Here is a 57,141-nt window from a genome sequence, read left to right as displayed (position 1 = left end):
ATTCTTTTCATATAGAAAGGAGAACGATAATGAATTGACTGTGCTCGATACCGAAGTATCAAATTGGTCACTCAGTTCATTGATAAATCTTTTCGATTATCATCAACGAGTGCCCACACAGATTGATAGGTTTAAATTGTTAAAGAGCTTTGCTTTCAAGGGTTACCCCTTTGAGCGAGTGGTGTATTCTAATGAGATAATTATCAGTGTCAACCACTTTTTATTAATCATTTCATCTTTTTAGCACCACTTGTTGTCAGCGAAGTTTATCGTGACAACGGAGGCGCATTATAAGAATAAAACGCCCCCTGACAACCCCTAAAATGCAGTTTTTTAAATAAAACTGTTTGGTTGCCTGTTTTTCAATCAAAGCAACCGTTTTCGTCGGTTTTATAAGCGAATAATAAGCGTCATTAGCTTTGTTTCGCTACGATGTCCTCGCCTTCAACCATTAACTCAATCACTTGTCCTGGTACAAATTTCCCAGAAAGTAGTGATTTAGCTAATGGATTTTCAACATATTGTTGGATTGCACGTTTTAGTGGTCTTGCCCCATAAACAGGATCAAAGCCAATTTGCGCAATTTTATCCAATGCTTCATCACTAATAGACATTGGGTAATCTTTCGCTTCCAAACGTTCTACCAATGCTTGCAACTGAATAGACGCAATATTGCGAATGTGTTTCTGTGCTAATGGATGGAATACCACACTTTCATCCACTCTATTTAGGAACTCGGGGCGGAAATGGTTTTTCACCACATCCATCACTTGTTCTTTCATCTGAGCGTATGAGCTTTCACCAAATCCTGCATGGATTTCTGTTGAGCCTAGGTTAGACGTCATGATCAATACGGTGTTTCTGAAATCAACAGTACGACCTTGCCCATCAGTTAAGCGTCCATCATCTAATACTTGTAATAAAATATTGAATACATCTGGATGCGCCTTCTCTACTTCATCAAGCAAAATAACAGAATAAGGACGACGTCTTACTGCTTCAGTAAGGTAACCGCCTTCTTCATAACCAACATAGCCCGGAGGCGCGCCCACTAGTCGAGCCACAGAATGTTTTTCCATGAACTCTGACATATCAATGCGCACCATTGCCTCTTCACTATCAAATAGGAAGTGAGCCAATGTTTTACACAGTTCGGTTTTACCTACCCCAGTTGGACCTAAGAATAAGAAAGAACCAATCGGTTTGTTTGGATCGGACAATCCCGCTCGGCTACGGCGAATGGCATCGGCCACCGCACTTACCGCTTCGTTTTGACCAATCACTTTTTGGTGTAGATCTTCTTCCATACGCAAAAGTTTGGATTTTTCTGCTTCCAACATTTTAGCGACCGGAATACCGGTTTGTTTGGATAGCACTTCGGCAATTTCTGCATCCCCTACTTTGTTTTTCAGTAAGGTCAGTTCTTTTTGCTCTGCATCAGAGGCTAACTGCAACTGTTTTTCCAAATCCGGAATACGACCGTATTGCAATTCAGACATACGATTCAGATCGCCTGCTCGACGGGCAAATTCAATGTCTAAACGAGCTTGCTCTAGTTCAGCTTTGATATCTTGCGTGCCAGATAGTGAGGCTTTTTCTGCTGTCCATACTTCATCTAGCTCAGCATATTGGCGTTCTTTGTCTGATAACTCTTCGTTGATCAAGGCAACCCGTTTACGGCTGGCATCATCATCTTCTTTATTGAGCGCTTGTTGCTCCATTTTCAATTGGATGATTTTACGATCGAGTTTATCCATCGCTTCCGGTTTTGAATCGATCTGCATACGAATAGAAGACGCCGCTTCATCAATCAAATCGATGGCTTTATCAGGAAGCTGACGATCAGACACATAGCGATGTGACAAGGTGGCCGCCGCTACGATCGCCGGATCGGTAATATCAACATGGTGGTGAAGTTCATACTTCTCTTTTAAACCACGTAAAATAGCGATGGTGTCTTCAACACTAGGCTCATCCACCAGCACTTTTTGGAAACGACGTTCCAGTGCCGGATCTTTTTCGATGTATTGTCTATGTTCATCCAGTGTTGTTGCGCCCACGCAGTGTAAATCACCACGCGCTAGAGCCGGTTTTAGCATATTACCGGCATCCATTGCGCCGTCGCCTTTACCTGCGCCCACGACGGTGTGCATTTCATCAATGAACAAAATGATATTGCCATTTTCTTGGGCTAGTTCGTTAAGCACCGCTTTTAAACGTTCTTCAAATTCACCGCGATATTTAGCACCTGCAATCAGTGCCCCCATATCTAAAGAAAGAACTCGACGTCCTTTTAGTCCTTCAGGGACTTCGTCATTGATAATTCGTTGTGCTAAGCCTTCAACGATAGCGGTTTTACCCACACCGGGTTCACCGATAAGCACAGGGTTATTTTTGGTTCTGCGTTGCAATACTTGAATGGTGCGACGAATCTCATCATCACGACCAATAACAGGGTCGAGTTTGCCTTGCTCGGCACGTTCAGTCAGATCAATAGTGTATTTGCTGAGTGCCTGTCTTTGATCTTCTGCATTAGGATCATCGACCTTTTGACCACCGGTGATCTTTTCGATGGCATCGATGATTTTCTTCTCGGTAACCCCTTGCGCTTTCAGCATTGGTCCAAGTTGGCTACTGTCGTTAATTGCGGCTTGTAAAAATAGCTCTGAAGAGATATAGCTATCATTGCGTTTTTGCGCAAATTTATCACACAGGTTCAGTAATTTAGTCAGCGCAGAAGACACCTGCACATCAGCAGACATACCGCTGACTTTAGGGAAGTGGTTTAACTTATCAGAAAGTTGTGCACGCAATTGAACGAGATCGACTTTCAACATTGTTAAAAGCGGCCTTACACTTCCCCCCTCTTGATCCAGTAGAGATAATAAGAGGTGTGTAGGTTCTATGTATTGATGATCTCGACCTACAGCCAAGGATTGGGCATCTGAAAGGGCGGCTTGAAATTTGCCAGTTAGTCGATCATAACGCATATTGGCCTCCTGAGAGCAATTGATGACTAGAGTACCAACCGTTGTAAATTCATGATTGGTATACTGATCATATGGGTGCTTTTGGCGCTAATTTCAAGTGTTATGAAAGAAAGAGAATGTGTTATTCAATCCAAATAAAGCTAGATTGACGACCTGTTGAGGCTTGTCTGCGATAGGAAAAGAAACGCTCTTGATCTTGGTAAGTACATAAGCCAGATAGCGAGATGTGATCGCAACCTGCTCTTTGTAATCGTAATTTAGCCAATAGAGGAAGATCGGCCATCCACTTACCCGGTTTGTGTTGATGAAACGCGATCGCATCATCGCTGTTGATTTGGATAAACTGCTCTCGGACTTCATCGCCCACTTCAAAAGCATCCAAACTAATGGCTGGGCCAATCCAAGCGACGACAGGGCCTGCAAAGTGACTCAAGGTATTTTCTAAAATCCCTCCCACTAAGCCGCGCCAACCAGCATGTGCACTGGCTACTTGTGTTCCATCAGCACTGGCAAATAATACTGGTAAACAATCCGCGGTCATAACGCTACACACTACACCCGGCACTGAAGTTACAAGCGCGTCAGCTTCGATAGTTTCGGTCGTTGGCTCGGTTAACTCAACCACTGTTGTGGAGTGAGTTTGATTCATCCATACAGGAGGTGACGGCATATTGCTTAATTGAGCGAGATGATCGCGGTTTTTCTGCACCGTAACCGGATCATCATTAACATGCATCCCTAAATTGAGACTGGCAAAATCGCCCACAGAAAAGCCACCTTTGCGAGTGGAGCTAATGGACTTTACGCAATTTGCTACGTTCCAATTGGGATGCAAGTAACTCATGATTAATATTCGTCTTCGTAGTTGTCGCGCATATCTTGGCGCAGCGCTTCAGCCATCTCAATCATGTCATCAGGAACAGGAGCATGAAATTGCATTTCTTCGCCTGTTGTTGGATGCACAAACTTCAGCATAACCGCGTGTAGAGCCTGACGATCAAAACTGCGGATCATCGTGGTCAGTTCTTCTGTTGCGCCTTTTGGAATACGTGCACGACCACCATAAGCGATATCACCTAGCAGTGGATGTTGTAAGTAAGACATGTGCACACGAATTTGGTGAGTACGGCCTGTTTCTAGACGTAGTCGAATACGTGTGTGCTCACGGAAACGCTCAGCAACACGATAGTGGGTGATTGCTGGCTTACCGAATTCACTGACAGCCATTAAGACGCGTTTGGTTGAGTGACGTCCGATGGCTTTATCAACCATGCCACCCGCGGTCATTTTACCAATCGCTATTGCTTCGTATTCACGAGTAATACGACGTTTTTGCAAGGTACGCACTAAACGAGTTTGAGTAGGGACATTTTTAGCCACTACCATCAAACCTGTGGTGTCTTTATCAAGACGATGCACGATACCTGCACGTGGTACTTCAGCGATTTGAGGGTAATGATGCAATAATGCATTCAATACCGTACCGTCTGGAGTACCCGCACCTGGGTGAACCACTAAACCTCTAGGCTTATTGATCACTAACAGATCTTCATCTTCATAAACAATGTCTAAAGGGATGTCTTGAGCTTCCCATCGTTCTTCATCTTCGATTTCTGCCAAAACAACAATGTCCTCACCACCCATTACCCTAACGCGAGCTTTTGTGACAACGGCACCATCAACGCTGACTTTTCCGGCGAGTAACCATTCTTTTAAACGCGAACGGGAAAACTCATCGAACAATTCTGCGATGGCCTGGTCTAGGCGTTGACCTAGTTGACTCTCTTTTACGGTACTTTTTAATTCTATCTGCTGGGCCATATCTAACTTTTTAAAAAACAGTGGGACTAATGCTTGTTTATATGAAAAAATAAGCGTTTCCGTTATTGTATCTGCTTACTCGCCGATTGTAACGGCAACCTAGGAAATAATTTAATTGAGCATGGCTTCACGTTTTAATATGAAACATCAAACTCTAGTCGGCCTTTTGTCTGCTATGTTGCTTTTCGGATGCAGCAGTAGCGATGACATTGTACCCGATGTACCACCTTCACAATTGTATGCAGATGCTCAGACTTCACTCCGAGCTGGCTCTTGGTCGTCTGCTGTAGAAAAGCTAGAGGCACTAGACTCTCGCTATCCGTTTGGCCCGTATTCAGAGCAAGTACAGCTGGATCTTATCTATGCGTACTACAAAAATGATGAGCTCCCGTTGGCATTGGCCACCATTGAACGTTTCACTCGCTTAAACCCCACTCATGAAAAATCAGACTGGGTGTTATATATGCGCGGTTTAACTCATATGGCGCAAGATAGAAACTTTTTGCATGACTTGTTCAATATTGATCGTTCCGATCGAGATCCTGAACCTGTAAAGCAAGCTTTTTCTGACTTCAAACGCTTATTACAACGTTACCCAGCCAGTGCCTATGCCGAAGATGCTGAACAACGCATGATTGCCTTGAAGAAGCGTCTTTCTGAGTATGACTACGCTACTGCGGATTTTTACATTCGCCGTAAAGCTTGGATTGCAGCAATTAATCGCTGTCAAGAAATCCAACGCAGTTACCCGGATACAGAAGCTGCACGCAAATCATTACGCCTACAACTTATCGCCTATCAAGAACTTAATTTGGACGATGCCGTTGCTCGAACAGAAAAACTGATTGAGCTAAATCCGCTTTAAGTGTTAAATTTAAGAAGCGAGATGTTAAATATTTAACATCTCGCTGTGGTGCTTCGACCACTTTTTCATAAACCAACACGGAATGTTGTATGAAAAATCTTATTATTGGGCTACTTGCCTCTGCTCTGCTGTCTTTACCGACACAAGCACTTGAACTGTCTCCAATACAAAAAAATACCTATATTGGTGACTATAAGGTTATCAAAGAGAAGGGCGTAGTCCGTGCTCTTGTAGCCGCTGATCTGGGCTTTTACTACGTTGAAGGAGGCCGGCCAAAGGGGATTATTGCCGAGCAACTTCATCACTTTGAGCTCAGTTTGAAAAAAAAGCATCCTTACATGCGGGTAAAAATCATACCTGTCACTCGCGATGCGCTATTTGATGCTTTAAATAATGGACAAGGCGATGTTGCCATTGCCAATCTAACCATCACCGACAAACGTAAAAAAGTTGTCGATTTTAGTACTCCTATCCTCACTGGAGTCAATGAGTTATTCCTAACCCACAAATCTCATAAACCGATCACTTCAGCTGAGCAAGTCAGTGGTACGGAAGTGTGGATCCGGGCAAGCTCTAGTTACTTTGAAAGCATTCAAGCCTTAAATAAACAACTCTCTAGCAATGGACACATTCCAGTGCGGGTGAACTTTGTTCAGGAAAGCTTACAAGATCTGGAGTTGGTTGAACTGGTCAATCAAGGTTTGATTGCCGCAACGATCATTGACAGTCACAAAGCGAGCTTATGGCTAAATGTAATGAAGAACATTCAAGTTCATGAGCAACTCCCTATCCGTCGTGATGCACAAATCGCTTGGGCTTTGCGCCATAATAACCCTGAGTTTAAGCAAGTCATCAATGGCTACTTAAAAACAGCCAAACAAGGCACGTTACTGGGGAATGTCATTTATAAGAAGTACCTGCAAGATACACGCTGGTTAACCCGTGCATTAAATCCGAAAAAAATGGCTAAATTAGAAAGTTTATCGAATCTATTTGAACGCTATGGACAAGAATATCAAATTGATTGGGTGATGCTTTCAGCACAAGCATTCCAAGAGTCAGGTTTAGACAATAGTAAAGTATCGCACAGAGGTGCGGTAGGCATAATGCAAGTCCTCCCCGCCACAGCAAAAGACCCCTATATCAACATTCCTAATATCAAACCAGTGGAAAACAACATTCATGCTGGAACTAAGTATCTGAGGTTTATTCACGATAGGTACTTTAGTGACCCTGATATCAATGAAAGCAATAAGGTTTACTTCAGCCTTGCCTCATACAATGCAGGGCCGGCCAAAATACGCAGAATGCGAGCTTTGGCACTAAAGCAAGGGTACGACCACAATATTTGGTTTAATAATGTCGAGATTGTAGCCCGTCGAAATATAGGTCGGGAGCCCGTGCAATACGTGGCGAATATCAATCGCTATTACACCATTTATAAACAACTTGGAGAGATCCAAAGTGAGCGAGAAGAATTGCACAGCGATTTAAATCAACAAATAAGTCCAGTGCAATTGATCTTCGATACATCAGACTAAATAAATTGACTTACTGATAATCGAACCAATACGCTCAAAATACAGTAGACACGCATAAAAAAGGCACTCAGAGTCAGTAACTCGAAGTGCCTTTATCCATTCAAATTTGACATTAAATACACGTATCGGCAAGGATTTTCTTGCAAACCTATGCAAAAAATCACAAACATTCGGTCCAACTTTTCAATGGCTGATTAACGTGATCCTAGTCGCAAATATTTTTTATCAAAGTCGTAATCTGAACCTAACGAAGATTGTTTTACACAGAGGAAACGCACTATATGAAAATGAATATTACTGGCAAAAACATTGAAATTACCTCTGCAATTCGCTCTCACATTGAAGAGAAATTTAAAAAACTAGAAAAATGGCAAGTCGATATTATTGGTTGTCATGCGAGCTTCCAAGAAGAGCCTAATAAAAATAAACGATTTGAAGCTGTCATCAGTGTACCGAAAGGGCAATTAGTTGCTTCCGCCGTTCATGCCGACTTATACGTCGCAGTGAACGAAGTTGAACAAAAATTGGAACGACAACTCAATAAGCTTCGTCATAAACCAGAAGCAAGACGTGCCAGCCACTCAGACGCTCCTGTTGAACCAGAAGAGCCTATCGTCGAAGAAGCTTAATTAAGCCAACCTAAAATCTAACTTATAAAAAACAGCGCCCTTTTGGCGCTGTTTTTGCTTGACCCTAATTCCCGCCATAGCTTATTGTGATCTATAACTCTCTTTGCAATCACCATTTAAAGGAATTAGGAATGGCTGAAACACCACTTTCTCTCGACGATATTCGCAATCGCCTCAATGTTCTTGATGATAAACTACTCAGTTTACTCTCTGAACGTCGTAATTTGAGTTTAGAAGTAGCGAAAAGCAAAGTGGAGACGTCAAAGCCAGTCAGAGATGCCGATAGAGAACAACAACTGTTGGTTAAGCTCATCAATAATGGCAAAGAAAAATACCAACTGGATGCGGAATACATCACGAAGGTGTTTTACACCATCATTGAAGATTCAGTATTACTGCAACAGGCTTACCTGCAAAACTTGGTTAACCCTGCCTTGCAACGCAAGCCCCATGCGCGTGTTGCCTTCCTTGGTGCCAAGGGGTCCTATTCCCACTTAGCCAGTCAAGACTACTTTAGCCGTCGCAATACAGATCTGATTGAACTTAATTGTGAGTCTTTTAAAGAGGTGACTAAAACGGTTGAATCCGGTCATGCTGACTATGGTGTATTGCCAATAGAAAACACCAGCTCAGGTTCTATCAATGAAGTGTATGACTTACTGCAGCAAACAACCTTGTATATTGTAGGTGAGCTGTCTCAACCGATTGAGCACTGCTTACTTTCTACTGAAGATGTACGCTTAGAAGAGATTAAGACCATCTATTCTCACCCTCAGCCACATCAGCAATGCAGTGACTTTTTAGGCCGCCTAAAAGGCACGACACTGGAAACTTGCGCCAGCACTGCTGATGCAATGTTAAAAGTTAAAGAACTCAACCGTCCTGATGCTGTGGCGATTGGTAATGCGCTGAGTGGCAAGTTGTATGGCTTACAAAACGTGCAAGGCAACATTGCCAACCAAACAGAAAACCATACCCGATTTATCGTCGTAGCACGTAAAGCGTTCAGCGTTTCTGATCAAATTCCAGCGAAAACCACATTGATTATGTCTACCTCACAAGAGGCGGGCTCACTAGTGGAAACCTTATTAGTACTGCAACGCCACAACATCAATATTACGAAACTGGAATCTCGTCCTATTATGGGGAACCCTTGGGAAGAGATGTTCTACATGGATTTAGAGACACACTTAAACTCTAGCGCCGCTCAGTCTGCGATCAACGAGCTGGTGAAAATTACTCGTTATCTAAAAGTACTCGGCTGTTACCCAAGTGAGAACATTAAACCTACTCATGTAAAAATGTCTTAAAGATGAAAAAAGTTATCGTAGCGTCTTTAAACCCGGCCAAGATCAAAGCGGTAGAAAGTGCTTTTTGTGAAGTATTTCCAGAGCAATCGTTTCATTTTGAAGGTGTGAGTGTTGCTAGTGGGGTACGCGATCAACCCATGTCTAATGAAGAGACTAAACTCGGTGCTCAGACTCGAGTAAACAACGCTAAGCAAGTGATCAATGATGCGCAATACTATGTGGGTCTAGAAGCCGGTATTGAAGGAAATGCAACGTTTGCATGGATGATTATTGAGTCCGAAACTGTACACGGTGAATCACGCTCATCAAGCCTTATGCTGCCCAATAAAGTGCTGGATTTAGTCAGGCAAGGAAAAGAGTTGGGTCATGCGATGGATGAAATGTATGGCACCACCAATATCAAACAAAAAGGCGGCGCGATTGGAATATTGACCAACAACCGTTTAAGCCGCAGTAGTGTTTACCATCAAGCACTGATTTTGGCGCTGATTCCTTTCAATAATCCAGACGCCTTTTAAATTCACGTCTGGATCTATTCCATTAATTTTATTCGATAAAAGGTTTCAGAAGACGAGAAACAAGTTGTTGCTCTTCTTCTGAACGCCCTTTTAACTCGTTTGAACCTCGAGTCACCGTTGCTATCCCTACCCCTAAGTCTTGACTGATCTGCCGTTGTGAACAAGATTCATTCAATAACTTATGCAGTATTTTCGCTCTAGTCACTAACGCTTCTTTTTCGTCGGGTGTCAGCATGATTGACAACAATGTTTGATGCTCATCTTGCTCAGCGGCTTTAGCGATAGTGACGAGTAGTTTTTGCCACTCTTGATCTATTGGGTTCATAACGTGTCTGCTTATTCTCTAAAACTCTCTTATTAATACTTCATTTCAGACTCTAAGTCAGATAAAAATGGCCCCTTTTTATTTAAGATATCGCGATAATACACCTCAAACATCAAGATATTTTTAATGTAGCCTCGAGTCTCTTTAAACGGAATTGACTCAATATAAGAATACACATCAACCTTACCCCCCGTTCTTTCACGCCACAGTTGCACTCGATTAGGACCGGCATTATACGCGCCAAAAGCCAGCACTCGATTTCCATTGTAATCGTCTAACAAGCCCGCTAAATACTGACTGCCTATCTCAATATTTTTACTCACATCAAACAAGTCATCAGCACCGCTGTATTCAATGTTATAGCTCTTAGCTGTAGAAGCGGCCGTCTTCGGCATAATCTGCATTAGACCTCGCGCACCAACCGGGGATTGAGCGTCAATATCCAAGCCACTTTCTTGTCGAGCCAACGCCATCAAAGTAATAGGATCAACGTCGTGTTTCTTGGCATAGAAGTTAAACCACCACTGATGCGCAATAGGGAAGCGCAAACTGATGTGATCCCACATTTTGCCTTCAATCGTAGCCATGACTAATAGATGGTTCCAATGATGCTTCGCTGCATATTGGGCTAAGAGCTTTTTTTGCTCCGAGCTAGAACGGGCTAACAGCCAACGCCACTCACGTTTTGCCGCAGTAATTTTGTCGACCGCGATAAGTTCCTTAATACGAGCCAACGAGGTAGAGAATCCCTCGATAGAGGCATCTTGTTGCGTTGGCATTAAGGTGTTGTATTGAATAGGCTGTTCTAAATAATCAGCAGCAGCAATGCTGTAAAAACTTCGATGACCAAGAAGAGCTCGCATACGGCTCTTACCCTCACTCACCTGCCCCAAAGCAATTTGAGCGCGTGCTTTCCAATATTGCCAACGCTTCGAGTTTTTCTCTTTGCTAGGTAATCTTTCAATCCAAGTATCGAGTCCTTGCCAATCTTGATGTTGAATAGCCAAACGCGCTCGGCGTTCTAACCATTTCGGGTTGTGGCTCTTTAATAGCGTGTCATCACGCCATTTGGCTAACTTAGTATCATCCGTATTGATTAAGCTATAGGCAATATAATCCGCGCTGTCTTGGTATTCTTTGTCGGTGAATTGCTGAGCTTTAGCGACCTCATCAAGTACGCTAATCGCCAATTGCGGGTTTGCATCTTGATAGGTAATGCGCTTTAAGGTTGCCATAGCCACTTTCTTATTCAGTGCCGAGCGGGCTTGAGAGGTGGCGAATGACGCTATTTGAGTATTATCCTGATAAAGCTGATAAATGGCTTGCGCATTGGCTTTTGCTTGCTCAGATTCTGGCAAATCTTGTAGGTAGTTAAGCAAACTTCGGTTACGACTAGAAAACGCCAGCCCCATTCGTTGCAATATTAAGGTGTCTTTACGTAGCCCAGCTTCGTCCCAAGCTTTGAAAAGTTCATTACACTCTTTCGCAATGCTCGAACCGCTTAGCCATAACTTGGATGCCCCTTTAAAGGCGTCGACCGTTTTCCCCATTTGATACTGTGCAAAATAATAACTGCACTGATAGCTTTGCATACGTGGTTTTTGCGGTTGAAAATGATAAAAACCTTGCCAATCTTTGGCCTTGACCAAAGCATCTAAATACGCGCCTCGAATAGATTGAGAGAACGGGTATTGATGATGAGTTTTTATGTATTGCTCCACCTCTGTGGGAGTTCGCTTATCGAGATCAAGCATATAAATACGATAATCGAGATAAGGGGTCAGAGGGTAATCATCAAGCTGTTTTCTTAGTACCTGATACTGCGGAATGTCCCGGTTGGTAATTAGAGTTTGAGCCTGATCATAGGTCTCTCTTTGTTGCTCGAGTGTCATCGCTGAGACAGAGAGTGACACCACCCCAATCCCAACTCCTAACCATTTAATCAATACTGACATGCGTCTCTCTTTGTGGCGATGCTTATAATGTATTTTCTTATATTCATAATACGCAACAAATGATGATATTTGTAAGAATCAGGTAAATTACTATTTAGGGTTTCAACAACTCAAGATTTTGCGCCACATACGGTAACAAAAATGGATTGCATAGTATAAAATAAGGCTTTGTCTCTAGGGTCTGTAGACCCCCACACAACACAGGATCTCTAGGTAATGGCTGAATACGTCTATACCATGTCTCGGGTGAGCAAAATCGTGCCACCAAAACGTCAAATCCTTAAAGATATTTCCCTTAGCTTTTTCCCAGGCGCAAAAATTGGCGTATTGGGTTTAAACGGTGCAGGTAAATCAACGCTTTTACGCATCATGGCCGGTATCGATACTGATATTGATGGCGAAGCTCGTCCACAAGCAGGACTAAATGTAGGCTACCTACCACAGGAGCCGAAATTAGATGAGTCGAAAACCGTACGTGAAATCGTAGAAGAAGCGGTTTCTGATGTAGCTGGCGCCATGAAACGTTTAGATGAAGTGTATGCAGCCTACGCAGAACCAGATGCTGATTTTGATGCTCTCGCTAAAGAGCAAGGCGAGCTGGAAGCATTAATTCAAGCGAAAGACGGCCACAACCTTGAAAACTCACTAGAGCGCGCGGCCAACGCACTGCGTCTTCCTGAGTGGAATCAAAAAATTGAACACCTTTCGGGTGGTGAGCGTCGTCGTGTGGCCATTTGTCGTCTGTTACTTGAAAAACCAGACATGCTACTACTAGACGAACCGACCAACCACTTGGATGCCGAGTCTGTAGCATGGCTAGAGCGCTTCCTCGTTGACTATACAGGAACCGTAGTGGCGATTACGCACGACCGTTACTTCCTAGACAACGCAGCAGGTTGGATTTTAGAACTTGACCGTGGTGAAGGTATCCCATGGGAAGGTAACTATACTTCTTGGCTTGAGCAAAAAGATGCTCGTCTACAGCAAGAAGCGTCTCAAGAAAGTGCTCGTCAAAAAACCATCGAGAAAGAGTTGGAATGGGTTCGTCAAAACCCTAAAGGTCGCCAATCTAAATCTAAAGCTCGTATGGCTCGCTTTGAAGAACTGCAAAGTGGCGATCGTCAAAAACGTAACGAAACCAACGAACTCTTTATCCCACCTGGTGAACGCCTAGGTGACAAAGTCTTGGAAGTTAAGAACCTGACCAAATCATTTGACGGCCGTGTGCTTATCGATGATCTTTCGTTCTCTATGCCAAAAGGCGCTATTGTCGGTATTGTCGGCGCGAACGGTGCCGGTAAATCCACACTATTCAAAATGCTCAGCGGCAGCGAGCAACCAGACTCTGGCAGCATTGAGCTTGGTGAAACAGTGAAACTGGCATCCGTTGAACAGTTCCGCGATAGCATGGATGACAGCAAAACTGTGTTCCAAGAGATCTCAGAAGGTGCTGACATCATCAAGATCAACAACTTTGAAATTCCAGCGCGTGCTTACTGCTCACGCTTTAACTTTAAAGGCTCAGATCAACAAAAAGTAATTGGTCAGTTATCTGGTGGTGAGCGTAACCGTGTTCACTTAGCAAAACTGCTAAAAGCTGGGGGCAACGTACTCCTTCTCGATGAACCAACCAATGACCTTGATGTTGAAACACTGCGTGCACTAGAAGAGGCTCTACTCGAGTTCCCTGGTTGTGCAATGGTGATCTCGCATGACCGTTGGTTCCTTGACCGTATCGCCACTCATATCATCGATTACCGTGATGAGGGACAGGTGAACTTCTACGAAGGGAACTACAACGAATATATGGAATGGCTGAAGAAGACTCTGGGCCCAGAAGCGGCTGAACCTCATCGCATTAAGTACAAGCGAGTAGTGAAGTAACCCGTTTCTTACCAATAGCAAAAAGGTCGCAATATGCGACCTTTTTTACTGTCTGAAACTGATTTAAGATTAACTGTCTCTTTGAATGGAGTCATTGGCTTGTTTAAGCAAAGTTTGACTCTCACTCATAAATTGTTGTGAGTAATCACCAAACCAATCTGACACTGAATTAAATTGTTCGATAAATGCAGATTTGTCGTGCTTATCCAGTAGAGTCAGTGCCTCACCGAATCGAGCGTGGAAACGCTTTATCATCTCAACGTTCTCTTCGGAAGATAAAATAATGTCACCGTAGAGATCAGGATCTTGAGCAAACAATCGGCCTACCATCGCCAGTTCAAGACGATAAATTGGCGAACTCAGTTTAAGCAAAGTATCAATATTTGGATTTTCTTTACTCAAATGCAAACCGTATGCAAATGACGTAAAGTGACGTAATGCTTGGATAAGCGTCATTCCATGGTCATGATGTTCCGCCTCCATCGGGCAAAGACTCGCTCCCCAGATTGAAAACTGTTGTAACAACCATTGATAGTGCTCTGCACCTCGCCCATCACAATGCACAATCACCTGCTTTGCAAGGCTTGGTACATCAGGGCCAAACATTGGGTGTAAACCTACAACAGGCCCTTGGTGCACATTGAGCATAGCCTGTAGTGGCTTCGCTTTTATAGAAGTAAAGTCACACAAAATACAGTCTTGCGGTAAGTTGTCTAACTTAGCGATCACTGACTCTGTTTTGTTGATTGGCACAGTGACTACCACCAGCCCTGCATTTTTAAACAGAGCATCCGCTTCGTGCCAATTTTTACTGCCTAAGACTTTGACCTTATAACCAGAAAGATCAAACATCTTTTTAAATAAGCCACCTAGCTGACCATTACCACCGATAATGACGACGTCACCTAAGTCAGGGTTTAAACATTTAAACCCTGAGTCTTTTTCACTAGCGTAGGACTCTCGCATGACTCTGCGTAGGATATCTTCAATAAGTTGAGGTGGTATGCCTCGCTTTTGAGCTTCTTGTCGGCGCGACGCCAACATTGCTGCTTCTCGCTCTGGTACGTAGATAGGAAGGCCATGTTCACTCTTCACCTCCCCGACTTCTTCGACCAACTTAAGTCGCTGCTCAAGTAGATCCAGCATTTGCTTATCAACTGAATCAATCTTATCTCTTAAACCCTGAAGTTCCTTTGCCATGTTTGTACTCTACTACTTACTTAATTCTATCGTGTAAAATTGGGATTAGCTCTTCACGAGCTTTCAGCAATAGTGCCTCAGTTGAGTCCCAATTGATACAAGCATCAGTAATAGACACACCGTATTGCAATTGATCCAATGGAATATCAGTACCTTGGTTACCTTCATGAATGTTACTTTCAATCATCAAACCAATAATAGATTTGTTGCCTTCACGAATTTGTTGGATAGCATCCGCAGCAACCAATGGTTGGCGACGGAAGTCTTTGCGTGAGTTAGCGTGGCTACAGTCAATCATTAACGCAGCATCCAGACCCGCTTTTGCCAATTCTTCTTCACACTCGCGTACCGATACTGAATCGTAGTTGGTTTGCTTACCGCCACGTAGAATTACGTGACCATCAGGATTACCTTTAGTTGTTAATAGAGCAACTTGGCCTTCACGGTTAATACCGATAAAACGGTGGCTAGAAGATGCCGCTTGCATTGCATTAATCGCTGTAGAAAGGCTACCGTCAGTACCATTTTTAAAGCCTACAGGCATTGAAAGGCCACTTGCCATTTCACGGTGAGTTTGTGACTCCGTAGTACGAGCACCAATTGCAGACCAGCTAAACGTATCCGCTAGGTATTGAGGGCTGATTGGATCAAGCGCTTCGGTTGCCAATGGGATACCCATATCTGCTAATTCAACCAACAGCTTTCTCGCAATATGCAAACCATGTTCGATATCAAAAGAACCGTCCAAATGCGGGTCATTGATAAGCCCTTTCCAACCAACCGTTGTACGAGGTTTTTCAAAGTAAACACGCATCACCAATAATAGTTGGTCACCCACAACATCAGACAACGCTTTTAAACGCTTAGCGTATTCTTTTGCCGCTTCTACATCATGGATAGAACAAGGACCACATACCACTAATAGACGATGATCTTTTTTGTCGACAATATTGGCAATAGTTTCACGTGATTGCTGAACAAACTGGCGTGCAGTTTCACTCAACGGGATCTTTCTTTTTAGCTCTTCAGGAGTAATAAGAATTTGTTCTTGGCTGATATTAACGTTACTGAGTTCGCTGCGTTGCATAGTGTCACCGTAAATAATTTTGTACGTAATTTCTAAGATATGTTTCAACAATACCCGAAAATAAGATTAAAGCAAGGCTTTTGTACGTAATTTATTACACTACATGTAAACTATAATTTACACGGCGGTTTGTAGTGTTTGTTTTCTAAGGGTTAAGCCTCTTTCTTAGCGGAAAATAAAAGTCAGTATTCACAAGCGCTATCACTGTATTACTGGTGGCTATCTATACAATTAAGCCTACCTGATCTTAATCTTACTCCCGACATGGAACTCATTCTCTCTTTACTGCAGCAAATGTGTGTCTACCTCATGGTGGCGTATACCTTAAGCAAAACCCCACTGGTCATCCCTTTACTGAATATTTCAGAAAGGCTGAGCCACAAGTTCATCTGTTACGTGATGTTTTCACTATTTTGTATTCTGGGGACCTATTTTGGACTGCAAATTGGGGATGCCATTGCCAATACTCGAGCGATTGGCGCTGTACTAGGTGGGATATTTGGCGGACCAATAGTGGGCTTTGCTGTGGGCCTGACGGGAGGTTTACATCGTTATTCTATGGGCGGTTTCACCGATGTTGCCTGCGCCATTTCTACCACTACCGAAGGGCTGATTGGTGGACTGGTGCATATGTACATGCTGCGAAAAGGTAAAGTGGATCGTCTGTTTAGCGCCACCATCGTCTTTAATGTCACTTTGATAGCGGAAGTGGTTCAGATGATCATTATTGTCATCGTGGCTAAACCGACATCTCAAGCAATTAACTTGGTGGAGTCCATCGCCATTCCGATGATTTTAGCCAACTCTCTCGGTGCGGCATTCTTTATCAGTATTTTACGAGATCGACGAGCTATTTTAGAAAAATACTCATCCAACTACTCTCGACGTGCACTCAATATTGCTGAACGTTGCGTTGGCCTGCTAGCGGATGGGCTCAACAGCAACAGCGCACAAAAGATCGCGCACATTATTCAAGATGAAACAAAGGTCGGTGCCGTTGCGATTACAGACAAGGAAAAAATACTCGCCTTTGAAGGCATGGGATCGGATCACCATATCCCTAATACCCCGATATCTTCTGAGTACACTCTTACTTCAATTAAAGAGCAACGCATTATCTATCTCGATGGTAGGAAAAGCCCATATCAATGCTCACTATCACCTGAGTGTAAACTAGGATCCGCGCTGGTTATTCCTTTAATTGCAGCTGATAAAGTCATCGGCACCATCAAGCTCTATGAACCTAGAGTTAAGTTGTTTTCTTCGATCAATACCACGATGGCAAAAGGTATTGCTGAGCTACTTTCTCGGCAGATCTTATACAGTGAATACCAACAAAAAAAGATGCTGCTGTCCCAAGCTGAAATCAAGCTGCTGCACGCTCAGGTCAATCCGCATTTTTTGTTCAATGCTCTCAATACGATCAGTGCGATTACTCGTCGCGATCCAAATAAGGCTCGTGAGTTAATCCAACATCTTTCACAGTTTTTCCGCGGTAATCTGAAGAGAAATACCGAATTTGTTACTCTCAAAGAAGAACTCGCTCACGTCAATTCTTACCTTACGATAGAAAAGGCACGCTTTGTCGATCGCTTAGAAGTCGATATTGATATTGCAGAACATTTACTTGAGCAGATGATGCCCAGTTTTACTTTGCAACCCTTAGTAGAGAATGCCATCAAACACGGGGTATCTAATCTTTTAGACGGTGGAGTGGTAAAAATCTATAGCTGTGAAGATAAAAAAGGGTTTCGAATTACCGTAGAAGACAACGCTGGCCGTTATAAACCTGACAGCAAAGATCAAACAGGTCTTGGGATGCACATTGCAGGAAAACGGCTCACCAACTACTTTGGTGAACAGCATCAACTACGAGTGGAGTGTAAACCTAAACACTACACTCGGATGAGTTTTACCATTCCCAAACCATAATGAGAACAATAATGCTTACCGCCCTTGTGATTGATGATGAGCTATTTGCGAGAGAAGATCTCATCGACTTTATAGAGCAAACCCAGCAGATCGAAGTGATCGCTCAAGCAGGAAATGCGATCCAAGGGCTGCAAAAAATTAATACTCTCAAGCCCGATGTCGTCTTTTTGGATATACATATGCCGCAAGTCTCCGGAATCGAGCTATTGAGTATGCTCGATCCTGAGAATATGCCAGCAGTCGTCTTTGTGACGGCCTACGATCAATACGCATTACAGGCATTTGAAGATAACGCTTTTGATTATCTACTCAAACCTATTGATCCGGCCAGACTGAATAAAACCATCTGTCGTCTCAATAAGCGATTTAAAAAGCAACTGCCGCCAGTAGACTTATCCAGCATTACACCGGCAACCCTTGATCAAGTTCCTTGCTCTGGTCACAACCGTATAATGTTAATTCCCATAGACGATATTGAAGTGGCATACAGTGACTTTAGTGGTGTGAACATTCAAACCGCGCAGCACACCACCAGCAGCCAACTGACTTTGAAGGTACTAGAAGAAAAAACGCCCCTCATACGTTGCCATCGACAATATTTGGTCAGCACGAAAGCCATTCGAGAAATCAAACTCCTAGAGCAAGGATTAGCGGAGATTGTGACTATGAGTGGCTATCATGCTCCCGTCAGTCGACGGTATTTAAAAGTATTAAAAGAGAAGCTCGGCTTTAGCTAGCGCAGCTGTTGCCTCTTTCCACTGTCTGCTTAAACGTAACTCATCCATAGTAAATGACACTTTCTTTATTAGTGTCGATGCATTGAGAACTTGAGTGACAGGCAAAGTATCAATAATTTCAATCGCACTATTGCGATTATTACACATCAATATCATGTCACAGCCAGCTCTTAGGCTTTGTAGTGCCTTCTCTACTGGCCCTCCCATAACGTCAGCCCCTTCCATGTTCAGATCATCAGAGAAAATCAAACCTTGAAAAGCAAGCTGTTCGCGCAATACTTTTTTGAGCCAATACTGAGAGCCGCTGGCGGGCTTATCGTCGTATTCTGGGTACACCACGTGCGCTGGCATCATTGCATCTAACAGTCCAGCCTCAATCTGAGCTCGAAAGATAGCCATATCAGTGTCAAAAATCGTATTTCTTGTATCGACTGGCGTTTCTTTATGAGAATCGGCAATGACGCCACCATGGCCTGGGAAATGTTTACCCGTGGTTGCCATCCCTGCTTGTTTCATACCTAACATAAACGCAGAACTGTGCTTAAGTATGGTTGCTTTATCTTCACCAAACGCTCTAGACCCTATCGCCAGACATTGATGACCTTGGTCTAGCACTGGAGCAAAACTTAGGTCAATACCATGTGCCATGACCTCTGCGGCCATTAACCAACCCGCTTGTTTAGCGAGCTCATCACCATTGGTTTTAGAGGCAAATGTTTGTGCTGCAGGGATACGAGTAAACCCTTCTTTGAAACGTTGCACACGCCCACCTTCTTGGTCAACACCAATTAAGATAGGACGTTTAGCAGCAGCACGAATTGATTCAGTTAATGCCTGTAACTGATTGTTATCATGGTAATTACGAGTGAATAGAATAACCCCGCCAACCATAGGATGTTGTAGGATCTCTTTCTCTTCGGCATCTATTTCATAGCTGTTAACATCAAGCCATAACGGGCCCATTTTTAATCCTTATTCGTATATCTAATGTGGCATTCACAGAGTATTCAGTTTATTGTATTTTGACAATCAAAGAACGGATCAAATATCTCAAATATGGATAAAAAAGAGCTCTATATTGGTATCATGTCGGGAACTAGCCTAGATGGTGTAGACCTTGCTCTAGCCCACTTTGATCAAGGGGTGACGCACTGTTTAGATACCTTTGAATACCCCTTGCCGGAAGCACTTAAACAACAGACTCTACAAGTGTGTCAGGGACAACCCACCACCTTAAAAGTACTGGGGGAGTTAGACCATCAATTTGCCCTACTATACGCAGAAGCAAGTAATGCCTTCTTAAAGCATCTAAAACTCCAAGCCAGTGACATCACCGCCATAGGTTGCCACGGGCAAACCGTCTATCATCAACCGACCGGTGTGCATCCATTTACCACTCAGATCGGCGATGCTAATCTCATTGCTATCAAGACAGGCATAACAATCGTCGCAGACTTTAGACGCAAAGATATGGCACTCGGTGGGCAAGGTGCACCGCTGGTTCCTGCTTATCATCAAACGCTCTTCCCAACTTCAAACAGCTGTAAAATCGTGCTCAATATTGGAGGTATTGCCAATATTTCAGTCCTTCAACCTACTGGAGAAGTACTCGGCTATGATACGGGTCCAGGCAATATGTTGATGGATGCATGGGTGAAAAAACATCTTCATTTACCCTTTGATCGTGAGGGGGAGTTTGCCTTAAGTGGTCAAGTGAATTCATCACTGATTGAATGCTTGATGCAAGACGCTTACCTACAACAGTCGCCTCCTAAAAGTACAGGCAGAGAGCACTACAATTTGGCTTGGCTAGAACACATACTCGGTCAACTTAATGACGTATTGCCAGCGGAAGACGTGCAGGCAAGTCTGCTGGAGTTTACCGCACGATCCATAGCGGATCAGTGTCAGCTCTATCAAAGTCAACACCAAGACCAATTGTTGGTTTGTGGTGGAGGAGCAAACAACCCCGCTCTTATTGAGCGCTTACAAGCACTATTGCCACAATGGCAAGTGAATACGACTGACTCGCAAGGTATTAGTGGCGATTATATGGAAGCACTCGCGTTTGCTTGGCTCGCCTATCGACGCATTCACAACCTGCCAAGCAATTTACCCAAAGTTACAGGGGCGAGTAAAGCAACGTCACTGGGCATCATCTACCACGCAGAATAGGCTTCACCATGTCACAAACCACATTAATTGATACGCTTGCTAAATTGGTTTCCGAAAATAGAAACCCGAACACCATGCAGATCGATACCCTAAGCACTTTAGAGATCGTCGAAAAGATGAACCAAGCAGACGCAGAAGTGCCTGTCGCGATACACAAAGAGCTGCCACACATTGCCAAAGCAGTCGATGCTATTTACCACGCATTTACTCAAGGCGGGCGCCTAATCTATATCGGTGCAGGGACCAGTGGACGACTTGGAGTGCTGGATGCATCTGAGTGTCCACCGACATTCAGTGTTGATAAAGAGATGGTTGTAGGCGTGATTGCCGGTGGTAAAGAAGCCATGTTCCAAGCTCAAGAAGGGGCGGAAGATAGCCTGACTTTAGCCGAGCAAGATTTAAAAGCACTAGTACTAACCGCACAAGATGTCGTAGTCGGAATTGCCGCCAGTGGCCGAACTCCCTATGTCATCGGCGGCTTAAAGTACGCGAATGACATGCAAGCTACCACTATCTCCATTTCTTGTAATCCCAACTCTGACATCGCCTCCAATGCCGATATTGCAATTTCACCGATTGTCGGGCCTGAAATATTAACCGGCTCAACTCGTCTAAAAGCAGGAACGGCACAAAAGCTGGTCTTAAACATGCTTTCCACCGCCAGCATGATAAAAATTGGTAAGGTTTATCAAAACCTTATGGTGGATGTAAAACCAACCAATAAGAAACTGGTCGCCAGAGCCGTTCGTATTGTCATGCAAGCGACTGACTGTGATGAACATAGCGCTAAGGCGCTATTAGAGGAAGCTGAAATGAATGTGAAACTGGCCATTATGATGCAACTCAGCGGAAAAAACCGTGTTCAAGCGGCCACCCTGCTAAGCCAACAGCAAGGGTTTATTCGCTAAAAGAACCATATAGAATACATCATTAACTACCCTGCTTTGTTCAGAGAATGTCAGGGTAGATTAATATCATGTAAATTCGCGAAGGAAAATAACTTCTCAATTTTAATTGTTGCTTGATCTAGTTCACAAAAATAAACTTTATCACAACAAGAAAACATCAATGTCGTTTGATATTTCATATTAAAGTTCTGCCCAGCGCCGTGCTTTTGAAATAAAACAAACGTCATTTTATGAGCAATTGAGAAGAGGTTCTATGCAATTCAATACATCAAAACTGGCTTTAGCGACATTAATAGCAAGTGCTATCGCACTGAGTGGCTGTCATGACTCAAAACATCATGAAAAGAAGTCAATCAAAGGTCCTGAAGATGGTGAACTCGCAAGCCTACCTCTCAATAAAGATGAGACTGCTCGTAAACAAGATTTAATGTTAATTGCAGGTTTAGACGCAGCAATGGCATCCGCTTATGCGAAAGACCCTCAAGCGACTCAAGAGATCTTAGCGAAAGCAGAAAAAGAACAGCACTCTGATATTGCAACCGCATTCCCAGGTTCTACTGCCGGCCTTATTCCGTTTGCATTGCAAGCTGAGTTGTCTTCTATCCAACACGCTATGGGTTGGCCTGAATACAATGAAACACTGAACTCTATTAAAGATTTCATGCAAGAGCTTAGCAGTGCTAAAGGCACTCCTGTATTTACATTAGGTGCAGACTTCCCGTACACCAAAAACTTAAATGGTGATACATATGACTGGAATGAATTAGCCGTCCAAATTCACTACCTGAACACTCACCTTGATACTAAGATTACTTCTGACAATGGTACTAAGAAAAGCATTCGTGAGAACCTACAAGACTATTACACTGGCGATATCAACGCTTCTGTATCTGCTATTCCGCCAATTCCGCAAACAGCGACCAATGGTGTAACTACAGCAAAAACCGTTACCGCAACAGATCTAAAATCTCAGCTAGAAGCTAAATTCTACCTAGATGAGCAAGATGCTAAATTAGTCGTTGAGAAGGCAAGTAAAGATCCTAAAATTGCGGCTAATATTCAAAAAATGCTCGCGACAGCAGACACAGATCTTATCTTCCACGGCACTAACCCTGCTGAGTTTGAGTTTGTTTCTCCTGCGACGAACAATACTCCTGGATACATTCAAACGAACTGGACACCAGAGCTAAAAGCACGCTTTAAACGCATCTTTGGTGAAGTGATGTTCTTATACAATACGCCAGAGTTTGCTACCGAGTTTGATAATGGTAATAACATGGCAATGCTTGATAAAGCCACTCAAGGTCAGCCTGGTCCGTTTAACACTTCAATGCCGGGAAGCTACGCGCAATTAAAAGCAGATTCTCTAGCAACCACTGAAAGCCACAAACTAAAAGTGGTTTTATCAGGCAGCAAATCTGGTTTTGACTACGGTATGGCCGCGGCAAAAGGCTCGCAGCAAAAAGTAGTAATGACCGTTGAAGAAGACACACTACTGCATGCCGGTTTTGGTCAAGTACCATTGGTAGCGCATGAGTTTAGCCACACTTGGGGCTACGCACATGATCCTGTCAATGAAACTATGCTAAAACCAAATAACATTCCTTACTACATTCAGTTCATTATGGGTTATAACAGAGACCTTACCGCGCTGTGTGGTGACGCTCAATGTAACGCGAATACCAAAGCTGACTTAGGTAGCCCAACACTGACTTGGGGTAATCCAAATAGTATCCAAGTAGAGTACTTTGGCTTTAACACCTTCTAAGACAGAAGCTTATAAAAACCGGGCAGTTCATTGAACTGCCCGGTTTTCTTTATCTTGTAGTGACCCAGCTTTATTAACAAGCTTGGACTAATCTTGGTCATTCCACCCACGCTGCCATTCCATACGAAACTTCTGTGCTTGAGGCGTTCCTGCGCAAATCCCTTGGTAATACTGTCCAGATAAACCAATCTGATAGGCAAAATTAGGATTGCAGTACTCTTTTAATCCGAGTGTGTACCCTTCTTCATAGTCATTGACATTAGCTGCGCCCAGTTTATTGAGAGCAGCATACGAGCGTTGCGTTTTTCCTTTAATCGCATCTGAATACCCGACCCCCTTCCAATCCCCTTTTGCGACTAATGCTTCATCACTACTGGCACAGGCAAATAACAGTGGAATAATCGCCAGTAAAAACAGCTTTAATCCTTTCATTGTGACCTACTTAACATATTGTTTTTTATGAGCTTAGCACACCTAGATCACATTTTCGAAGACGCGCTAAAAGCAAAAACCATTCATCTGAGTATTTCACCACTTAACTCAGTATCCGACCACTGACTGACTCACCTAAGGCAGTGGTTTAAGGCTTTCAATACTATATCAATAGATATTTTAATGAATAAACCCTAATAAGAGAGAATACGGATATGATGTGGTTTCTTACCTGTGTAGCGGCACTCGTTGCTGGCTACTTTATCTACGGCTCCATAGTTGAAAAAATATTTGGCATTAATGCTGCGCGTCAAACCCCTGCCCTGACTAAGCAAGATGGGGTTGACTATGTACCTATGTCGACCAAAAAAGTGTACTTGGTTCAGCTTTTAAATATCGCGGGTGTCGGCCCTATATTTGGCCCAATCATGGGTGCTTTATACGGTCCTGCTGCGATGTTGTGGATTGTATTAGGCTGTGTTTTTGCGGGTGCCGTCCACGATTACTTCTCAGGCATGCTGTCTATTCGTAATGGCGGAGCCTCCGTGCCTACCTTGACCGGACGTTATCTAGGCAAGGGCGCTAAACACTTTATGAACATCTTTGCTATTGTGCTTTTACTTCTCGTTGGCGTGGTTTTCGTCTCTGCACCAGCAGGTATGATCACCAACCTAATCAATGATAAAACCAGCCTAACAGTAGGTATGGGGACAATGGTCAGCATTATCTTCATCTACTACATCATTGCGACTATTGTACCTGTCGATAAAATTATTGGTCGCTTCTACCCTTTGTTTGGCGCGCTATTGATCTTTATGTCTGTCGGCCTAATCAGTGCTGTTGCGATATCTAGTGATCACGCTATTTTAGGTAACTTTGAAGTCAGTGACATGTTTTCCAACATGAACCCGAACGATCTACCTTTATGGCCTGCGTTATTCATTACCATCGCTTGCGGTGCAATTTCTGGCTTCCACGCTACTCAGTCACCATTGATGGCCCGCTGTATTGAAAATGAAACCAATGGACGCTTTGTATTCTATGGTGCAATGATCGGTGAAGGCATTATCGCTCTGATTTGGTGTGCGTTGGCATTATCTTTCTTTGGCTCTGTGGATGCACTCTCTGACGTAGTTGCCAATGGTGGACCAGGTAAAGTGGTGTATGACTCATCATTTGGTCTATTAGGCGTCTTCGGTGGTGTGATTGCCTTTCTTGGGGTAGTCATTCTGCCTATCACTTCAGGTGATACGGCTTTCCGCTCTAGTCGTTTGATTCTGGCTGAATACTTCAACCTAGATCAACGCAACATGCGCAATCGCCTCATGATGGCTGTGCCACTCTTTATCGTTGGCGGCATCCTAACTCAAGTGGACTTCGGCGTTATCTGGCGCTACTTCGGTTTTGCGAACCAAACTACGGCAGTGATGATGTTATGGACAGCCTCTGCCTATTTGCTTCGTTATAATAAATTCCATTGGATCACAACTATCCCAGCGATGTTCATGACCACAGTATGTATTACTTTCATCTTAAACAACGCTACATTAGGCTTTGGCTTGGATATGCAAATATCTACGATTATTGGTGTTGTCACCATGCTAGGTATTACTCGAACCGTGATCAAAGTGTCGAAAGGCAAAGGTGAAAATGATTTATTGGACGAAGAAAAGCCTAAAGTCATTCCTAAAAATGCCTAATACCACCGTATAGAACCAATGAAAAACGGGCTCTCAATACATTGAGAGCCCGTTTATTTTATGAATTCAAATTAGAGATTTTTGACTTGCAGCTCTTTTGGTACTTCGAAGAACATGTTCTCTTCACGACCGGTAATTTCTGTCACTAGGTTGCAATCAGAGAGTGTTTTTATTTTTTCTAAGATGGTATTAACTAACTCTTCAGGCGCTGAAGCCCCCGCGGTCATACCAACCTTAGTTTTATTTTTAAACCACTGTGCATTCAGATCTTCGGGGCAATCCGTTAGATATGCTGGCGTACCTAGCTTCTCAGCTAATTCTTTTAAGCGGGTCGAGTTTGAAGAGTTTTTAGACCCTACCACAATCATGACATCCACTTCATTTGCCATCGTACGTACCGCATCTTGACGATTTTGCGTTGCGTAACAAATATCATCTTTACGTGGCCCTTGAATATGAGGAAACACCTGACGAAGACGATCAATCACATCCGCTGTCTCATCAACAGACAATGTCGTTTGGCTGACGTAATGAAGATTAGCCGAATCCTTAACAGCCCCCAGCAACGCATCAACATCGTCTGGCTTCTCAACCAAATACATTCCGCCTTGCTCGCTTGCGTATTGCCCCATGGTCCCTTCAACTTCAGGATGACCAGCATGACCAATCAGTACCACTTCAATATGCTTGCGACTGGCGCGAGCCACCTCCATATGTACTTTAGTCACTAGTGGGCAGGTAGCATCAAATACGGTTAATTCACGCAGCTTGGCTTCTTTACGTACTGCTTGCGATACGCCGTGCGCGGAAAAAATAACAATATTGTCATCAGGCACTTCACTCAGCTCTTCAACAAAAACGGCGCCGCGAGCTTTAAGCCCTTCAACGACAAAACGATTGTGCACCACTTCGTGTCGGACGTAGATAGGAGGCTGGTACATCTCTAGCGCTCGTTCAACGATGCTAATAGCTCGGTCAACACCGGCACAAAAACCACGAGGGTTGGCTAATAAAATTTCCATTGTCATATCTTTCATTGGTGAAGGCCTTGCTACTCAGTTAATGAGCAACCTCAAATCGCGCTCATTGTACCGACATTATTGAGGAAAGCTCAAGACAGTAATAACCCTAAATAGTGAGTGGTTATTGCCGCATTTAATCTATTGAAACGATTTCAACATCAAACGTGACATCACGTCCCGCTAACGGGTGATTGAAATCGACAGTGACAGAGTCTCCTGCAATCTCGGTAATAATACCGGGGATTTCCATGCCATCAGGGCCGTTGAATGCCATGATTGTGCCCACCTCAACTTGCGCTTCACCAACAAATTTAGCGCGATCCATATGATGAATATTGTCTGGATTAGGCAAACCAAAAGCATCAATAGCCTTAAGCTCGACACTGTTTTTATCCCCGGCTTTTAGTCCCAGTAAACAGGCTTCAAAGCTCTCACTCAAACTACCATCACCGATCACAAGCTTAGCCGGTTTGCCCATTTGATATGTGCTGTCTGCCACTGACCCATCTTCAAGCTTGATCGCAAAATGCATAGTGACTGCACTGTCTCTTGTAATTACTGACATTGTGTATCCTTACCGCTTTAGCCAAAAACAAAAACGGCCAACACATCGTTGGCCGTTTAAAAAGACTACTAGAAAATAGACAAAGGCTTAAGGCATTTCGTCAAATTCTGCGCCTTCCTTCTCAACTTTAGGTGGCATCAAGTGCTCACGAGATACGCCCAATTTCAGAGCTAAGTTAGATGCTACGTAGATAGATGAATATGTACCTACAGTGATACCCAATAGCAATGCGGTTGCGAAACCATGGATATTTGCACCACCCTTAGTAAATAGGGCGATAACCACAAACAAGGTCGTACCAGAGGTAATCAAGGTACGGCTTAATGTTTGAGTGATTGCACCATTGATGATCTCAACAGAGCCACCTTTACGTACTCGACGGAAATTCTCACGAATCCGGTCAAATACTACGATGGTATCGTTGAGTGAGTAACCCACTACCGTTAACAATGCTGCTACGATGGTTAAGTCAACTTCAATTTGCATGATAGAGAAGATGCCGATGGTAATGATAACATCGTGCGCCAGTGCCAATACCGCACCTGCTGCTAGACGCCATTCAAAACGCATAGAAACATACATCAAGATACAAATCAGAGAAACGATGATGGCCAAACCACCCGCTTCTGCAAGTTCATCACCCACGTTAGGTCCAACGAACTCCACACGACGCATTTCTACAGATTCACCAGTGCCTTCTTCCAATGCATGGATAATTTGAAGACCAAGTTGCTCACCTTGTAGACCTTCATGAGGACGCAGACGAACCATAACATCACGAGCAGAACCAAAGTTCTGTACCGTTGCATCGCCAAACCCTCTATCGCTCAATGAAGTACGAATTTCTTCTAGGTTGGCAGGGTTCTCAAAACCCACTTCAATCAGCGTACCGCCGGTAAAATCCAGACCCCAGTTCAACCAGTTAGTTGAAATGGTGTAGATTGAAGCTGCAATCATTAGTAATGAAAAAACAACCGCGCCTTTTGACCAGCGCATAAAGTCGATCGTTCCTTCACTTTTCAATATTTGAAACATGGAAATACCTTCAGTTAGATCGACAGTTTAGTCACACGTTTACCGCCATACAGCAGGTTAACCACACAACGTGTACCAATAATCGCAGTAAACATTGAGGTTAAAATACCGATCGACAGTGTTACAGCAAAGCCTTTAATCGCACCCGTACCGACAGCAAACAGAATGATCGCTGTTAATAGAGTAGTGATGTTAGCATCCGCAATCGTACTAAAGGCATTGGCGTAGCCTTGGTGAATCGCTTGTTGAGGACTGCGTCCTTCTCTTAGCTCTTCACGTATACGCTCAAAGATCAGAACGTTCGCATCAACAGCCATACCAACGGTCAATACAATACCCGCAATACCCGGCAGCGTCATTGTCGCCCCTGGGATCATCGACATAATACCAATGATCAATACAAGGTTAGCAATCAGCGCCATGTTGGCAATGAAACCAAATTTACGGTAGTAAACCAGTGTGAATAGCATTACTGCTACCAAGCCCCATAGACACGCTTGAACACCCATATCGATGTTCTGTTGACCCATTGATGGACCAATTGTACGTTCTTCTACAATCGAGATTGGCGCAATCAAGGCACCAGCACGAAGTAGCAAGGCTAAGTTATGAGCTTCAGCAGCAGAGTCGATGCCTGTAATACGGAAGCTACGACCTAGCGCAGACTGAATCGTCGCTTGGTTGATCACTTCTTCGTGTTTATCAAGAATCACTTTGCCTTCAGGAGTACGCTTACCACTGTCTTTGTACTCAGCAAATACTGTGGCCATCAACTTGCCAATGTTTTGGCGAGAGAAAGCGGCCATCTTGCTACCACCTTCGCTATCTAGCGAGATGTTAACTTGAGGACGACCGTATTCATCGGCACTAGAACTTGCATCTGTAATGCTTGAACCGCCAAGAATAACGCGTTTTTTCAGTACCGCTGGGCGACCATCACGGTCAAACTTCACTTCACTGCCCGCAGGAACACGACCGTTAGCTGCCGCTGATAAATCAGCCTGCATGTCAACTTCGCGGAACTCTAGAGTGGCTGTAGCACCTAGAATTTCTTTAGCACGAGCGGTGTCTTGAACACCTGGCAGTTCAACTACGATGCGGCTTGCACCTTGACGTTGAACTAAAGGTTCAGCAACACCCAGCTCGTTTACACGGTTACGCAAAATCGTGATGTTTTGCTCAACGGCGTAGTTACGAATTTCAGTAAGGCGAGCCTCTGTAAAGGTGGCACTTAGCACAAAACGACCATTGCTGTCTGAATCAGTAAACAACATATCTGGGTGTTTTGATTTTAATGTGCTTTCTGCTTGAGCCAGTTGCTCAGCATTACGCAATGTCACTTCAACAGAGTCTTTACCTGCATGAATAGCACGGTAACGAATTTTCTCTTCACGTAGCTCACTACGGAAGGCTTCTTCCTGCTGTGAGATAAGCTTGTTCATTGCCGAGTCCATATCCACTTCCATCAAGAAGTGAACACCGCCACGTAAATCAAGACCAAGCTTCATTGGCGCCGCGCCAATACTTTCTAACCAGCTAGGAGTTGAAGCCGCAAGGTTAAGAGCCACAATAGCATCTGGACCTAGAGCTTCAGAAATAACATCACGAGCACCAATTTGGGTATCCGTGTCATTAAAGCGAACTAGAATTGAGCCATTTTCTAACGAAACGGACTTATGAGATAGATTCTCTTTATCAAGAGCATTGGTGATAGTATCCATGGTTGCCATATCAACAGAAGCACCACGTGCTCCTGTGATTTGTATGGCTGGATCTTCACCGTAAAGATTCGGAAGGGCATACAGTGCCGCGACTAAAATGGCCATCACGACCATCAAGTACTTCCATAACGGATAACGGTTTAACACAGCGAGGATCCTCTAGCTGTTCTTAAAGAGATTTCAGCGTACCTTTAGGTAGCACTGCAGTAACAAAGTCTTTCTTGATAACAACTACATTGTTAGCATTTAGCTCGATAGAGATGAAATCGTTTTCTTCTGAAACAGAAGCGATTTTACCCACTAAACCACCGCTAGTTAGTACTTCGTCGCCTTTAGTCATCGAAGCAAGAAGGTTTTTATGCTCTTTTGCGCGCTTAGACTGTGGACGGTAAATCATGAAGTAGAAAATAACTGCGAACATACCAAGCATGATCAGCATTTCGAAACCACCGCCTTGAGCAGCACCTTCAGTCGCTGCGTGAGCTTGAGAAATAAATAAACTCATTAAAAATCCTCTTTAAAAATATTCGTTAATTTAAGTTATAACACTAAATGTGGCCTCACCGTCCCTTTTTCAAGGGTTGAACGATAAAGCCTCATGACTGGTCGTTATAATTTGTATTATTACATGACCAGTTTAATTATTTATTATTATGCGTCAGCTTTTAGCATCGGCGGCACGTCTCTATCACGACGAGCGTAAAACTCTTCTACGAAAGCATCGAATCTATCTTCGTCAATGGCTTTGCGAATGCTTTCCATTAGACGTTGATAATAACGAAGGTTATGAATGGTATTCAGACGAGCGCCCAAGATTTCATTACAACGATCTAGATGATGCAAATACGATTTAGAATAGTTGCGACAAGTGTAACAGTCACACTCAGGATCTAGAGGTGTTGTATCTATTTTATGTTTCGCGTTTCGGATCTTGATCACACCGCCAGTCACAAATAGGTGTCCATTGCGAGCATTTCGAGTGGGCATTACGCAATCGAACATATCAATACCACGGCGAACACCTTCTACTAGGTCTTCTGGTTTACCCACACCCATTAGATAACGCGGTTTATCTGTCGGTAATTGTGGGCAAGTATGCTCAAGAATGCGGTGCATATCTTCTTTAGGTTCACCGACTGCAAGACCGCCAACGGCGTAACCGTCAAAGTCAATTTTAGTCAGACCTTCCACAGATACATCACGCAAATCTTCGTAAACACCACCTTGCACAATACCAAACAGCGCATTAGGGTTTTCTAGTTTGTTGAAATGGTCACGAGAACGTTGCGCCCAACGCAGTGACATTTCCATCGATTTTTTCGCTTCGCTGTGAGTCGCAGGATACGGCGTGCATTCATCAAAAATCATGACGATGTCAGAACCTAGGTCTTTTTGGATCTCCATAGACTTTTCGGCATCCATAAAGATTTTGTCGCCATTCACTGGGTTGCGAAAATGCACACCTTTTTCAGTGATTTTACGTAAGTCGCCTAAGCTAAATACTTGAAAACCGCCTGAGTCAGTAAGAATAGGACCCTGCCAGTTCATAAAATCGTGTAAATCGCCATGTAATTTCATGACTTCTTGACCCGGTCTTAGCCACAAGTGAAAGGTATTACCTAACAGGATTTCTGCACCTGTTCCTTTTACTTCTTCAGGAGTCATGCCTTTAACAGTACCGTAAGTACCTACCGGCATAAATGCAGGGGTTTGAACCGAACCGCGTTCAAACTCCAATTGACCACGACGAGCTTTGCCGTCCGTTTTCTTAAGTTGAAATTTCACAAATTACTCCAATATGCCAGAGAAACAATCTGACGGTTAGTTTAGGACAACGAGTGTACTTTTACCTTGTCCCAAAAAAGAGCGGCCATTAGCGATTAAGCCTTACTCAATAAGTCTCTTAACCCTATCACCGCTCATAAAATGAATTGTATCGAACCGTTCACAGCAAACGAGAACGGTATCTAACTTTGCTTTTTTACTTGCCGGACTTTACCGACAAACCTTCGTTTATAACCCTAAACGAGTCACAAACATTGCATCGCCATAACTAAAGAAACGATAGTTGTGCTCAACCGCATGTTTGTAGGCTTGCATCACATTATCATATCCAGCGAACGCGCTAACCAACATGATCAAAGTTGATTCAGGTAAGTGGAAATTAGTTAGCAGGCAATCGATTAACTGAAATTGATAACCCGGATAGATAAAGATATCGGTATCGCCAAAGAAAGGCTTAAGTTCAGTGCCCTTTTTCACAGCGTCTTGCGCCGCACTTTCTAGTGAGCGAACAGAAGTGGTGCCCACAGCAATCACTCGACCACCTTGCGCTTTGGTTTCGTTGATGGCATCCACCACATCTTGAGTCACTTCAACATATTCAGCATGCATGTGATGTTCAAGAATGTTGTCAACACGGACGGGTTGGAATGTGCCTGCGCCAACATGCAAAGTAACGAACGCAAGTTTTGCGCCTTTAGCTTTAATTTTAGCTAAGATTTCATCATCAAAATGCAACCCAGCCGTAGGGGCTGCTACTGCGCCCGGCTTAGCGTTGTATACAGTTTGATAGCGCTCTTGATCAGAATCTTCATCAGGGCGATCAATGTAAGGCGGCAGTGGCATGTGGCCGACTTCTTCTAGGATCTGTAATACAGCTTTGTCTGAGGTAAAGCGAATCTCAAACAACGCATCGTGTCTTGCCACCATCACTGCTGAGTATTGATCTTTATCGCCAAGCAACAACTCAGTCCCCGGCTTAGGAGACTTAGAGGCGCGCACATGCGCTAAAACAGTGTGCTCATCGACCATTCGCTCAACCAACACTTCAATCTTGCCACCACTGGCTTTACGGCCAAAGACACGCGCAGGAATCACTCGGGTATTATTGAATACCAACAAGTCTCCTTCGTTAACAAGATCTAAAATATCAGTGAAGTGTTTATCCTGAACCTCACCGCTATTACCCGTCAGTTGCAGTAAACGGCTCGAAGTACGATCCGGCGTCGGATAACGTGCGATCAATTCATCGGGTAGGTCAAAATGAAAATCAGAAACTTGCATGGCGAATAACGATCCTAGGCTAAATATTTTGCAGGGCGCTAGTATAGATTGCCACCAGACAAGATCAAGGAAAGATAAAGAAGTCGTTGATTAAAGCCCTCTATTGCACGTAATTCATTATAGATAGCCCCGCACTACACAAAGGAGCTAGGTGCTAAAAAACAAAACGGAGCGACAACAACAAGAACCCAGCGAAGCTAGGTTGATTGCGGTTCACCTTTAAGAACGGAAAATAACAAATTTGCTCAAATGTTAGGAGTAAATCAAAGTAAAAATACGTCCTGATTACTATAGTTAAATGAGAGATATGACTACGTCACTCGCTAGGAGAGCATTATGATAAAAATTGTCGATCTTATGACTCGTAACCCCTATACGCTGTTGCGTTCCAATACCCTTGCTGACGCACAAAAGCTAATGACTGAACATGAAGTAAGGCACGTACCTGTTGTCGATGTGGATGACAAGCTACTTGGCCTTGTGACACACAGAGATATACTCGCCGCCCAAGATTCCAGCTTACAAGCCAGCCCTACCACAGACAACTACACCCTCACTACCCCACTCAATCAAGCGATGTCGAAAAACGTCATTACGGTCAGCCCGCATGCAGGGCTAAAAGAAAGCGCCTTAATGATTCAAAAACGCAAAGTAGGCTGTTTGCCAGTGGTGGAAAATGGAAAACTGGTAGGCATTATCACTGACAGTGACTTTGTGACGATTGCCATTAACTTACTGGAACTGCAAGAAGAAGTAGAACCTGTTGAAGTAGGCACATAAAAAAAGCCACATCAGTAATGATGTGGCTTCATCGTTGTTATGTTAACGCGCTACTGCAACAGTGGTTATTGTTGTGGGCGCATTGCAGGGAATAGAATCACGTCACGAATAGTGTGCGTGTTAGTAAATAGCATCGCTAGACGATCGATACCAATACCTTGGCCTGCTGTTGGTGGTAGACCATGCTCTAGTGCAGTAATGTAGTCTGCATCGTAGTACATTGCTTCATCATCACCTGCATCTTTTGCATCAACTTGCGCTTTAAAGCGCGCATCTTGGTCTTCTGCATCATTAAGCTCAGAGAAACCATTTGCCACTTCACGACCACCGATAAAGAACTCAAAACGGTCAGTAAAGAATGGGTTGCTGTCACTACGACGCGCCAGTGGAGAGATATCTGCTGGGTAACCCGTAATGAAAGTAGGTTGAATCAGTTGAGGCTCAGCCGTTTCACCAAAGATCTCTTCAAGAAGTTGACCACACGTCCAGAACGTTTCTACTTGAACGTGAACAGATTTTGCAATCGCCACCATCTTGTCACGGTCTTGAATGTCTTCTTCGGTCATTGCTTGAATTTCAGCATGATCTGGGTTGTATTGTTTAATCGCTTCAAACATGCTCATACGTGCATATTTGCCACCAAACTCAACCGTTTCATCGCCGTAAGGCATTGCTGTTGAACCAAGAACTTCAACCGCTACCGTGCTTAGCATCTCTTCAGTCAGATCCATTAGATCTTTGTAGTCAGAGTAAGCTTGGTAGAATTCCATCATAGTGAATTCTGGGTTGTGACGTGGAGAAAGACCTTCGTTACGGAAGTTACGGTTGATCTCAAATACACGGTCAAAGCCACCCACAACCAAACGCTTCAGGTAAAGCTCTGGTGCAACACGTAGGTACATGTCGATATCCAGTGCGTTGTGGTGAGTGATAAATGGACGTGCGGTTGCGCCGCCAGGAATCACGTGCATCATTGGCGTTTCGACTTCTAGGTAGCCTTTACCACTCATAAAGTTACGAATAGCAGACACTAGTTTAGAGCGAATAATAAACGCATGACGAGAATCTTCGTTTACGATCAAATCAACGTAACGTTGACGGTAACGCATCTCTTGGTCAGTTAGACCGTGGAATTTTTCTGGTAGTGGACGAAGTGCTTTAGTCAGCAATTCGTACTCTTCCATGTTCACGTAAAGATCGCCTTTACCTGATTTATGTAGCGCACCTTTAATACCGATAATGTCACCGATATCAAGACCTTGATATTGTGCTTTAAGCGCTTTTTGTACGTCTTTAGCAGCGTAACCTTGGATACGGCCAGAAGTTTCTTGGATCACTAAGAAAGGACCACGCTTTGCCATGATACGACCTGCAACAGCCACTACATGGTTCAGTTCTTCTAACTCTTCTTTGGTTTTCTCACCAAACTGTGCTTGAAGGTCACCAGCTAGACTGTCACGACGGAAGTCGTTAGGGTGACCGTTTGCCTTGCATTCCTTGCGGATCGAATCTAGTTTCGCACGGCGCTCTGCAATCAGTTTGTTTTCATCAATTTGAACTTGCTCAGTCATATTTAACCCTTATTACAGTCCAGACTTAAGGCTGGCTTCGATAAATTTGTCTAGGTCGCCGTCTAAAACGGCTTGCGTATTTCGGTTTTCTACACCAGTACGAAGATCCTTGATACGAGAATCATCCAGTACGTATGAGCGAATTTGGCTGCCCCATCCGATGTCGGATTTTGCATCTTCGTTTGCTTGTTTCTCAGCATTTTGCTTTTGCAATTCAAACTCAAACAATTTCGCACGTAGTTGCTTCATTGCTTGGTCTTTGTTTTTATGCTGAGAACGGTCATTCTGGCATTGAACCACGATATTGGTTGGTACGTGCGTAATACGTACCGCAGACTCAGTGGTGTTAACGTGCTGACCACCAGCACCAGAGGCGCGGTATACGTCAATGCGAAGATCAGATGGGTTAATATCGATCTTAATGTTGTCATCAATCTCAGGATAGATAAATGCAGAAGCAAATGAAGTATGGCGACGACCGCTAGAATCAAAGGGTGATTTACGCACTAAACGGTGTACACCGGTTTCAGTACGAAGCCAACCATAAGCGTATTCACCGGCAATACGTACTGTTGCACCTTTAAGGCCAGCAACATCACCATCGGATACTTCAATAACTTCAACTTTGAAGCCTTTCGCTTCTGCCCAACGTAAGTACATACGCAGCATCATTGAAGTCCAGTCCTGAGCTTCTGTACCACCAGAGCCTGATTGCAAATCAATGTAGCAATCGGAAGCATCATGGTCGCCAGAGAACATGCGGCGGAATTCTAACTTATTCAGTTTCGCTTCCAGCTCAGCCAGCTCAGGCTCGATTTCATCAAAAGTTTCTTGATCTTGTTCTTCAACCGCTAACTCTAGCAAGCCATCCACGTCTTCAACACCTTGATCGAGTAAATCAATGGTTTCAACGACAGCTTCTAGTGATGCACGTTCTTTACCGAGTGCTTGAGCACGCTCAGGTTCGTTCCATACATCCGGTTGTTCAAGTTCTGCATTTACCTCTTCTAGACGCTCTTTCTTAGCGTCGTAGTCAAAGGTACCCCCTCAGGACATTAGTGCGTTCAGACACATCCTGTAGGCGGTTTTTGATTGGATTGATTTCAAACATCTTTGGCCAATATTTTGAATAGAAAATAACCGCGGAATTTTACTCAAAAATGTGAGCAAGATACAGAAATATTTTAAAGATAGTCAATTCTCTTGATAAGAAACAACAATGACGGTACTAGGCGACATCAATATGCTCGACCATCAACTGCAATGACTGATTGCCTCTAAACTCATTGATATCAAGACGGTATGCTATACGCACTTTGGTTGTGGCCGGATCAGGCCAGCGGCGCAAATCCACATTAAAGGCAATCGCATCCACCATAATGTTAGTGCCATGGGATTTATGCAGAGGTTCAAGCATCAACTTCAAGTGTTTTTCACCGACCAACTTTTGATGCAGAACTTTAAATTCGCCATCAAAAATCGGCTCGGGAAACGCTTGCCCCCATGGACCGCCATTACGAATTTCTATTGCGGTGCTCATTGAAAACTCTTCTGGCGTTAACTCTCCATCAGACAGCACTATCCCTTTAAGGGCATCTTCACCCACCTCATCACGCACCGCTTTATCAAACAGTTCACTGAACTGTTTAAAATCTTTCTCTTTGATGGTTAAGCCTGCCGCCATGGCATGCCCACCAAACTTTAAAATAAGCCCAGGATTTTGCACGTCGATTTTATCGAGTGCATCACGCATATGTAGCCCTTTGATAGAGCGACATGAGCCTTTAATTAAGCCGTCTCCGCCATCGGCAAAAGCAATCACAGGACGATGGAATTGATCTTTAATGCGCGAAGCTAAAATGCCAATCACCCCTTGGTGCCAATCATGTTGGAACAAGGTGATGCCATAGGGCATCTCTTGGTCTTTGCTAAACTGAATTCGCTCGCAAAACGCCATGGCTTCTTGCTTCATACCCTCTTCAATTTCGCGACGAGTAATATTGAGCGCGTCTAATTCAGTAGCCATACGTCTAGCAGCATGAATGTTGTTACTCATTAACAACTCGACCCCAAATGACATGTCATCTAGTCGCCCAGCAGCGTTAATTCTAGGACCTAAAGCAAATCCGAAGTCTGAGGCAACCAAACGGCCAGGAGTTCGTTTTGACACTTCAATCAAAGCTTGTATACCCGGGCGGCCATGTCCGGCGCGAATGCGTTGTAAACCTTGGTGTACTAATATGCGATTATTTTCATCTAGTGCCACAACATCGGCCACCGTACCAAGTGCCACCAAATCTAAAAACTCAGTAAGGTTTGGCTCAGCAATACCCATTTGCGCAAACCAACCTTGTTTACGCATTAGTGCTCGCAACGCAATCATCAAATAGAACGCGACACCGACACCGGCTAGCGCCTTTGAAGGAAAGCCGCATTCATTTAAGTTTGGGTTCACCATCGCATCGGCGTTGGGCAATACATGCCCCGGTAGATGGTGGTCGGTCACTAGCACCTGTAGACCGCTTTCTTTGGCAAAACGCACCCCTTCGATAGAAGAGACGCCATTATCGACCGTCATGATCAGATCAACACCCATTTCAATGGCTTGTTCCACCACTTCCGGGCTAAGGCCATAACCATCTTCAAAGCGGTTTGGCACCAAATAGTCCACGTTATTTGAGCCTAACATTCGCAGTGCCATCACTGACAGCGCCGAAGAGGTCGCACCGTCAGCGTCAAAATCTCCCACCACAATAATGCGCTTATTATTTTGAATAGCAGAAAACAACAGCTCTGCGGCAGACTCAATACCAAAGAGTTTTTGCGGAGCTAATAGCCCTTTTGCGCCTCGCTCTAATTGCGAAATAGATTCGATACCGCGAGCGGCATAAATACGCCTCATCAGAGCAGATAACGAAGTGGGTAGGCTTGAAACATCAGCAGGGGGACGGCGTTTAATTTCGATCATGTCTTATCAATATTGTTCTAGAGTAATAAAAAAGCGCTGTCAAAACAGCGCTTCGATACATCATATTAGTTTTGCGATTGCAGTCTGGCTAGTAAATCTTTTGGTGATAAGTAACCACCGACATTGATACCTTTTGCTGTGTATACCGCAGGAGTGCCTGACACACCAACGGATTTACCCACTTGGTAATGTTTTGCAATCAACGATTGGCACTGCTTGATGTTATCTGTTGATACTTCTGCATTTTTACCACGCAACTTCATATCACTCATTGCTTGAGCAGGGTCGTCATGACACCAGATATTTGCCATTTGCTGACCCACTTGGCTTTGTGGACCAGAGCGAGGGAATGCCAAATAACGAACCGTAATACCCAGCTTATTGTACTCCGCCATTTGACGATGCAGTTTTAAACAGTAGCCACACGAGGTATCGGTAAATACCGTGACCACGTATTTCTCATCTTTCGCTTTGTAGACAATCATTTCATCGCTCAGGCTTTCTAATTGCGTCGCAATTTTAGGCCCTAAACGCGCTGCCGTGACATCTTTGAAATTACCGTCATTATCCAGTGAATAGAGCTTACCCGGAATAAAGTAGTCCCCTTTTGGAGTCGCATAAAAAGTCCCTTGCGTGGTAGTCACTTCAACTAGACCATCAATACCAAGAGATTCCACCTCCGTGACAGAAACGCCAATTTTAGCAAAACGCTCTTTAATTTGGGCTTCATCAAACTTTGCAGCACTAACACTAAACGCCACTAACGAGCAGATAACTAAGCTAAAAACTCGACATAAACTCTTCATACAATTTCCTACTAAATAAAAAATATTGAGTGCGATTGATTGTCACTAACATCACGCTCTTGGGTGGTGGTGCTGATGGATTTGCTTCAACCTTTCGGTAGCAACATGAGTATAAATTTGGGTTGTTGAAAGATCACTGTGTCCCAATAACATCTGTACGACACGTAAATCTGCACCATAGTTCAATAAATGAGTTGCAAAAGCATGTCTCATTACGTGAGGAGACAAAGTCTCAGTATCAATACCCGCTATTACAGCGTAGTACTTTATACGATGCCAAAACGTCTGACGGGTCATTTGCCGAGCACGCTTGCTAGGAAAGACGACATCCGATGAATGTTCTCCCATAAGGGCAGCTCGCCCTTGAGTCAAAAAACGTTCCGTCCAGTCAATGGCATTTTCACCCATTGGCACTAAACGCTCTTTACCGCCCTTACCCACGACGCGCACAACCCCTTGACGTAAACTCATGTTTTCCATTGTCAAACCCACTAGCTCCGACACGCGTAATCCAGTGGCGTATAACAGCTCCAACATCGCTTTATCACGAAGCTCTATAGGGTCATCAATATTGGGCGCACTGAGTAAACTCTCTACTTGTTGTTCACTAATATCTTTAGGTAATCGTTTAGGTAACTTGGGACGAACTAATAATGCACTAGGATCATCCGTTCGCACTTTTTCACGGTATAAATACTGAAATAGGCGACGCATTGCCGATAGCATGCGTGCACGGCTTGATTGAGCGAAGTTCTTATCCGCTAACCAAACTTGATACTCTAATAACTCTTCAGGACTGACAGAGGTAATATCTAAACCTTTGTGCTCTAACCACTGAGAAAGCTTACTCAAATCTAAACGATAAGACGCTAAGGTATTTTCTGATAAACCTTTTTCCATCCATATAGCGTCTAAAAATTGTTCTATAAGATTCTGATTTAACACGCTATAAGACCTACAATTCTCAAGATAATATCCTAAAGTATACAAGCATAACTGTGATTGCTAGAGCCGAACACTGAAACTTATTAAAAATAAGGGTAGAATCAAAAGTATGACAATTAGCTGTAATTAAAATAATGAAAATAGGACTATTTTTCGGCTCAACTACCTGCTATACCGAAATGGCTGCGGAAAAAATTCAACACATTATTGGAAGTGAGATTGTAGATCTATACAACGTAAAAGATACGCCACTTGCTAAAATGAACGACTATGATTTTTTAATTCTCGGCATTTCCACATGGGATTTCGGTGAACTTCAAGAGGACTGGGGAGCATTATGGCAAGACATCGATGGCATTCCGCTAACCGACAAGCACGTCGCATTGTTCGGCTTAGGGGATCAAGAAGGATATGGCGAATGGTTTCAGGATGCGATGGGACTACTTCATCAGCAGCTTCAACCAAACAATCCTAACTTTTTAGGTTACTGGCCTACCGATGGTTATGAGTTTGAAGCGTCTAAAGCATTAACAGCCGATGGCACTCAATTTGTCGGTCTCGCTCTCGACGACGCTGCGCAGTATGAGTTAACCGATGAGCGAATTGCCACTTGGTGCGAGCAAATTCTTACCGAATATGCTGACGCCTTGTAAGCAATAAACTCATTGATAAATTTAGGAGGCTGTTTCTATCGCCTCCTGATAAAGCGCCCCATCACTTCAACTCACATATTCTTTAAGCACCTATCGCCTTAGTCTGTGCCAACAAAAAGCCTTAAATCGATGAAAGCCAACACTAAAAATTTTCAATTTAAACAATTTACTATTTGGGGTGGTCACAGTGGTATGCCCGTGAGCACGGATGGTGTGTTATTAGGTGCCTGGGCAAAACTATCTGACCGTCGTCACCTTTTAGATATTGGTACAGGTACAGGACTGCTGACACTGATGTGCGCGCAAAGACAGCCAAACCTGCTCCTCACCAGCATTGATATTGACCCGCATGCCACTGAGGCAGCGCAGACTAATTTTTCGGCAAGCCCTTGGGCTGAGCGCATCACTTTACGACACTATGATGTGAGCGCTTTTACTCGCGACAACCTAGCTCAATTTGATGGCATCATTTGCAATCCTCCTTACTTTAATTCAGGAGAGCAATCTGCATGGGTAAGCAGAGCAACAGCCAGACATACCAGCACGTTATCTCACCCTGAATTATTAAGCTGTTGCGAAAAGCTCCTACAACCCCAAGGCACAGCAAGCTTTATATTGCCCAGCGTAGAAGCCGAACAGTTTATCGAGCTCGCTATTGCGCAAAAATGGCAATTAACCCGACTGTGCAAAGTAAAAACGACCGCTAGAAAAAATCACTCACGTTACTTATTTGAGCTACAACTAATAGAGTGTACGCGCACTAAAACCGAAGAAAGTGAGCTGATTATCCACCAAAACGAAGGGTACAGCCGTCAATTTGTTGCTTTAACACAGAGTTTTTACCTAAAGATGTAAATAAGAGTGTGACCAGCATCACCATTAAACTATAATACTTTCTTTTATCATCCACCCGTTTGCGGAGCACTGCAGTGTTAAGAACTTTTGCTGAGTTAGATTTAGACCAATCCCTTATTAAAGCCATAGAAGAAATAGGCTTTGAAAGACCAACAAAAGTACAAAGTGAAGCCATTCCTCAAGCATTGGACGGAAAGGATATCCTTGCATCTGCGCCAACAGGAACGGGCAAAACCGCCGCTTTTGTACTGCCTGCGTTACAATACCTTCTGGACTTCCCGCGTCGCCGTGGCGGACCTGCTCGTGTATTAATTCTAACGCCAACTCGTGAATTAGCGATGCAAATCACCGAGCAAGCAAAGCAGTTAGCGAAACACACCAACTTGAATATTTTCACCATTACTGGTGGTGTTATGTATCAAGACCACGCTGATATCCTATCAACGACTCAAGACATCGTAGTGGCTACTCCAGGGCGCTTGATGGAATACATCAATGCTGAGCGTTTTGATTGCCGAGCTATCGAATGGTTAATTTTGGATGAGGCTGACCGCATGCTCGATATGGGCTTTGGTCCTGTTGTAGATCGCCTATCTAATGAATGTCGCTGGCGTAAACAAACTTTATTGTTCTCTGCCACACTTGAAGGCAAAGGCGTTGCAGGCTTCACCGAAGACCTATTAAAAGATCCTGCCGAAATCGATGCACAATCATCGTTAAAAGAGCGTAAGAAAATTCAGCAATGGTATCACCGTGCTGATACCCCAGAGCATAAGCTAGCACTGTTAAAGCACATCATTACAGAACAAGCGGATAGAAGCATCATCTTCTTAAAAACCCGTGAACGTCTTGCTGAGCTACGCCAACAACTGGACAGCGCTCAAATTCCATGTAGCTGGATTCAAGGTGAAATGCCGCAAGATCGTCGCAATAATGCCATTGCTCGTTTTCGCGATGGACAAGTAAACGTCTTGCTAGCAACAGATGTTGCCGCGCGTGGTATTGATCTGCCAGACGTAAGCCACGTCATCAACTACGACCTACCTCGTACCGCTGATGTCTACTTACACCGTATCGGTCGTACAGCTCGTGCGGGTAAAAAAGGAAATGCTGTTTCACTCGTTGAAGCACACGATCAATCGATGATTGAACGTGTAGAACGATACACGAAAGAAGCGATCAAAGAACGTTTCATTAAAGATCTTCGTCCAAAACATAAGAAGCCTGTTTTCAAGAAGAAAAAGAAACCGGCCGCTAAAGCTAAAACAGCGACGAAAGCTAAGAAGAAAAAATAATAAAAATCCCCGACCAGAGTGTCGGGGATTTTTTTGTCTCGCGATTAATATTAACGCTTCAGAAGGGCCGCACCTAAAGTCATCATACTCACCCTTGATTGCATACCTAGCCTGCTACTTTCAATTAAAAAAGACGTTAAAGGCAATGCCTAACGCGTTGCCTTCCATTGCTGTTGGGTGATTTTATACAAACAATGCCAACTGAGCGTAGAATTCACATCAAGTCGTGGGTGCTGAAAATTAGCCTGCGTATCCAGCATTCCTATTTTTTGCATGACTCTTTGAGACGGAAGGTTTACCAAAGCAGTAAGGCTGTATACTGCGTCGATATTAAGATGTTCAAAGGCATACTCAAGTACCGCTTCGGCGGCCTCACTGGCAAAGCCTTGCCCCCAATAACGAGCATGTAGACGCCAAGCAATTTCCTTAAAAGGCTTTACTAAAATCCCATCTTCAGCCGATCGTTGCTGCAAGCCAAGAATGCCGACAAACTGCTTCGAGAACCTTTTCTCAACCACCCACATCCCCCAACCTTGCAGCTGTAATTCTTCGGACAATCGTCTTGCCGATTCAATGCTTTGTAGAGGAGTTAGACAGCTTGGAAAAAATCGCATGACTTTAGGGTGGCGATTCATTTCGATAAAGTCATTAAAATCAGAAGGAGTCCAAGGTCTTAATCGCAACCGATTGGTCTGCAGAATCATGAATCCCCCTTCTTCATAGCGATGGGTTTACCCCTTTAGATAGATTGGCCCTAAAAGGGTTAATGCCAATGAGCTTATTGCTGATCTCTTTTAAAGACTAACTCTCTTGCCGTTGAGTCAGTATCACTAAAATAGTAACCCGCACTATCAAACAACTTTAATGCCTCAAGACTTTCCACTTGATTTTGAATGATGTACTTCGCCATCATGCCACGCGCTTTTTTAGCGTAGAAACTGATGACCTTATACTGACCATTCTTTAGATCTTTGAAAACAGGTGTAATCACTCGCCCTTGTACATTTTTTGTTTTTACCGATTTAAAGTACTCATTGGACGCCAAATTAATTAACACATCGTCCCCTTGCGCTTCTAAGGTGTCATTCACCTTATCCGTAATTTGATCGCCCCAGAAGTGGTATAGGTTACTGCCTCTTGCATTGTCTAACTTGGTGCCCATTTCTAAGCGGTATGGCTGCATAAGATCCAGCGGCCTCAATAAGCCATACAATCCGGATAGCATGCGAAAATGTTTCTGAGCGTAATCAAAATCTTGCTCAGTAAAGCTTTCAGCCTCAAGGCCGGTATAGACATCGCCCTTGAAGGCCAAAATGGCAGGACGTGAATTCTCTGGAGTAAACGTCGTGCTCCATTGTTGAAAACGTGCCACATTTAGCCCTGCGATTTTATCACTGACCTTCATCAGACCGGAGACGTCCGCAGGCGTCAGTTTTCGACAAACATCAATTAACTTTGCTGACTCAGAAATGAACTCAGGCTGGGTATAACGTTCCGTCGCCAGCGGTGACTCATAATCCAATGTTTTGGCAGGTGAGACTAAAATCAGCATATCAGTATCCTTTGGTGAGAGATTCTTTGCATACTCCCCTAGAGTATAAAAAAAGCCGTGCTAAGTCAGCACGGCTTTTACTATTGTTTCAATTGGAGATGTCTATGACTTAACCATTAGCGTGTAATTCTAACAGGCTAAAGAGTTTGCCAATGATTACTGCTTACGGCTTAGTGATTACTGCCCTTGAGGCTATGCTTAGGGTTATTCCGTGCCACTTGCGCTTTCAACGCTTCGTGATCATCCCAAATACCTTGCTCAAGCTGAGAGTGAAGCTCAGGAAAGTTTTTCGCATCAAAAGTAGGCACTAAACCGGCTTTTAACTGCTGGTTATAATCTTTTGCCAACTTAACTACTATGCCCGATAGCAACAAAATAGAGACCATGTTCACTATCGCCATTAAACCCATCGATACATCGGCCATTGCCCATACCATAGGTAACGTCGCCACGGCACCAAACAAAACCATACCCAGCACAACTACACGGAAGAGATTCAAACCTGCCTTATGGCTGTGTCGTAAAAAGATCAGGTTGGTCTCAGCGTAAGAATAGTTTGCAATAATGGAGGTGAAAGCAAAGAAGAAAATCGCCACCGCAATAAAGATACTGCCCCACTGACCCACTTCAGCGCTCAATGCTCGCTGAGTCAGCTCAATCCCTGTCACTTCACCATGAGGTACGTATTCACCAGAAACAAGAATGATCGCGACCGTTGCCGAGCAGATCACTATGGTGTCCGTGAATACACCCAACATTTGCACATAACCTTGCGATGCAGGATGAGGGGGATAAGGCGTCGCAGATGCGGCCGCATTCGGAGCTGAACCCATACCCGCTTCGTTAGAGAATAGGCCACGTTTAATACCATTGATCATGGCTTGTGCAATCGCATAGCCCACACCACCTGCTGCGGCTTCTTGAAGACCAAAGGCACTCTTAAATATTAGCGCGATCACATCAGGCACTTTATCTAAATTACTGAACATCACAAACAAAGCAAGACAGAGATAGGCCAGTGCCATAATCGGGACAATAAGCTCAGCTGTACGAGCGATTTTGCGAATGCCACCAAAAATCACAAATGCAGAAATGAGGACGATGAAGGCTCCACCTAACAGCGCATTCTTATCAAATGTAAATTCACCAATAGACATTGGGTGCGCAGGGATCTCAAAGGCATGAATCACCGCATTCACAATTGAGTTGGCTTGTACGGCATTAAAAACTAAGCCAAATGCAATGATCAGAAATACCGAGAAAAGTACCCCCATCCAACGCATACCAAGCCCTTTCTCCATATAGTAGGCAGGGCCGCCACGGTAGTTTCCGTCCTCATCTTTGGTTTTGTACAACTGCGCAAGTGAGCTTTCAGCAAAAGAAGTCGCCATACCTAGCATAGCAATGAGCCACATCCAAAAGATCGCTCCAGGGCCACCGACGGTCAGCGCAACCGCCACTCCAGCCATATTGCCGGTACCAACACGAGCCGCCAAACTAGTACAAAGTGCTTGAAAAGATGAAATACCTGCACTGTCTGCTTTACGACTGTTTTTTAAGACACTGAACATGTGTCCAAAATGTCTAAACTGGATAAAGCCAAGGCGAATAGTAAAATAAATACCACCACCGACAAGCAAGTAAACAAGAATCGATCCCCAAAGAAGATCATTCATTAAATAAATTACGTCAGCCACATAAACCTCGTGCACAAAAGGGCTCTATAGAGAGCGAAGAAATGGTTGCTACTGGTTTTTCGATTTAGACCTGAGTAGTGTAGGAAGAAAACCCCACCTCATACCATTATTGGAATTTAATTTTGCGAGCGCATCATGCCGATATAATGTTGAGAAATCAAATCAGACACCACAATGTTGGATTTTCATACCGACAAATAAGCAAAATCGGCTTAAAACACCATCATTGACACATTATTTTTACCTTTTGTACATATTTGCTAAACACTTCAAAGATAACATCATGCTGTTCATGATAAAAATGTCGTTAAGTTTGCCAAATGGGCAATGTGTTTAATTGTCCATCAAAAACAAACTGAAAGTACTTAATTACAACTAAAAGGGATAGCTTATGGATGGCTTGCAACTTGAAAGTATCTTTGATGAAACAGAAGAACGAGCACCTCGCAGAGCTCGCTCAAAGCCAGTAAAACGTAAATGGCGTGAAATTGAAGCGATAAAAGACCGCCAGAGACTTCAACAGGAATTGATGGATTTGGATGTATGTAGCAGTTATCGATTAGAAGATATTAAATTATAGACAGGCACACTCACTCTCAGTGTTAAGTCAATTTTCATTCGGTGACATCGGTACAGTAAAGGATGGGGCTTCCCCATCCTTTTTTAGTTTTTCGCTCACAAAAACAGAACACTCATGCCAATTAGCTGAGTTCCTCTTCGGTTTGTTTTATGCGATCCGCCAGTTGTTTATATCGATCAGCAATCGTTTCACCAAATACAGGATCATCCTCTTGTTCACCCCACTGTGTTTCCAAGTGTTGCCAATCTGTTGTAGTTAGCGTTTTATTGATCAAAGGTAAAATTTCATGCTCTTCAAGATCAAGATGAAGCTTTTGACTGCGAATGAAGGTATCGAGTTGATCAGCGAAAATATCCAATGGCACGACCGCATCTTGCAGAATCATATCCACCATATCCAAAAATTCATGCGTTGTTTTAGAGAGTGCTATATGTTCAGCCTCTAAATTGCTGATTTTGTCATCCGCACCATACTTATCATTAAAATATTGATAAATAAGATCTTCTTTTGGATGATGTGTTCTCTCAGAATGCTCACAAAAGTAATCAACAATCTCTTTGAGTAACGAATAATTGATGGGCTCTTCGCTTTTGACTTGCTTGAGCTTTCTTTTTAATATCGCCAGCATACGAACCATATAATCGTGTTCACGCTGGATTCTTTCAATCATCATGATCTATTCCTCCATACCTACAACTGTTTAAAGTTTACGCGATCATACTACATTATGTTTTAACAATTCGTTAAAACAGTGTGGGATGAGAGCTCGGTATTTGCCAGTTGATCACGCTTTTCCCCTGTTGTGCGAGATATTGATTGGCTAACGAAAAATGCCGACACCCAAAAAAGCCACGTCGTGCAGACAAAGGTGAAGGGTGACTTGAAGTCAGAACACAGTGCGTACTCGTATCAATATCAGCTCCTTTCTTCTGCGCGTGAGCGCCCCACAGCATAAATACGATATGTTGCTGCTGGCTCAGAAGATGCTCAATGGCACGCTGGGTGAAGGTTTCCCAGCCACTTTTAGCGTGTGAATGGGCCTGACCCTGCTCTACCGTTAATACCGTGTTAAGCAAGAGTACGCCCTGCTCAGCCCATGACTTTAAGTAGCCATGATCTGGTGTATTAAATTCAGGGATATCTTGCGCTAACTCTTTGTAGATATTACGCAACGAAGGGGGGATTTTATTACCGGGAAGAACTGAAAAGCTCAATCCATGAGCTTGATTGGGGCCATGATAAGGGTCCTGCCCTAAAATCACGACTTTAACTGTATCGAGAGGCGTTGCTTCAAATGCAGAAAACACATCTTCAGGGTTTGGATAGATGACCTTTCCACTTAAACGTTCTGCGTCAATAAATGCTTGTAAGGCACAAAAATATTCTTGTGAACGCTCAGCCTCAATAAATTCTTGCCAACTCACCTAATCTACTCCGTTACTGTTCGTAAGAGAGAAAATATTGGCACAATGTTGGTCAATTAGATATTACTTCTTCTTCGGTGCTTGATGAGAAGATCGATGATGTCCTTGCCCACGCTGATTAGGACGGGCTTGAGGTAATACAAAGTTCGCGTAAAACATGACACACTCCAACATACATAGTGACTTCGTCAAATTATGTAATGAAAGAAGTGTGCCAACAATCCGCTTATTTGCAAAATAAGTTACATAGAAAACGCACGCATAGCTTGAATCTCACTTTCCCATCGTTCAGGCTCAGTGGTCTCTAGAATTAGCGGTATACCATCAAAGCGAGAGTCTTGAGAAATATACTTAAAACAGTCCCAACCAATCTCACCTTCACCGAGACAATGGTGCCTATCAACCTTTCCACCCAACGCAATCTTTGAATCATTAATGTGCATTGCACGTAAATAGTGCATACCGACGATGCGATCAAACTCAGCAAATGTATCATCGCACGCCTGCTTTGTTCTTAAGTCGTAACCTGCGACAAAGGTGTGGCAAGTATCAAGACAGACGCCAACACGGCTTTTATCTTCTACCTGTTCAATGATTGCAGCGATATGCTCAAACTTCCAACCAAGATTCGTTCCTTGTCCCGCCGTATTCTCTATCACAGCAATCACATTCGGCACCGCCTTGTGGGCTAAGTTAATAGATTCAGCAATACGTGTAAGACACTCACTCTCAGAGATTTTCTTTAAATGACTACCGGGATGGAAATTAAGCAATGTCAGACCTAATTGTTGGCAGCGCTCCATTTCGTCGATAAATGCTGCGCGGGATTTTTCTAGCTTCTCTTCTTCTGGCGCACCAAGATTAATCAAGTAAGAATCATGAGGAAGGATCTGCTCTGAAGAATAACCTAAGGCAGTGCAATTTTTCTTAAAGGAATCGATGCTTTTTTGTGTTAATGGCTTTGCCACCCACTGACGTTGATTTTTGGTGAATAAAGCAAATGCGTTAGCCCCAATCTCTTTGGCTCGAATTGGGGCATTCTCGACCCCACCAGCGGCAGAAACATGGGCACCGATAAACTTATTATTTGACATGGAAACTCTCACTAACTACAAAAACGACAACATTCAAATGGTTATGCTCAACCCGAATAGCAATAATTTTGATACAAATGTTGTTAAAAAACCACACATTAACATTTAAATGCGCACAGGTTGTTAATTTATATGACGTAACCCTATGAATTAATTAAAAGTTGATCCTAATCATGGAAAACACCCCAAAAAAAATGCGGTTTTTAGTTGTTTTTTGACTTAAATCAATATTAAAATGGCAAACATGCAGTGAGCGAACTAAAAACGCTCCAAGTTTATCCGTAAATCTAACCCACATATGTGGCTGAGGAGAAATCATGATCAAAGGTATTCAAATTACAAAAGCAGCAAACGATGAGCTTTTAAACTCTATCTGGCTACTAGATTCTGAAAAGAACGAAGCTCGTTGTGTTGTTGCAACGTCTGGTTATGAAGCAGATCAACTGATCGCAGCTTCAGATCTAGGTGACTTCGAAAGCCGTGAAGTAGCTATCGAAAAAGCACCAAAAGTAGAAGGCGGTCAACACCTAAACGTGAACGTTCTTAAACGTGAAACTCTTCAAGATGCAGTTGCTCACCCAGAGAAATACCCACAGCTAACTATCCGTGTTTCAGGTTACGCTGTACGTTTCAACTCTCTAACTCCAGAGCAACAACGTGACGTTATCGCTCGTACTTTTACTGAGTCTCTATAATATAGATTTCCAGTAAAATGCAGAAAAGCTTGGCAATTGCCAAGCTTTTTTTTGCGCTAAGCAAAGCCTAAACATAAAAAAACGACGCCTTAGCGTCGTTTTTATGTTCAATATTCACCCATTGACTATGACGGGTATTACTGTACTTTTCTTAATACCGCTTTTAGCAATTCAAAGTCATTGGCTAAGTCTTCAGATAACAGCTCCATCTGCGCATGTTTTGCTAGGGGAGCAGGCAGTTCAATATCACTACCGAGTATGTCATCCACCACTTCTTTAAACTTAGCTGGGTGCGCGGTACATAAGAATAATCCCGTCTCACCTTCAGCCAATTGCTCTTGCAAAGAGCGATATGCAATCGCTCCATGAGGCTCACACAAGTAACCTAAATCATTAAGCTCTTGAACACTCGCCGCACTTTGCGCATCCGTTACCGTGGCACTGCCTAATGTGTCTAAGCCCCACCCTTTACGCTGGCACAGCTCTTCAATGCGAGGCCAGTTATTAGGTTGACTCACATCCATGGCATTCGAAGTTGTTGCAATCGTTGGTTTTGGCTCCCACTTACCCGTTTTTAGGTAGCGAGGTACTGTATCGTTAGCGTTTGTTGCAGCAATAAAACGTTTAATTGGTAAACCTAGCGCTTTGGCTAAAAGACCCGCGGTTAAATTACCAAAATTACCACTTGGTACAGAGATCACCAAGTTGTCTCGCTCTGCTTTATCAAGCTGAGCAGCGGCTTCAAAGTAATAACAAATTTGCGCCATTAAGCGGCTGATATTAATTGAGTTTGCTGAGTTCAAACCAATTTCTTGGCGAAGCGCTTCATCATCAAACGCTTGTTTCACTAACGATTGGCAATCATCAAAGTCACCCGCTATGGCAACGGTATGGATATTTTTACCCAAAGTACAAAACAGCTTTTCTTGTAGCGGGCTGATTTTACCTTTTGGATATAGGATAACCACATTGATATTTGGCATCCCATAAAAAGCATGCGCTACCGCAGCCCCCGTATCACCAGAAGTCGCAGTCAAAATTGTAATTTGACCACCTTCTGAAACGGTCGCCAATGACTGTGCCATGAAGCGGCCGCCAAAATCTTTAAACGCTAACGTTGGACCGTGGAATAGCTCTAACGCGTAAGTCCCGTCTTTAACTTGCTTAATCGGAGCTGGGAAGGCAAAAGCAGAGCTCACCATATCAGACACTTGAGCTTCTGATAGTTCATCACCAATCAACGCAGACAGAATTTTACTGCTTCGAGGAATGAAGTCCTCTTCAAGCAAAGCATCGATATTTTCTAGTGCCGGAATATCCGTAGGGAAAAATAGCCCTTGGTTACGACCTAAACCTTGTCGAACAGCCTGTCCAAATGAGACCTGCTCGTCGTTTTCTTTGATGTTATACAGCTTCATAATTTACTTCCTGTTCCCTTCGAGCCCTGCTGATCTATTTTGCAGATGTGCACGAATCCTTCATCATTTTGTACGTAATTGACTTCAAGCCAAGCTTTTACGCGTTCAGCCACTTCTAAACTATCACAGATAGTAAACATTGTGGGACCACTTCCAGAAATTCCCGAAGTGAGTGCGCCCACGGTTTCAGCGTACTCTCTTGCTTCAGGGAAGCCTGGTAGCAATCGCTGTCTATAAGGTTCTGCAATAACGTCTTTTATCATTTTAGCCGCTAGGTTTGCCTGACCAGAATAGCTTGCATGAATGAAGCCAGCCAAATGGCGACCGTGAGAAATGATGTCTTGTCTGCGATATTGAGCCGGTAAAATTTCACGAGCAGCGGCCGTTGAAACATTAATTCCCGGGTAAGCCATCACCCAATACCAATGCTCAAAGCTAGGCACTTCTTGGCTAATAATACCCAGCTCTTCTATCATCAGTTGTACACCACCAAGATAACAAGGTGCGACGTTGTCATAATGCACGCCCCCTGAAATTTCACCTTCCATCTCACCCATCAAGGCTAACAACTCGGTTTCGTTCAGCGGCTGGTCATGAAACTGATTTAAAGCATCTAGAGCGGCAACAATAGAACAGGCACTAGAACCTAACCCAGAGCCAATAGGCATGTTTTTCTCAAGCGTCATTTCAAGATGACGCATTGTTAAGCCTTTACTGACGACTTCTCTCGTAAATACTTGCCAACAACGGTACACAATGTTTTGTTTAGCATCAGCGGGCAATTTACTGACAAAACGCCCGGCTGTTTTTAATGAAAACTCAGACTCTCCGCAGGCAACCATTACTCTATCTCCAAGTAATGTGCCATCTACAGGAGAGACGGCTGCGCCCAATACATCAAAACCGACACTGACATTGCCGATAGATGCAGGAGCATAAACGCAAACACTCTCTTTCATGTTTAGATCCCTAACTTCCAACCTAATGTACGCATAACATCAGAGAATACACCCGCTGCGGTAACCTCTGTACCCGCACCGTAGCCACGCATAACCAATGGAATTGGTTGATAATAACGGCTGTAAAATGCCAACGCATTCTCACCATCTTTAACTTTAAACAGTGGATCGTTTTCATCCACAGCCGCGATAGCAACTCGACATTTACCATCCGCAATCTCACCCACATAGCGAAGAACTTTGCCCTCTTTTGCCGCCTCTTGAGAAAGGTTGGTAAAGTAGGCATCCGCCTCTGGTAAACGCGTCACAAACTCAGCAATAGATCCTGAATCATCAAAACCCGGTGGTAATGCTTGGTCAACAACGACATCTTCAAGCTCAATGGACATACCGGTTTCACGAGCGAGAATTAATAGCTTACGTGCCACATCCATTCCTGAAAGGTCATCACGAGGATCGGGTTCAGTAAAACCGTTGTCCATCGCGACTTTCGTCGCCTCACTCAACGTCATACCTTCATCTAGTTTACCGAAGATAAAAGACATTGAGCCCGATAAGATACCGTTAAATTTAACCAGTTCATCACCAGCATTAATGAGGTTCTGTAGGTTCTCAATAACGGGTAAGCCCGCACCTACGGTCGTTTCGTACATCAATTTACGTCTTGATGAACGAGCCACCTGACGCAATTGATGGTAATAAGACATGCTGGCGGTATTTGCCTTTTTGTTTGGCGTCACGACATGGAAACCCGCTTGCAGGAAGTCAGCGTACTGACCTGCAACGTTTTCACTAGAAGTACAATCCACCAATACTGGGTTAATAATGTGGTTGCGCTGCACCATGGCGCTGAGAGATTCTACGCAGAACGTCTCGCTGGCATTCCCCATGCGATCGCGCCACTGCTCTAGATTTAACCCTTCACCATTGAGCAACATGCCCTGACTATTTGCTAACGCACACACTCGTATTACGATGCCTTTTTTAGCCAGCTTTTGTTGCTGACGAGCGACTTGGTCAACAAACTCACCGCCAACACCACCGATACCAACCACAAATAGGTCAAGGAAGTGCTTAGAGTTAAAGAGGTTCTCATGACACGCCTTAATTGCTTTCGATATTTTTCCTTCAGGGATAACCGCTGAAATCGCACGCTCAGATGAACCTTGAGCAATGGCCACAATATTGACATTCACTTGAGTTAAAGAAGTAAAGAACTTAGAGGCTACGCCACGGGATGTGCGCATGCCATCACCGACCAAGGTCAAAATAGCCACATCGTTGATGAAGTCTATTGGCTCTAATAGGCTCTCTTTGAGTTCAAGCTCAAACGCCTCTTCTAGTACTGTTTGAGCACGTAAGCGATCAGCGGCTTCAATACAAAAGCTAATACTGTACTCAGAAGAAGACTGAGTAATCAGTACAATCGAGATACCCGCAGAAGACATCGCGCCAAATACGCGGCTTGCCATACCAACCATGCCTTTCATGCCAGGACCTGACACATTGACCATTGTTAGGTCATTTAAGGTGGTGATACCTTTAATATCTAAATTGTCTTCCCCTGTATCTAAACCGATCAATGTTCCTGGACCTTGAGGGTTAAAGCTGTTTTTAATCAAGCAAGGAATATTAAACTGGGCAATCGGAGCAATGGTTTTGGGATGTAAAACAGAAGCCCCAAAGTAAGACAATTCCATCGCTTCTTGATAGCTTAAAGATTTAAGTAAACGAGCATCTTCCACTAAACGAGGATCACAGTTGTACACGCCATCGACGTCTGTCCAGATTTCACAACAATCCGCGCGTAAACAAGCGGCTAAAACGGCAGCTGAATAATCAGAGCCATTTCGGCCCAAGGTCACCAACTCACCTTTAGCATTACCTGCCGTAAAGCCTGGCATTAAGTGCACTTCATTTTTTGGCAACGGTGACTGCACAAAGTTTTGCGTAGACACTTCAACATCAACCATTGCTTCCAGGTAATCACCCTTTGCGTATAAGTACTGCACAGGGTCAATCAGCCCCGCAGCTTGCCCTTTGGCTTCAAGTACCGCTTTCATTAAACGAACCGATACTTTTTCACCTTTACTGATAATGCGGGCGTTGACGTTATTTGGACACATGCCCAGTAACTGAATGCCTTGAACAAACTCCACTAAGTTACCCAAAGACTCTTCAATCTGTGCAGAAAATGCCTCTAGCTGAATGTTGGGTAGCTCTTGCTTGATATTATTCGAAAGTTCAACAAAAGAGTTTCGCAACTCAATGATTTGAGGCTCGACGTCTTGTTTCTCTAGCGCAGAATTGATAATTGCGACCAGTTTATTGGTGGTTTTCCCTGGAGCGGATAAAACGACCGCCAACTCTTCTTGATCCGCATTGTTCGCAATAATGTTCGCCGCTCGCAAAAACCTATCTGCATCCGCTAACGACGATCCTCCAAACTTTAATACTCGCATTCCATTCTCCCTGAGCTAAAAATCGCAATAAAAAAGGCCTGTATCTGGTGGGATACAGGCCTTTTTTGTAAAAGTTTTCTTTCAGCAGCCTGCCCCAACACTGGTGGTGTCGGTAATAATGATTCGGGTAATCAGGCTACGTGTGTTTTTCATTCGTGTTTTATCAGTTTTCTATATATGTCTAACTCTAGAATTACCTATTTTGCTTTAATTCGTCAATGATAAATTAACAAAAATAGACATTTTTTCAGCTTTGACAACAAAAACGGCGAAAAAGTATAGTTGTTAAACCTCTAATTTTGAAATCAGAGCGACTATTCCCTAGGCCGGATAAGATAAACGAATAAATTATAACCACAATAATGGCAATTCCTCTTTTCCACACCCATAATTGATACTCTTCAAGGACTGAATGGGGGCAAAATGCGAGCATACTTTCGTCATCAAATACGTTTGATTGTCTTCGCGTTAAGTCTTTTTTTTACCGCACAAGCCTACAGCGCCCCAGATTATGAGAATGCCGTAGCCGCCGACTCTGGCGCGTATTCTCTGAATAATGACACCCCACATCGCTTCTTTATGTCGGCTATTTCGGGCTCTGGAGAGCAATTTGACGAGTGGAAAGTCGATACAGGCTATGCATACTCAGTTTTCGAAAATGTTGACTTATACGTTGCCACACGAATTTCCAGCTCCACAGACACTCATTCTAGCCGCGGATTTCTCAGCGGAGTCAACTATCATTACAGCAATAAATTATCTCTAAATAGTGCCATCTATGCATCGCCGGACGTAGACGCCATAAGCATTCGTGACTATATGGGGGCAGAATTGTCTGGTAAATATATGTTAACAGAAAGCTTGAATTTGAAGGCCACTTTGGACTACGAAGAGTGGCAAAGTGCTATTGAAGTGAAACTTGGTTTTAGTTTTTAAATATGAAATGTGTACAGATTTTACACTCGTGCAACTATTGCACGTTGTAGTCATTTGATGAATACTACCGCCCAGCACAAAATATCGATATTGATCACAGAATCTAGAGCTCTTTTCGCTTATTTGTTAAAAATAACGATTGATATAAATCAATAGAGTAAAATATATTAACAACAATTGATTGTTAGAAAGCTGTTAACTCGGTATGATGCGCAATTAATTTGGCTAAGAATGAAGGTACTGTTGGATTTTAGGTACCTTGTTACATTTCCAAGGAGGGGGATATTAAGGTGCAAAGAGATCATATTGTGCATTTGATATGCACATAAAGTGACAACCTTGACGTTATTTTTTGCCTAAAATTTATATTTTTAAAATCAATTACACATAGTTTAGGTAGAGCCAATGCAAACCCCTAACATTCTTATTGTTGAAGACGAACAAGTTACTCGTAGTACACTAAAAAGCATATTTGAAGCCGAAGGATACAGCGTATTCGAAGCAACAGATGGCGACTCTATGCACCAAGTCATCTCTGAAAATCCAGTAAACTTGGTGATCATGGATATTAATTTGCCAGGAAAGAACGGCTTACTTTTAGCTCGTGAACTAAGAGAGCAAGCAAATGTTGCTCTTATGTTCTTAACTGGACGTGACAATGAAGTCGATAAGATTTTAGGTCTTGAAATTGGTGCTGATGATTACATCACCAAGCCTTTCAACCCTCGTGAACTGACCATTCGTGCTCGTAACCTTCTTTCTCGTTCTATGAGCGTAAATAAAGAAGATGAAGAGAGCAAAAACGTTGAGAAATACACATTCAACGGTTGGGTTTTAGATATTAACAGCCGTTCTTTGGTCAACCCAAATAACGAAAGTTACAAACTTCCTCGTTCAGAATTCCGTGCACTGTTGCACTTTTGTGAACACCCAGGAAAAATTCAAACTCGCGCAGAATTATTGAAAAAAATGACAGGACGTGAGCTTAAACCTCATGACCGTACTGTAGACGTTACGATTCGTCGTATTCGTAAGCACTTTGAATCAGTTGCGGGTACGCCTGAGATCATTGCGACTATTCACGGTGAAGGCTACCGTTTTTGTGGTGATTTAGACGCATAATCAATATCAGTATTGATGATAAAAACCCAGCTTTCATGCTGGGTTTTTTTAGGTCTAATCGATTATACCATCACTGAAATAAAGCGCTCAAAAGCCACATTTTAACAAGTGGGAATGATCGGTTAATAATACCAATCGTACTA

General features: G+C 43.5%; 50 protein-coding genes and 1 other annotated feature. Of the genes, 20 read left to right on the top strand and 30 right to left on the bottom strand.

Annotation, left to right across the window (positions count from 1 at the left end; translation table 11 throughout):
* Positions 1 to 413: 413 nt before the first annotated feature.
* From clpB to rluD, 3 genes are all read right to left on the bottom strand, one after another.
* Positions 414 to 2,990 carry an ATP-dependent chaperone ClpB gene (clpB, locus tag VEZ01S_RS12740; RefSeq protein WP_021714455.1) on the bottom strand — a complete coding sequence of 859 codons (2,577 nt, stop codon included), beginning with the start codon at positions 2,988 to 2,990 and terminating at the stop codon, positions 414 to 416.
* A 121-nt stretch (positions 2,991 to 3,111) separates the two neighbouring features.
* Positions 3,112 to 3,834, bottom strand: a complete 723-nt coding sequence (pgeF, locus tag VEZ01S_RS12735; RefSeq protein WP_021714454.1) for a peptidoglycan editing factor PgeF — start codon at positions 3,832 to 3,834, stop codon at positions 3,112 to 3,114.
* A 2-nt stretch (positions 3,835 to 3,836) separates the two neighbouring features.
* Positions 3,837 to 4,811, bottom strand: coding sequence for a 23S rRNA pseudouridine(1911/1915/1917) synthase RluD (rluD, locus tag VEZ01S_RS12730; protein WP_021714453.1), 975 nt, complete (start codon positions 4,809 to 4,811; stop codon positions 3,837 to 3,839).
* A gap of 139 nt (positions 4,812 to 4,950) precedes the next feature.
* On the opposite strand from rluD, the gene bamD reads away from it, so the two are divergent.
* The 5 genes from bamD to yjjX all read left to right on the top strand — a co-directional run bounded on the left by bamD (position 4,951) and on the right by yjjX (position 9,674).
* The gene (gene bamD / locus VEZ01S_RS12725; RefSeq protein WP_040890888.1) at positions 4,951 to 5,676 is read left to right on the top strand and encodes an outer membrane protein assembly factor BamD; all 726 of its coding nucleotides are present in this window, start codon (positions 4,951 to 4,953) and stop codon (positions 5,674 to 5,676) included.
* A gap of 89 nt (positions 5,677 to 5,765) precedes the next feature.
* Entirely contained in the window at positions 5,766 to 7,217 is a 1,452-nt protein-coding gene (locus VEZ01S_RS12720; RefSeq protein WP_021714451.1) for an MltF family protein, read from the top strand.
* A gap of 281 nt (positions 7,218 to 7,498) precedes the next feature.
* On the top strand, positions 7,499 to 7,846 hold the full coding sequence (gene hpf, locus VEZ01S_RS12715) for a ribosome hibernation-promoting factor, HPF/YfiA family (RefSeq protein WP_021714450.1): 348 nt from the start codon (positions 7,499 to 7,501) through the stop codon (positions 7,844 to 7,846).
* Between the two features lie 131 nt (positions 7,847 to 7,977).
* Complete coding sequence (gene pheA, locus VEZ01S_RS12710; RefSeq protein WP_021714449.1) at positions 7,978 to 9,156, top strand: prephenate dehydratase; 1,179 nt, start codon at positions 7,978 to 7,980, stop codon at positions 9,154 to 9,156.
* Positions 9,157 to 9,158: 2 nt separating this feature from the next.
* Positions 9,159 to 9,674: an inosine/xanthosine triphosphatase gene (gene yjjX / locus VEZ01S_RS12705; RefSeq protein WP_021714448.1), complete on the top strand. Its 516-nt coding sequence runs from the start codon at positions 9,159 to 9,161 to the stop codon at positions 9,672 to 9,674.
* Positions 9,675 to 9,702: 28 nt separating this feature from the next.
* On the opposite strand, the gene trpR is transcribed toward yjjX, so the two are convergent.
* A complete protein-coding gene (gene trpR / locus VEZ01S_RS12700) occupies positions 9,703 to 9,999 on the bottom strand; it encodes a trp operon repressor (RefSeq protein WP_021714447.1) in 297 nt (98 codons plus the stop codon).
* 32 nt (positions 10,000 to 10,031) lie between these two features.
* Positions 10,032 to 11,954: a murein transglycosylase gene (sltY, locus tag VEZ01S_RS12695; protein WP_021714446.1), complete on the bottom strand. Its 1,923-nt coding sequence runs from the start codon at positions 11,952 to 11,954 to the stop codon at positions 10,032 to 10,034.
* A 216-nt stretch (positions 11,955 to 12,170) separates the two neighbouring features.
* On the opposite strand from sltY, the gene ettA reads away from it, so the two are divergent.
* A complete protein-coding gene (gene ettA / locus VEZ01S_RS12690; protein WP_021714445.1) occupies positions 12,171 to 13,838 on the top strand; it encodes an energy-dependent translational throttle protein EttA in 1,668 nt (555 codons plus the stop codon).
* Between the two features lie 69 nt (positions 13,839 to 13,907).
* Here the strand turns inward: ettA and tyrA are convergent, their stop codons facing one another.
* Both tyrA and VEZ01S_RS12680 read right to left on the bottom strand, forming a co-directional pair.
* Positions 13,908 to 15,038, bottom strand: coding sequence for a bifunctional chorismate mutase/prephenate dehydrogenase (gene tyrA, locus VEZ01S_RS12685; protein ID WP_021714444.1), 1,131 nt, complete (start codon positions 15,036 to 15,038; stop codon positions 13,908 to 13,910).
* Between the two features lie 16 nt (positions 15,039 to 15,054).
* On the bottom strand, positions 15,055 to 16,125 hold the full coding sequence (locus tag VEZ01S_RS12680) for a 3-deoxy-7-phosphoheptulonate synthase (RefSeq protein WP_021714443.1): 1,071 nt from the start codon (positions 16,123 to 16,125) through the stop codon (positions 15,055 to 15,057).
* A 264-nt stretch (positions 16,126 to 16,389) separates the two neighbouring features.
* Between VEZ01S_RS12680 and VEZ01S_RS12675 the strand changes: the two genes are divergently transcribed.
* Both VEZ01S_RS12675 and btsR read left to right on the top strand, forming a co-directional pair.
* Positions 16,390 to 18,057, top strand: coding sequence for a sensor histidine kinase (locus VEZ01S_RS12675; protein ID WP_021714442.1), 1,668 nt, complete (start codon positions 16,390 to 16,392; stop codon positions 18,055 to 18,057).
* A gap of 11 nt (positions 18,058 to 18,068) precedes the next feature.
* Entirely contained in the window at positions 18,069 to 18,794 is a 726-nt protein-coding gene (gene btsR / locus VEZ01S_RS12670) for a two-component system response regulator BtsR (protein ID WP_021714441.1), read from the top strand.
* On the opposite strand, the gene nagZ is transcribed toward btsR, so the two are convergent.
* Entirely contained in the window at positions 18,768 to 19,757 is a 990-nt protein-coding gene (gene nagZ / locus VEZ01S_RS12665) for a beta-N-acetylhexosaminidase (protein WP_021714440.1), read from the bottom strand. The two genes, btsR and nagZ, sit on opposite strands and share 27 nt — an antisense overlap.
* Before the next feature lie 93 nt (positions 19,758 to 19,850).
* Here nagZ and VEZ01S_RS12660 point away from each other — a divergent pair, with 93 nt between their 5' ends.
* The 3 genes from VEZ01S_RS12660 (at position 19,851) to VEZ01S_RS12650 (ending at position 23,645) form a co-directional block, all read left to right on the top strand.
* Entirely contained in the window at positions 19,851 to 20,969 is a 1,119-nt protein-coding gene (locus VEZ01S_RS12660) for an anhydro-N-acetylmuramic acid kinase (RefSeq protein ID WP_021714439.1), read from the top strand.
* 8 nt (positions 20,970 to 20,977) lie between these two features.
* The gene (gene murQ, locus VEZ01S_RS12655) at positions 20,978 to 21,877 is read left to right on the top strand and encodes an N-acetylmuramic acid 6-phosphate etherase (RefSeq protein WP_021714438.1); all 900 of its coding nucleotides are present in this window, start codon (positions 20,978 to 20,980) and stop codon (positions 21,875 to 21,877) included.
* A 253-nt stretch (positions 21,878 to 22,130) separates the two neighbouring features.
* Positions 22,131 to 23,645, top strand: coding sequence for a hypothetical protein (locus VEZ01S_RS12650; RefSeq protein WP_021714437.1), 1,515 nt, complete (start codon positions 22,131 to 22,133; stop codon positions 23,643 to 23,645).
* A gap of 87 nt (positions 23,646 to 23,732) precedes the next feature.
* On the opposite strand, the gene VEZ01S_RS12645 is transcribed toward VEZ01S_RS12650, so the two are convergent.
* Positions 23,733 to 24,077, bottom strand: coding sequence for a DUF2799 domain-containing protein (locus tag VEZ01S_RS12645; protein WP_021714436.1), 345 nt, complete (start codon positions 24,075 to 24,077; stop codon positions 23,733 to 23,735).
* Positions 24,078 to 24,292: 215 nt separating this feature from the next.
* On the opposite strand from VEZ01S_RS12645, the gene VEZ01S_RS12640 reads away from it, so the two are divergent.
* Entirely contained in the window at positions 24,293 to 25,777 is a 1,485-nt protein-coding gene (locus tag VEZ01S_RS12640) for a carbon starvation CstA family protein (RefSeq protein WP_021714435.1), read from the top strand.
* Positions 25,778 to 25,848: 71 nt separating this feature from the next.
* Here VEZ01S_RS12640 and ispH read toward each other — a convergent pair whose 3' ends face one another.
* The 7 genes from ispH to queA all read right to left on the bottom strand — a co-directional run bounded on the left by ispH (position 25,849) and on the right by queA (position 33,186).
* Entirely contained in the window at positions 25,849 to 26,799 is a 951-nt protein-coding gene (ispH, locus tag VEZ01S_RS12635) for a 4-hydroxy-3-methylbut-2-enyl diphosphate reductase (RefSeq protein ID WP_040890882.1), read from the bottom strand.
* A 133-nt stretch (positions 26,800 to 26,932) separates the two neighbouring features.
* Positions 26,933 to 27,364 (bottom strand): FKBP-type peptidyl-prolyl cis-trans isomerase, encoded by a 432-nt coding sequence (gene fkpB / locus VEZ01S_RS12630; RefSeq protein WP_021714433.1) that lies wholly within the window; start codon positions 27,362 to 27,364, stop codon positions 26,933 to 26,935.
* Positions 27,365 to 27,451: 87 nt separating this feature from the next.
* Positions 27,452 to 28,399 (bottom strand): protein translocase subunit SecF, encoded by a 948-nt coding sequence (gene secF / locus VEZ01S_RS12625; protein ID WP_021714432.1) that lies wholly within the window; start codon positions 28,397 to 28,399, stop codon positions 27,452 to 27,454.
* A 14-nt stretch (positions 28,400 to 28,413) separates the two neighbouring features.
* On the bottom strand, positions 28,414 to 30,267 hold the full coding sequence (gene secD, locus VEZ01S_RS12620) for a protein translocase subunit SecD (RefSeq protein ID WP_021714431.1): 1,854 nt from the start codon (positions 30,265 to 30,267) through the stop codon (positions 28,414 to 28,416).
* A gap of 22 nt (positions 30,268 to 30,289) precedes the next feature.
* Entirely contained in the window at positions 30,290 to 30,625 is a 336-nt protein-coding gene (yajC, locus tag VEZ01S_RS12615; protein WP_021714430.1) for a preprotein translocase subunit YajC, read from the bottom strand.
* Between the two features lie 146 nt (positions 30,626 to 30,771).
* Positions 30,772 to 31,905 carry a tRNA guanosine(34) transglycosylase Tgt gene (tgt, locus tag VEZ01S_RS12610; RefSeq protein ID WP_021714429.1) on the bottom strand — a complete coding sequence of 378 codons (1,134 nt, stop codon included), beginning with the start codon at positions 31,903 to 31,905 and terminating at the stop codon, positions 30,772 to 30,774.
* A gap of 228 nt (positions 31,906 to 32,133) precedes the next feature.
* Complete coding sequence (gene queA / locus VEZ01S_RS12605; protein WP_021714428.1) at positions 32,134 to 33,186, bottom strand: tRNA preQ1(34) S-adenosylmethionine ribosyltransferase-isomerase QueA; 1,053 nt, start codon at positions 33,184 to 33,186, stop codon at positions 32,134 to 32,136.
* A gap of 336 nt (positions 33,187 to 33,522) precedes the next feature.
* Here queA and VEZ01S_RS12600 point away from each other — a divergent pair, with 336 nt between their 5' ends.
* A complete protein-coding gene (locus VEZ01S_RS12600) occupies positions 33,523 to 33,966 on the top strand; it encodes a CBS domain-containing protein (RefSeq protein WP_021714427.1) in 444 nt (147 codons plus the stop codon).
* Between the two features lie 65 nt (positions 33,967 to 34,031).
* Here the strand turns inward: VEZ01S_RS12600 and lysS are convergent, their stop codons facing one another.
* From lysS to xerD, 5 genes are all read right to left on the bottom strand, one after another.
* Positions 34,032 to 35,537, bottom strand: coding sequence for a lysine--tRNA ligase (gene lysS / locus VEZ01S_RS12595; protein WP_021714426.1), 1,506 nt, complete (start codon positions 35,535 to 35,537; stop codon positions 34,032 to 34,034).
* Positions 35,538 to 35,549: 12 nt separating this feature from the next.
* Positions 35,550 to 36,648, bottom strand: a protein-coding gene (prfB, locus tag VEZ01S_RS12590; RefSeq protein WP_119005721.1) for a peptide chain release factor 2 whose coding sequence is annotated in 2 segments (ribosomal slippage) — positions 35,550 to 36,572 and positions 36,574 to 36,648 — 1,098 coding nt in all. Because the reading frame shifts where the segments join, the coding sequence is not laid out codon by codon here.
* A gap of 117 nt (positions 36,649 to 36,765) precedes the next feature.
* Positions 36,766 to 38,505 carry a single-stranded-DNA-specific exonuclease RecJ gene (gene recJ / locus VEZ01S_RS12585; protein WP_021714424.1) on the bottom strand — a complete coding sequence of 580 codons (1,740 nt, stop codon included), beginning with the start codon at positions 38,503 to 38,505 and terminating at the stop codon, positions 36,766 to 36,768.
* Positions 38,506 to 38,570: 65 nt separating this feature from the next.
* On the bottom strand, positions 38,571 to 39,311 hold the full coding sequence (gene dsbC / locus VEZ01S_RS12580; RefSeq protein WP_021714423.1) for a bifunctional protein-disulfide isomerase/oxidoreductase DsbC: 741 nt from the start codon (positions 39,309 to 39,311) through the stop codon (positions 38,571 to 38,573).
* A 51-nt stretch (positions 39,312 to 39,362) separates the two neighbouring features.
* Entirely contained in the window at positions 39,363 to 40,256 is an 894-nt protein-coding gene (xerD, locus tag VEZ01S_RS12575; RefSeq protein WP_040890877.1) for a site-specific tyrosine recombinase XerD, read from the bottom strand.
* A gap of 134 nt (positions 40,257 to 40,390) precedes the next feature.
* Between xerD and fldB the strand changes: the two genes are divergently transcribed.
* From fldB to srmB, 3 genes are all read left to right on the top strand, one after another.
* The gene (fldB, locus tag VEZ01S_RS12570; protein WP_021714421.1) at positions 40,391 to 40,909 is read left to right on the top strand and encodes a flavodoxin FldB; all 519 of its coding nucleotides are present in this window, start codon (positions 40,391 to 40,393) and stop codon (positions 40,907 to 40,909) included.
* A 129-nt stretch (positions 40,910 to 41,038) separates the two neighbouring features.
* Positions 41,039 to 41,764: a tRNA1(Val) (adenine(37)-N6)-methyltransferase gene (locus VEZ01S_RS12565; protein WP_021714420.1), complete on the top strand. Its 726-nt coding sequence runs from the start codon at positions 41,039 to 41,041 to the stop codon at positions 41,762 to 41,764.
* 74 nt (positions 41,765 to 41,838) lie between these two features.
* The gene (srmB, locus tag VEZ01S_RS12560; protein ID WP_021714419.1) at positions 41,839 to 43,059 is read left to right on the top strand and encodes an ATP-dependent RNA helicase SrmB; all 1,221 of its coding nucleotides are present in this window, start codon (positions 41,839 to 41,841) and stop codon (positions 43,057 to 43,059) included.
* Between the two features lie 149 nt (positions 43,060 to 43,208).
* Here srmB and VEZ01S_RS12555 read toward each other — a convergent pair whose 3' ends face one another.
* From VEZ01S_RS12555 to VEZ01S_RS12545, 3 genes are all read right to left on the bottom strand, one after another.
* Complete coding sequence (locus tag VEZ01S_RS12555; RefSeq protein ID WP_021714418.1) at positions 43,209 to 43,763, bottom strand: GNAT family N-acetyltransferase; 555 nt, start codon at positions 43,761 to 43,763, stop codon at positions 43,209 to 43,211.
* A 74-nt stretch (positions 43,764 to 43,837) separates the two neighbouring features.
* The gene (yaaA, locus tag VEZ01S_RS12550) at positions 43,838 to 44,611 is read right to left on the bottom strand and encodes a peroxide stress protein YaaA (RefSeq protein ID WP_021714417.1); all 774 of its coding nucleotides are present in this window, start codon (positions 44,609 to 44,611) and stop codon (positions 43,838 to 43,840) included.
* A gap of 170 nt (positions 44,612 to 44,781) precedes the next feature.
* Complete coding sequence (locus VEZ01S_RS12545; RefSeq protein ID WP_052032229.1) at positions 44,782 to 46,308, bottom strand: alanine/glycine:cation symporter family protein; 1,527 nt, start codon at positions 46,306 to 46,308, stop codon at positions 44,782 to 44,784.
* A gap of 391 nt (positions 46,309 to 46,699) precedes the next feature.
* On the opposite strand from VEZ01S_RS12545, the gene VEZ01S_RS12540 reads away from it, so the two are divergent.
* Positions 46,700 to 46,888: a DUF3545 family protein gene (locus VEZ01S_RS12540; protein WP_021714415.1), complete on the top strand. Its 189-nt coding sequence runs from the start codon at positions 46,700 to 46,702 to the stop codon at positions 46,886 to 46,888.
* A gap of 121 nt (positions 46,889 to 47,009) precedes the next feature.
* Here VEZ01S_RS12540 and VEZ01S_RS12535 read toward each other — a convergent pair whose 3' ends face one another.
* The 3 genes from VEZ01S_RS12535 to nfo all read right to left on the bottom strand — a co-directional run bounded on the left by VEZ01S_RS12535 (position 47,010) and on the right by nfo (position 49,406).
* Positions 47,010 to 47,561 carry a hemerythrin domain-containing protein gene (locus VEZ01S_RS12535; RefSeq protein ID WP_021714414.1) on the bottom strand — a complete coding sequence of 184 codons (552 nt, stop codon included), beginning with the start codon at positions 47,559 to 47,561 and terminating at the stop codon, positions 47,010 to 47,012.
* 70 nt (positions 47,562 to 47,631) lie between these two features.
* On the bottom strand, positions 47,632 to 48,312 hold the full coding sequence (gene ung, locus VEZ01S_RS12530; RefSeq protein ID WP_021714413.1) for a uracil-DNA glycosylase: 681 nt from the start codon (positions 48,310 to 48,312) through the stop codon (positions 47,632 to 47,634).
* Positions 48,313 to 48,554: 242 nt separating this feature from the next.
* Positions 48,555 to 49,406, bottom strand: a complete 852-nt coding sequence (gene nfo / locus VEZ01S_RS12525; RefSeq protein ID WP_021714412.1) for a deoxyribonuclease IV — start codon at positions 49,404 to 49,406, stop codon at positions 48,555 to 48,557.
* A 317-nt stretch (positions 49,407 to 49,723) separates the two neighbouring features.
* Between nfo and grcA the strand changes: the two genes are divergently transcribed.
* Positions 49,724 to 50,101: an autonomous glycyl radical cofactor GrcA gene (gene grcA, locus VEZ01S_RS12520; RefSeq protein WP_021714411.1), complete on the top strand. Its 378-nt coding sequence runs from the start codon at positions 49,724 to 49,726 to the stop codon at positions 50,099 to 50,101.
* 137 nt (positions 50,102 to 50,238) lie between these two features.
* On the opposite strand, the gene thrC is transcribed toward grcA, so the two are convergent.
* Genes thrC through thrA form a run of 3 tightly spaced genes read right to left on the bottom strand, consistent with a single transcriptional unit; the run spans position 50,239 to position 54,940 of the window.
* The gene (thrC, locus tag VEZ01S_RS12515; RefSeq protein ID WP_021714410.1) at positions 50,239 to 51,519 is read right to left on the bottom strand and encodes a threonine synthase; all 1,281 of its coding nucleotides are present in this window, start codon (positions 51,517 to 51,519) and stop codon (positions 50,239 to 50,241) included.
* A complete protein-coding gene (gene thrB / locus VEZ01S_RS12510; protein WP_021714409.1) occupies positions 51,516 to 52,478 on the bottom strand; it encodes a homoserine kinase in 963 nt (320 codons plus the stop codon). The genes thrC and thrB overlap by 4 nt, the downstream gene beginning before the upstream one ends.
* 2 nt (positions 52,479 to 52,480) lie before the next feature.
* Positions 52,481 to 54,940: a bifunctional aspartate kinase/homoserine dehydrogenase I gene (gene thrA / locus VEZ01S_RS12505; protein ID WP_021714408.1), complete on the bottom strand. Its 2,460-nt coding sequence runs from the start codon at positions 54,938 to 54,940 to the stop codon at positions 52,481 to 52,483.
* Between the two features lie 27 nt (positions 54,941 to 54,967).
* Positions 54,968 to 55,083 (bottom strand) — a sequence feature (Thr leader region).
* A 280-nt stretch (positions 55,084 to 55,363) separates the two neighbouring features.
* Between thrA and VEZ01S_RS12500 the strand changes: the two genes are divergently transcribed.
* Together VEZ01S_RS12500 and arcA are read left to right on the top strand one after the other, a co-directional pair.
* Positions 55,364 to 55,876: a hypothetical protein gene (locus VEZ01S_RS12500; protein ID WP_021714407.1), complete on the top strand. Its 513-nt coding sequence runs from the start codon at positions 55,364 to 55,366 to the stop codon at positions 55,874 to 55,876.
* A gap of 405 nt (positions 55,877 to 56,281) precedes the next feature.
* A complete protein-coding gene (arcA, locus tag VEZ01S_RS12495) occupies positions 56,282 to 56,998 on the top strand; it encodes a two-component system response regulator ArcA (RefSeq protein WP_021714406.1) in 717 nt (238 codons plus the stop codon).
* The last annotated feature ends 143 nt before the right edge of the window (positions 56,999 to 57,141 follow it).

Origin of the sequence: Vibrio ezurae NBRC 102218 (genome assembly GCF_000467185.1) — a bacterium.
Lineage (GTDB): Bacteria > Pseudomonadota > Gammaproteobacteria > Enterobacterales > Vibrionaceae > Vibrio > Vibrio ezurae.
The sequence above is the reverse complement of the archived record's forward strand: the minus strand, read 5'-3'. Positions and strand labels throughout refer to the sequence as shown.

Coding starts and splice junctions, on each gene's coding strand:
- clpB (WP_021714455.1), bottom strand. CDS start 2,990: ATGCGTTATGATCGACTAACTGGCAAATTTCAAGCCGCCCTTTCAGAT.
- pgeF (WP_021714454.1), bottom strand. CDS start 3,834: ATGAGTTACTTGCATCCCAATTGGAACGTAGCAAATTGCGTAAAGTCC.
- rluD (WP_021714453.1), bottom strand. CDS start 4,811: ATGGCCCAGCAGATAGAATTAAAAAGTACCGTAAAAGAGAGTCAACTA.
- bamD (WP_040890888.1), top strand. CDS start 4,951: ATGAAACATCAAACTCTAGTCGGCCTTTTGTCTGCTATGTTGCTTTTC.
- VEZ01S_RS12720 (WP_021714451.1), top strand. CDS start 5,766: ATGAAAAATCTTATTATTGGGCTACTTGCCTCTGCTCTGCTGTCTTTA.
- hpf (WP_021714450.1), top strand. CDS start 7,499: ATGAAAATGAATATTACTGGCAAAAACATTGAAATTACCTCTGCAATT.
- pheA (WP_021714449.1), top strand. CDS start 7,978: ATGGCTGAAACACCACTTTCTCTCGACGATATTCGCAATCGCCTCAAT.
- yjjX (WP_021714448.1), top strand. CDS start 9,159: ATGAAAAAAGTTATCGTAGCGTCTTTAAACCCGGCCAAGATCAAAGCG.
- trpR (WP_021714447.1), bottom strand. CDS start 9,999: ATGAACCCAATAGATCAAGAGTGGCAAAAACTACTCGTCACTATCGCT.
- sltY (WP_021714446.1), bottom strand. CDS start 11,954: ATGTCAGTATTGATTAAATGGTTAGGAGTTGGGATTGGGGTGGTGTCA.
- ettA (WP_021714445.1), top strand. CDS start 12,171: ATGGCTGAATACGTCTATACCATGTCTCGGGTGAGCAAAATCGTGCCA.
- tyrA (WP_021714444.1), bottom strand. CDS start 15,038: ATGGCAAAGGAACTTCAGGGTTTAAGAGATAAGATTGATTCAGTTGAT.
- VEZ01S_RS12680 (WP_021714443.1), bottom strand. CDS start 16,125: ATGCAACGCAGCGAACTCAGTAACGTTAATATCAGCCAAGAACAAATT.
- VEZ01S_RS12675 (WP_021714442.1), top strand. CDS start 16,390: ATGGAACTCATTCTCTCTTTACTGCAGCAAATGTGTGTCTACCTCATG.
- btsR (WP_021714441.1), top strand. CDS start 18,069: ATGCTTACCGCCCTTGTGATTGATGATGAGCTATTTGCGAGAGAAGAT.
- nagZ (WP_021714440.1), bottom strand. CDS start 19,757: ATGGGCCCGTTATGGCTTGATGTTAACAGCTATGAAATAGATGCCGAA.
- VEZ01S_RS12660 (WP_021714439.1), top strand. CDS start 19,851: ATGGATAAAAAAGAGCTCTATATTGGTATCATGTCGGGAACTAGCCTA.
- murQ (WP_021714438.1), top strand. CDS start 20,978: ATGTCACAAACCACATTAATTGATACGCTTGCTAAATTGGTTTCCGAA.
- VEZ01S_RS12650 (WP_021714437.1), top strand. CDS start 22,131: ATGCAATTCAATACATCAAAACTGGCTTTAGCGACATTAATAGCAAGT.
- VEZ01S_RS12645 (WP_021714436.1), bottom strand. CDS start 24,077: ATGAAAGGATTAAAGCTGTTTTTACTGGCGATTATTCCACTGTTATTT.
- VEZ01S_RS12640 (WP_021714435.1), top strand. CDS start 24,293: ATGATGTGGTTTCTTACCTGTGTAGCGGCACTCGTTGCTGGCTACTTT.
- ispH (WP_040890882.1), bottom strand. CDS start 26,799: ATGGAAATTTTATTAGCCAACCCTCGTGGTTTTTGTGCCGGTGTTGAC.
- fkpB (WP_021714433.1), bottom strand. CDS start 27,364: ATGTCAGTAATTACAAGAGACAGTGCAGTCACTATGCATTTTGCGATC.
- secF (WP_021714432.1), bottom strand. CDS start 28,399: ATGTTTCAAATATTGAAAAGTGAAGGAACGATCGACTTTATGCGCTGG.
- yajC (WP_021714430.1), bottom strand. CDS start 30,625: ATGAGTTTATTTATTTCTCAAGCTCACGCAGCGACTGAAGGTGCTGCT.
- queA (WP_021714428.1), bottom strand. CDS start 33,186: ATGCAAGTTTCTGATTTTCATTTTGACCTACCCGATGAATTGATCGCA.
- VEZ01S_RS12600 (WP_021714427.1), top strand. CDS start 33,523: ATGATAAAAATTGTCGATCTTATGACTCGTAACCCCTATACGCTGTTG.
- lysS (WP_021714426.1), bottom strand. CDS start 35,537: ATGACTGAGCAAGTTCAAATTGATGAAAACAAACTGATTGCAGAGCGC.
- recJ (WP_021714424.1), bottom strand. CDS start 38,505: ATGATCGAAATTAAACGCCGTCCCCCTGCTGATGTTTCAAGCCTACCC.
- dsbC (WP_021714423.1), bottom strand. CDS start 39,311: ATGAAGAGTTTATGTCGAGTTTTTAGCTTAGTTATCTGCTCGTTAGTG.
- fldB (WP_021714421.1), top strand. CDS start 40,391: ATGAAAATAGGACTATTTTTCGGCTCAACTACCTGCTATACCGAAATG.
- VEZ01S_RS12565 (WP_021714420.1), top strand. CDS start 41,039: ATGAAAGCCAACACTAAAAATTTTCAATTTAAACAATTTACTATTTGG.
- VEZ01S_RS12555 (WP_021714418.1), bottom strand. CDS start 43,763: ATGATTCTGCAGACCAATCGGTTGCGATTAAGACCTTGGACTCCTTCT.
- yaaA (WP_021714417.1), bottom strand. CDS start 44,611: ATGCTGATTTTAGTCTCACCTGCCAAAACATTGGATTATGAGTCACCG.
- VEZ01S_RS12540 (WP_021714415.1), top strand. CDS start 46,700: ATGGATGGCTTGCAACTTGAAAGTATCTTTGATGAAACAGAAGAACGA.
- VEZ01S_RS12535 (WP_021714414.1), bottom strand. CDS start 47,561: ATGATGATTGAAAGAATCCAGCGTGAACACGATTATATGGTTCGTATG.
- nfo (WP_021714412.1), bottom strand. CDS start 49,406: ATGTCAAATAATAAGTTTATCGGTGCCCATGTTTCTGCCGCTGGTGGG.
- grcA (WP_021714411.1), top strand. CDS start 49,724: ATGATCAAAGGTATTCAAATTACAAAAGCAGCAAACGATGAGCTTTTA.
- thrC (WP_021714410.1), bottom strand. CDS start 51,519: ATGAAGCTGTATAACATCAAAGAAAACGACGAGCAGGTCTCATTTGGA.
- thrB (WP_021714409.1), bottom strand. CDS start 52,478: ATGAAAGAGAGTGTTTGCGTTTATGCTCCTGCATCTATCGGCAATGTC.
- thrA (WP_021714408.1), bottom strand. CDS start 54,940: ATGCGAGTATTAAAGTTTGGAGGATCGTCGTTAGCGGATGCAGATAGG.
- VEZ01S_RS12500 (WP_021714407.1), top strand. CDS start 55,364: ATGCGAGCATACTTTCGTCATCAAATACGTTTGATTGTCTTCGCGTTA.
- arcA (WP_021714406.1), top strand. CDS start 56,282: ATGCAAACCCCTAACATTCTTATTGTTGAAGACGAACAAGTTACTCGT.